Genomic DNA, 56943 nt, shown 5'->3' with positions numbered 1-56943 from the left:
TAGAGTTAGATTTTGTTCGAGAAGATCTCAAGAAAACAATTCAATCTACGAAAACAGGGACAGAACGAATTCGAGAGATTATTTTATCTCTACGTAATTTCTCGCGGACAGATGAAGCCGGACGTAAGACTGTTGATATTCATCAAGGCATAGACAGCACACTGCTAATCTTACAACATCGACTCAAAGCTCAGCCTGACAGACCGGCGATCGCCGTAGTAAGAGACTTTGGTGATCTTCCGCCGATAGCGTGCTTTGCTGGCCAGCTCAATCAAGTCTTTATGAATATTTTGGCAAATGCGATTGATGCGTTAGAGAGCGAACTACAGAAGAACCCAAATGCTAAGAAAACACCCCAAATTACGCTTCGAACAGAATCTTATGATGAGAGGATTATCGTTAGCATCTCTGATAATGGCACAGGTATTCCACCTGCTGTCAGGAACCGAATTTTCGATCCTTTCTTTACCACCAAAGAAGTGGGTAAAGGGACTGGCATGGGCATGGCAATTAGCTACCAAATCGTGGTTGAAAAGCACCATGGCCAAATCGAATGCCTTTCTGAAGAAGGCATCGGGACTAAATTTGTCATTACAGTCCCCATTCGTAATTGCTCCGAACGAACCAGGCCTTAAAGTCACGTTTCCGCAGAGTGGGGCAGTCTAGTTCATTAGATTTGGACTGACTACCAAGCTAAGGGTTTGCCATCACGAAAGAAGCCACCTGTCGGTCCGTCATCTGCTAGCAACGCAGCCCAAACAACGCTAGCAGCGCCCGCTTCTACAGGACGGCCACCAGAGCCACCCATATCAGTTGCGACCCATCCGGGACAAACCGCGTTGACTAAAATGGCATCTTCCTTGAGGTTTTTCGACAGCATAATAGTTAGCGCGTTGAGTGCGGCCTTAGAAACGCTATAAGCTGGCGTTTTCCCACTCATACCACGCAGTGAGCCAGCACCGCTTGAGACATTGACGATACGACCGTGCTCACTGTTTCTAAGCAGTGGCAAGAGTCCTTGCACCATTTGCCAAGGGCCGAGTGTATTGGTTTCAAAGGCAAATCGAACTTCTTCAAGATCCGCACCTGCTGCTGTTTGCCAAGTGTCGTATAAGATTCCAGCGTTGTTAACTAGAATGTCCAATCGGCCATAGTCTCTAGAGAGTTGTGTAGCGATCCGTTCAACGTCAGCTGAGCACGTTACGTCCAGCTGACAAGCTACAATGTTTAGACCTTCTGCCTGCAGTTGTTCGGCAGCAGCTTTTCCCTTCTCCGAGCTACGAGAGCCTAATAGAACTGTCATGCCTTCACGAGACAGTTGACGAACCACTTCAAAGCCGATGCCACGATTAGCACCCGTTACCAATGCGACACGCTGCATCATTCACTTTCTCCTTAATATCGGTCGTTAGAAGTTTAATAAGCTATCCAATATTGAGCCTTGTTCATGCTAAATAGCCCCCTGTCGCATCTAAATCCATGCCAACAATGCAGGTTGCTTCATCCGAGCAGAGAAACAACACACTTCTCGCAATTTCTTCAGGCATGACAATGCGCTTGATTGGGTAGTCTTGTGAGATTGCTTCAGCATTAGTGTTCCACGCTGCGATCGCCCTTCTCAGCATAGGAGTATCCACAGCACCTGGGGCGATCGCATTCACCCTAATGTTCTTGTCCGCGTATTCTAGTGCTGCGACCTTCGTTAGCGAGACGACCGCGTGCTTACTGGCGCTGTAAGGCGCAATCGTTGCAAAGCCCGTGTGCCCAGAAACAGAAGCATTGTTGACGATGATGCCGCTACCTTGATTTAGCATTTGGGGTATCTCATGCTTCATAGACAAGAAAACGCCGGTGGCGTTCGTCGTCATTACGTTCATCCATTCTTCTAGGGGCCGTTCGGCAATTGTGGCGGGCGAACTCTCTACACCCGCATTGTTGAAGGCGATGTCGATTCTGCCGTACTGTGAGACGCAAGTATCAACAAACATTTGAATCTCGGACTCAGAACGAACATCAGCTTTCTGGTAAGTTGCTTTTCCACCCGCCTCTCGAATACTTTGTGCGACTTGCTCTCCAAGTTCTTCTCGACGTCCGCAAAAATGGACAGTGGCACCTTCGGCGGCAAAGGCTCTCGCGGTCGATTCTCCGATACCTGACGTAGCGCCTGTAATCAGCACAATTTTGTCTGTAAATCGGCTGCCGTTCGAGACAACAACTTGAGGCGCTGGTGGGTTTTGCGTGTTTGCGTTTGCACTTTGAGCGCTAACAGCGGCTGTCAGGCCAACCGCTCCAATTGCTCCGGCTGTAACCAGCTTGCGACGGCTCATATCAGACATACGGAAATCTCCTTTTTCTCTTACTTTCTCTGTTCAACCGTCTTCTCGTCTTTTCTTCTAAGGCTCTGCTATGCCGACCAGCGGGCGTTACTGCCTGCGGCAATATCAATAGCGCCGCCCGTTAGATAACGAGCTTCTTCTGAGACAAGAAACACAACCGTATCAGCTACGGCTTTAGGCTCAAGGATGCCAACCGGGAGCGCATGAGCTTGCTGGGCGATCGCTTCTAACTCCTCTACCGTTGGGTTTGGCATTCCAGGTAAAGCGGTGCCTTGGGTCGTCAACACCGTATCTATAAAAGTCGGACAGATAGCGTTTACTCGAATGCCATTTCCTCCAACCTCAAGCGCCGCTGCTTTGACAAGACCGATGATGCCCCACTTTGCCGCACCGTAGTTAGCAACACCTGGGGTACCGATTCGACCGCCAATAGAGGAGTTAGCGACGATGCTACCAGATCCTCTTTCAACCATATGTGGTAAGACCGCTCTAATTGCATTGGCCGTACCAGTCAGATTAACTTCTAATACATCGCGCCACTGAGCATCGGTCATATCAAGCAGCGAAGAGTCCATCGTGGCGATACCAGCATTGGCAAACAAGATATCCACTTTGCCTAGCTCGTTGATTGCCAAAGCGACTGCTTGACGCAGGGGGTCAATCTCCCTGACATCTGCGATTGTAGTCAGACACTGTTGCCCCTCAGCTTCTACTAGCCGCTTTGTCTCTGCTAGATCAGCTTCAGAAGCCATTGGATACGGCGCTGTTGGAATGTTTCGGGCAATGTCTATGGCTAGGATGCTCGCGCCTTCTCTTGCAAACGCAACCGCAGTGGTACGTCCGATGCCCCGACCTGCGCCTGTGATCATGGCGATTTGTCCAGCGAGTCTACCAGAACCTGCCGCTCGAACCTGCGGTGATACTTGTGCTTGCTGAGCAGTTGCACTCTTCGACCCGGCAACGCCCACGGCAGCAGCGCCTGCTGCACTTACGCCCCCTAGTAGGATACGGCGGCGGCTTACGTCTGACATAAGAACAGTTCTCTTTTAGCTCGATACTTACTTGGCCATTAGCGTATCAATCACTCCAAAACAGCTCTAGGACGATATTGCTATCTGGCTGGTGTATTTTGCAGGCGTGGTACCGACGTGCCGCTTGAAGTGCTTACCAAAGTGACTTTGGTCGTAGAAGCCAGTAGCGATCGCAGTCTCTGAAATTAGAGTACCTTGCGCCAGTAACCTTCTAGCTTCCGCCAATCGTAGCTGTGTTTGATAGGTACTTGCCGAAACGCCTATCTCCTTTCGAAACAGGCGACAGAAATGGAAGCGACTAAGACCAGCCACTGCTGCTAGATTGTCTAAGGAAACATCGTCACTGTAATGTGCCCGCAGATAGTCTCTAGCTAGTAAAACCGCTTGACGAGAAGGCTTAGACGAGCTTGTTGTAGGTTTATCAAGCGCGTAGCGGCTAATCAAATAAGAGAGAAAATCCCAGAGTGCAACGTCCTGCTCTAGCTGCGAACTCTTTTGCAGAGTGATCGTAGACAACTCCAAAAAAAGGTGGTTCAACAGCGCATCTGGAGGCAGCACTGCTGAGAAAAAAGGGTCGCTCTTAGGGTTATCTAAAACTTCAGCCGCCACTGAGTTCAGCCATTTCGGATGGATGTGCGCCATAGCAAAATGGGCCGGCTCATCTAAAGCAGGGCGATCGCTAGGTGCATGAACTTCACCTGAGTGAATGATGCTCAACTGACCTACCGGAATCTGATGAACCTCACCCCGATAGGTATACTCGCCGTGGTGATTGAGGCTCAATGCAAACTGATAGTCTTCGTGACTGTGATTAGGAATTGGCTCGACGAGCCCAACAGTGTAAGCATACTGCTCTAAAAGGAGACCGTCAGATTCATAGGCCTGGACGGAGATCTCAGCAGCTGGGGTTCTCATAAAGCAGCAATTCTGTACTAGAGCGTGAAGGCGTTCTTACTTAAAATGTAGCCTTGAATTGAGCTTTGAGAACAGTCAATATGGACTACTACACGCTTGGAAACACCGGACTAAGGGTTAGTCGCCTTGCCTTAGGAACTATGACGTTTGGCGAAGATTGGGGCTGGGGGGCTGGCGAGTCTACTGCTCGCCAAATCTTTGATAAGTATCTAGGAGCAGGCGGCAACTTCATCGACACTGCCGACATGTATACCAACGGTAACAGCGAGAAGATGCTAGGACAGTTTGTCAAAGATAGTAATAGCCGCGATCGCGTTGTTATCTCTACTAAATTCAGCTATAACGCTGAACCTGGCAACCCCAACGCAGGCGGCAACGGACGCAAAAATATCATGCGAGCGGTTGAAGGCTCTTTAGAGCGCTTGGGAACCGACTATATCGACCTCTATATTCTGCACACCTGGGATAGTGTGACGCCTGCTGAGGAGGTGATGCGCACGTTGAACGATCTGGTCAGCTCAGGCAAGGTCCGTCACATTGCCCTTTCTGATACACCTGCTTGGTACGTTGCTCAAGCCCAGACGCTTGCAAAGGAGCGTCATCTAGAGCCTATTAGCACTATTCAGCTTGAGTACTCTCTAGTAGAGCGCAACATCGAGTTTGAGTATGCGCCGCTAGCGAAGGCGCTAGACACTGGCATTATGGTATGGTCGCCGCTAGCTAGCGGATTGCTCTCGGGTAAGTATAAGCCTTCAGAAGCAGGTGCTGAAGGCTCAGGCCGACTGGCTACATTGGCAGGCGGTGATAACCCCGCATTCAACAAATTCACAGAACGAAACTGGAAGATTGTCTCTGAGCTAGAGCAGGTTGCCAAAGCGTTAGATCGCTCTATGGCTCAAGTCGCACTAAACTGGGTAGTCAATCGACCTAGCGTTGCAAGTGTCTTAGTCGGCGCAACGAAGCTACATCAGCTAGAAGATAATCTAGGCGCTTTAGACTTCGAGCTACCAACTGATTTACAGCAGCGGCTAGATGATGTGAGTAAGCCTGAAACGCGCTTCCCCTATACTTTTTTTGAGCCAAGCTTACAGAGTATGGTTCATGGTGGTGCCTCAGTAGGTGATAAACCTATCGGCTATCAGCAACCTGTGCTTATTTCAGGAGAGGGTGCAGGTACGACAGAGAAGAAAGCAGACTAAACAAAAAATCCTAGAAGGCATAGCGAACGGTACAGTACGGCATCTCTCTGCTTAGTAACGCCTCAAACTTTCGCACCAACTGACCTTTGAAGCCACGGCGGTAACGAACGTTCACACCACCAGTTTGAGAACGTTTCTCCTCTTGAAGCTCAGGTCGCCATAGGAATGTTTCTGCTTGTGGATGCCAGCCCATGTTGACGTTGTGTAGCTGATCGTTATGCGTCAAGAAAATGACTTCGCACTTGAGCTGCTGTTTCGCTGCTTTGGATAGTACGTTGTTGAGAGCGCCGAACAGCTCTATATAGTCTTCTATCCACTGTTCATAGAAGATAACTGGAGAGAAGTTCACATGCACTTCGTACCCAGCTTCTACAAAGTCATTAATAGCCGCAATGCGATCGCTAATCGCGGAGGTCCTAACATCTACAACTTTGGCAATGCGCTCAGGCATCAGGCTAAAGCGAATGCGAGTTTTGCCTTGTGGATCGTAGGTGAGCAGATCACGATTCACCCGCTTAGTTGCAAAGGTCGCCTTTGCATTTGGCAAGCTACGAAAGAGTGTCACAATGTCTTTGACATTATCTGAAATGGCAGCATCGACAGAACAGTCGCTGTTCTCACCAATCTCGTATACCCAGTAGTGCGGGTCTACCTGGTCAGCTTGAAGCTTGTTGCCTTGCTTAGCCGAGTGCCGCTTCAGATAGCCTAAAATCCGTTCGATGTTGACAAAAGTCGTAATCGGATTCGCGTAACCTTTACGCCGAGCCACGTAGCAGTAAGCACAGGCCATCGCACATCCGTTTGCATGAGAAGGCGCAACCCAATTCGAGGAGCGAGTATTCTGGCGAGCACTAATAGACTTTTTTGTGCCAAGGACCAGCACAGTCCGCTTGATTCTATTCCAATCTTCTACAGCGCCTTCGTTACCATGCAGTTCAGGAATGTTCCAGTGAGAGGCAACTTCTATTTTCTTAGCATTTGGATAGCGGCCAAGTAGTTCGAGACCACGGTCATAGTTAACGGTATCAGGCTGGTAGTAGATTTCTTGAATGTTGAGTAGGCGCTGTAGTTGATCTTTGGCAAGGAGATTGGCAGTCGTAGCGGTTGACGTGCAAGCTTCCATATGTTGGCCTTTTGCGCTCGTTCTTTGACTCTTACATGATAGAGAGTTTGACAGTCGGTGGGAGGGCGGTAAACCGAGCTGAGTCTAAGTTCAGTCGTTTTTAAGATCTTGAATGCGATCGCTCAGACATGCGAATTATGACATCTGGCGATCGGGGCCCCAAAAAGTTACCTGTCTGATCGACTGGCATAAGGACATTACCGAACATTACTGAAAAAGCGAGCGGCGGTCGTTGCCATAGTCCATAGTCGGTTCATAGTCGGTCCATACTCGGCCTGAGTAACCTAAGGTCAGTACGTTGTGAGATTGTCTCTGTTTACTACAGCACTGTTTACTACAGCACTGAGCTATTGAGCAGACAAAAAAGCTTCGGATGCAGCTTGATCGCAAGTGCCGCCTAAACCATTGACGATAGTGCAGGTATTAGTAATAAGCATTCCCTGATAAGTCGCTGCCGATGTTTCAGAGCTGCCCAATCCATCAGCGTAGATTGGATCTTGTGAGACCGCGATATCAGTTTCTCTGGAGACGGTTTCAATCAGGCCCGGATTGCTGGTAGATTCTACAAAAATGCTAGGTACGCTCTTTGATTCGACAACTTCTGTTAGTTCCTTGACGTCTGCGGCTGAGGGCTCCCCCTCTGTACTAAACCCGTCAAGAGCAGGCTCAAGTTCAATCCCATAGGCATCGGCATAGTAGCCAAGCGCTTCGTGAGTGCTAATCAGCGTGCGGCTAGAGGCAGGAATGGTATCTATCTGGGCCTGAATCCAAGTATCAAGCTGTTCTATCTGAGCGATCAGGGTTTCAGCGTTAGTCTCATACAGCTCAGCATTCTCTGGAGAGAGTTCGCTAAGCTGAGCTTGAACGACTCTTGCCATCGCTATCCCATTTTTAGCATTGTGCCAAACGTGAGGGTCTGGCACCATTTCACCTTCCGCGTGATGTTCATGCTCGTCCTCGGCATGATGCTCATCTTCTGAGTGTACTTCGCCTTCTGCATGGTGCTCATGCTCGTCCTCATGCTCTCTCTCTGTATGGGCTTCGCCTTCTCCATGGTCATGGTCGTGGTCATGAGGTTCACCCAGTAACGGGTCTGATACGGACACCTCTGACACAGCAACTTTGGGCGCGGGTGTGTCAGTCGCCTCAATCATTTGAATTATTTCAGGCTCAAAGCTATAGCCGCCATATAAAACCAGATCAGCATCCTCAACGGCCCGCCGATCTGCTGGGGTGGCACTGTAGGTATGAGGATCTTGACCTGCGTCAATTAGGCAGCTCAAATCTACGGTATCTTGAGCGATCTGCTCAGTCATGTCACAAAGTACGCTGTGAGAAGCAACCACCTGAGGCCCAGTAACAGATTCTGCATCAGTCTGCGGCTGAGTGCTGTCGGACTGAGTGCAGCCCACTGCGCCTAGTACTAGTGACAAAGCAGACAGTTGCGAAAGCAGGCGTAGTGATTTATGCATGGCGCTATGCTTTGATAACGATTATCATTGTCAAATCATACTATCGCAAGAAGTTTCCTTCGCAACATCCTTTTAGTAGATAGTCGACTATTCTTCAAACTTGGGTCGATTTCTTGGACTCAAGGTCGGTCGGCAAAATCCAAAGGCAGTTGATCGATAGAATGAGTCTGTTTACCCTCATGCACCTAAATTCGTGATTAAAGCTTCTTCAAAAACGCTGCCAAAGGCTTTGCCTAAAGCTCCGTTGTCAAACGCTTCATCGTCTAGTGCCTTATCTAGAAGCAGGGCTAGGGACGTTTGCCAAGTTCAGTGCTTTAATCAGGCGCTGGTAACTCAGGTCAGTGAAGCGATGCCAGAGGAGGAACTGCTAGCTAGTGCTCAAGTCCTGTTTAGTGCGTTAGCAGATAGATCGCGCCTAAAAATTCTTCTTGCCCTAAGCAATGAGCGAGAGCTTTGTGTGTGTGATGTAGCGTCGCTACTCAACGTCAAGATAGCAGCGGCTTCTCACCATCTGCGGAAGTTGCGCGATCTCAAAATATTGAAACACAGAAGTGACGGCAAGCTTGCGTACTACTTTCTAGCAGACGAGCGGATTGTAGATGTTCTGAGTCATGCTTTGCAGCAGCTAAGCGAGTGACGCAGGGCACTTACCGTCTTTTCACTACTTTTCACTAGTAGTCAGCCTGGTCAAACTATGCGATCGCACGTGTAAAAAGACAGAAGAACCGTAGGGCGATCGCCTTTCCAAGAAACAATGGCGGTTACAGCGAGCAGGTACTTTGAACAAACCCTCGTTTACCAGAACAATTCATCTGCTTCCTTTGTACCGTTAATAGTTACAAATAGTGACATCTGTGTACTCAGCAGTACAAGCGGCATTGTCAAGTTGGCTAGATTTGACTGCGAGCTGTTGGATTTGAGAGGGTGGGCGAATGAATAATCCCTACGGTGGCCATCTTTTCCCAGCCGACATCATCAGCTACTGTGTGTGGCTGTACTACACTTTCCCGTTAAGCTTCCGTGACATCGAGAAAATGATGCTCTATCGGGGCATCACAGTGACCTATGAGGCGATCAGGGGATGGTGCCTCAAGTTTGCTCAAGGCTACGCGAATCAAATCCGTAAGCGGCGATCAAAGCCTGGTGACAAGTGGCACTTAGACAAAGTGGTCAGTAAGATTAAGGGCGAGCAGTTCTACTTGTGGCGGGCTGTTGACCAGCATGGTGTAGTGCTCGATATCCTAATGCAGCGCCACCGCAACAAAGCAGCCGCGAAGAAGTTTTTCCGGAAACTGCTCAAGCCAGCAGGCTTTGCCCCCAGAGGCATCGTTACCGATAAGCTGAAAAGCTATGGGGCAGCGAAGAAGGAAATCCTGAAGGGTGTGGAACACAGACAGCACAAAGGCTTGAACAATCGAGCTGAGAACTCACATAGACCGACCCGAATCAGAGAGAGACGAATGGGCCGCTTCAAATCTGTGAGTCAAGCGCAACGCTTTCTGTCGGCCTTCGAACCGATACGCGGTCATTTCCATCCCAATCAGCACAAACAGACGGCTTCAGAATATCGAGCAACGATGCGTCAACGGATCGACAGTTGGAAATCACTTACAGGGGTAAGTGTGATCGCATAGACCATCCGGACAGAATTCTCCTAGTAAAAACGTCTCAGTTTTTTGTAGTCGGCGTTAACTTGACAATCCCAGCTGGCCTTATCGCAAACGGAAGACAGGCGATTTACTTTTCGATGCGGGTCGAACCTGGCATAACCAAATACTGCTGTGGGTTGGAATTGCAGAGAGCGGCGTGGCTACTTTTGTGACTTGGCTATCATTGGAGCGGCTTTTGCAGAGCCCTGAGCCAACAGATAAACTTTTGCAGTTACCTAGAGTCATGTTCTGGTGGACACTTGCTATTTTGCTAATATCCCTTGGATTAAGCAAGCTAGAGCTAAGGGAAAACGGCTTTTGTTTTCTCTATACGTTTATTCCCTGGCGACGGATTAGCGCCTACAGATGGGAGGTTTCACAGCCTGATGTATGGACCATTCAGCTAAAGCGCCGCTTATCTTTGATATCTGAAGTCATCAACATCAAAGTGCCACGGGGGACCCGCGATGAGATTGAGCGAATTGCCAGCACCTATGTCTCTAATCAGTAGAAAGTTATAAACAGTAGAGCTACGAAACATTGACCAGCCACAAGATTTCATCACAGGTTTCTTGTGGTGTTTTTGACTTTGTATATACCGTAAACTTAGCAAGTTCGCTGTTCGAGGGATGTCTTACAAAATACTCATTGGTACTGCGGATGTCTGCTGGTAGATGTCGGTTACGTTCGGCTAGAATATCGATTGATTCCTCTACATCTGGTGATGGTAGCAAAAGAACAACATTAGGATAGCTTGAGAGAGCCTGTTTGACCCTTTGAAACAGCATAGACTGAGTGACCCGCACCGAAATCTATCACACAGTTTGTATGCTCTAAGAGCAGTCGCTCTACAGTATATGCCTCGAAAGGTTTCCAGTATTGAATAAGTCCCCGAGCGCCTTCAGTTTTTTGCTTCTGTTTTGCTAGAGCTTCGTCATAGCCAATCTCTTGGTAATAGCGCCAGCGGTGTTCATCCATTGAGCACTGCGGCAAGTTGAGGCGGTTTGCTAAAAGTGCGCCAACGGTAGACTTTCCAGCTGTCTGAGGGCCAATTAGGATAATATCGGATGGCATGACCTTCTCAACTTTCTTTAATTTGATTTTCTATGGCATTACAGGCTACGTCTACGCCCTTTTCTAAACTTATTATGCGTCCAATTTCTGCTGCTTTGGTTGCGTAGCCAAGAGTATCAAGGAGTGTTCTCAGTTCTTCTGTCAGTTGTGATGCTGAGAAATTCTTGCGAGAGAGCGTGCGAGACGTTCCTAATCGTTGAACCCGCGCCGCATTGTCGGGCTGATCGAGGCTGTACGGCATGATTAGCGTTGGGCGACCAGCTCTCAGAGCCTGCGCTGTGGTGCCGATGCCGCCCTGATGGACCATCGCACAGGCGCGGGGAAAGATTTTTGAGTAGGGGGCATAGTCACAGGCGAAGATGCTAGCCGGTAAGTTTTGGGGTGGTGGATTTTGACCGAGTAGCAGCACCGCACGGCGATTCAAGTTGATAGCGGCCCACGCGCTGGCGGCATAGAAATCACCAGGCGCGTTGACTGCTGCCGAGCCTAGTGTAAAGACGAGAGGTGGCTCAGCAGAGTTCAAGAAGTCTTCTAGTTCTGGACTAATGGGCTGCGCTGAGTTTCCATCGTAGAAGGTGAAGCCAGTGGTTACAACATTCGGTGGCCAGTCGGGTTTTAATGTTCCTAGCAGCGACGAAAATAAAGCTAATACCAAATGAGGAGAGTATTTGTCGTTGCCAACAATTGGGTTTTGGATGGGCTGTAGTCTAAGTTCTTTACAGAGTTGGTAGATAGGATCTCCCCATGGGTGAGTTGTCAGCTTAGCGGAATTTACAGCCAAACGATTAACCTTTGGCCCGAAACGGTGTAGCTTCGATAGAGCGGGATAGCCCGAGATGACAATTGGCTCATAGGCTGAGAAGAATGCAGCTGGCGCTAAGGTGCAGCTAGCCCAAGGTAACTTCAGCACTTCCGCCACTAGAGGCGCAGCGTAGACGATCTCATGAGCAATTAAGAGATCGGCAGCTTGAGCAATCGCCATCAAGTCATCATAGGTATCTCGCACGCTGCCTAAAACAATCTCTTTTAGAACAGCTTCTGATCCTGTTTTGGGATCTATTATCTTACTGATTGTCTGTGGATCTTCGGGTAAATCAGGACGAATTGCGTAAAACTCAAGTTCTAGAGACTCGATTTGGTTTCGATAGCTTTCTGCTGTTGCGAGTATGATGTGGTGACCGCGATCGCGCAACTCCAGACTCAAAGCAAGCATAGGATGCAGATCGCCCAGAGAACCCCACGTAGTCAACACAATTCGGCTCACGATGTCACCTTTGAATTTTTCAACAGTTGCTTATCAAGCTCAAGAACATGCCCTGTGGCCGAGAAAGCCTCATTGCCAGCAAGCTTTCCTGTTTCTGTCTCTACAATCTGAAACCCCTCACTTAAGTAGAGCTGCAAGGCTGCATTGTTATCGCTTAGCACAGAAGTACCCACGGTTTTGCCGCATCGGTTAATGGCGTGCCGTAACAGTAATCTTCCAATTCCCTGGCGGTAATAGTCGGGCGACACATACAGCCAATTCACCTCATTATCAGCAAAGGCAACAAATCCAAGGATGAAATGGTCGTCGCAAGTAACCCAAACTTCTCCTGCAAACAATTCTTCCTCTTCAGCTGTAGCCGCTAATGACAAGAACGCTTCGGTTCCAACTGAAGCATTTAGTTCATCTAATCTGGTACGATCATGGATTTCAGCAATAGCATCCCAATCTTCTGAATCATATCTTCGTAGGCGCGTCATGAATATTCTCCTATCTTACGTGTATATTAATCAGGGATAGTCCCTTCACAGGCTCAATCGTCCGTCTTCAATGTGCAAGATGCGATCAACAATATTGAGAATGCGAGTATTATAAGTAACCAATAGGACAGCGCAGTAGAGAAGCATTTAGCTTTGCAACGCTTTAATTAATGCGTCTCTAGATTGCAATCGATTGAAATACGATAAAATGTTGCTGTGCTTATCGGCAATTAATCCAAGCATGTTAGCTGATAGCAAACTGACCGCTAACATGATGTCTGCGCCAGTAAATTTTTCTCCCACGATATAGGGCTGATTGGCCAGTTCGTCACTGGCGAAGGCAAGCGCAATATCTAGCTCTTCTTTCATCGTGTTCACTACAGTCGGCATTGATTTTGAGAACCTCTGAATAGCGTTGAGATAGGGATTGATTGTTCCTTCTGGAAAATGTGTCCACTGGAGATACTTTGCTCTTAGGGAAGAATTGATCGAGGGGGCAAGATGGCCTTCTCCGTAGCGTTCGATTAGGTATTGAGCGATCACTCCCGACTCGCAAAGTGACGTTTCTTCATCTTCAAGCGTTGGAAATCTTCCGGTTGGTGTCTTTTGAGAAAAGATCTTACCGTCAACGGGTGGAACAAACTCAACTGGGATTAAACGATAATCTAGGCCCAATTCTTCGAGTAGCCAGAGTATTCGAAGAGATCGGGTCATTGGATTGTGGTAAAGCTTTAACATTGTGTGAATTCCTCTTTTTTACTTTCTTTTTGCAAAGTATGCTATACGCTCAATCGTCCGTCTTCAATATGCAAGGTGCGGTCAGCAATATCGAGAATACGGGCATCGTGAGTGACGAGTAGAACGGTGCAGTGCTGATGGTGGGCGAGCTGTTGAATTAAATTTACAACGTCTCGCCCGGAGTGGCTGTCTAGGGAGGCGGTGGGTTCGTCGGCTAGGACGATTTTGGGTTGAGAGACTAGGGCACGCGCGATCGCAACCCGCTGCTTTTGTCCACCGGAAAGCTGGCTCGGATGCTTGTGACTATGCTCTCCTAGTCCTACTGTTTTTAGCATTTCATGAGATTGGTCGCGGCGATCGCGCAATGACCCACCGTGCAGCTTCAAAGCCATTCCCACGTTCTCTGCTGCAGTCAAACAATCAAGCAAATTATGAGACTGAAAGATAAACCCAATCTGGCTGCGTAGCTTGACTAGCTTTCGCTTTCGCGCGCCCTTCAGCTCTTGATCGAGAATCTTTAGGCTGCCTGACTGCACCGACCGCAGAGCACCCATCAAGGTGAGTAATGTGGTTTTTCCGCTGCCGGATGGCCCGGTAAGTAGCACAATCTCTCCTGGACGAAGTTCTAGGCTAATATCTGTCAGCACGGTTCGGCGGAGCTGCCCTTTGCCAAAAGCGTGACTGAGATTGTTGATTGTCACAGTTGGAGGCATAACGCTTTCTCCTGTTTAGGTGCTACTGAAACCATCACTAAAGGTACCCTTAAAAAACGTCGGCAGGATCGGCTGACTGGAGACGTCGCATGGCGATCGCACCCGACAGACTACACATCACCAGCGTCAGCACAAACACCTGAACAGCAACCGCACTCTTCATCACCAGCGGGATCCGAGTCATCACCGTTAGCACCTGATAAAGTCCTAGAGAAGTCACAAACCCAGGAACAAAGCCCAGCACCGCTAACAAAATAGCTTCTAGCAAGACCACCCGTAGCAACGCCGCATCGCTGTAGCCCATTGCCTTGAGCGTGGCATACTCTGGCAAATGATCGCTGATGTCGGTATACAGCACCTGATAAACAATCACAATGCCTACCACAAAGCCCACCATGCTACCAAAGCCGAAGATAATGCCGCCTGGATCTTCATCGGTGAACTTTTTCTCTTTTGCCAGCAGCTCCTCTAGGGTCAAAACATCAACAGTACCTGGTAAATACTGTTGAATCGCTGTCTGCACCGCTGCTATGTCACTGCCTGGCTCTAGCGTCAAAATCCCCAAACTCACCTGCTCTAGCGCCTGCGGCCCGGCCCACTGGGTATAGTTCCAGTCGCTCATCACCACCGTGCCCTTTTCGATTACGGTGCTGCCTAAGCTAAACAGACCGACGACCGTGACTCGGCGACCGCCCATCAAGGTTTGTACATCATCAGAGGTAGATAGCAGGGTAGGAATCTCTCCTAACGAAGGCTGTGAGAGTCGATCGAACAAAACAGCATTGGCACTGCTGAGGCGATCGATCTGCTGCTCTACCTCTGGAATATCCAAAATAGGCTGTTTTGGATTAAAGGCCACTATCCGCACCTGGTTGCCAAAAATATCGCCAGCGGACTCTTCTTCTGGTGACCACTCAGGACGCTCCTCAGCAGCACTATCTTCTAAGAAACGCTCCGAGGGTGATTTGATTTGATCCGGATCTGTCCAGTTTGCGCTGCTGATGTACATCGGCGCGGCCATACTCACGCCGTCTACCGAATCCGCCTGCAGCAAATAGGCACGCGGAATCGGTAGCGGTATCCGCAGCGTAGGACTAAATGAAGACATAAGAAAGAGGTCACCCTTTAAACTTTCGTGCAGAGTAGTAGCGCCATCCGTCAGCAGGGTCTGCAGTCCCATCATGGTAAACATCAGAATGTTGGCAAAGCTCACGCCTGTAATCGCAACCGCTAGCCGAATCTTTTGATGAGAAAGCTGCGCCCAGGCTAGTGGCCTCTCAAAAGGCATCTGTTTGATCAGCATTCGAGGAATCAGAGACTTCCGCATAAAACAAGTCCAGTAATGATTTTGCTGATAGATACTGATTACGCATCGGTGTCAATAGAGACTCTGACCTGCATGCCAGTCAGCGCCGCTACCCGCTCGCTGTCTTCATCATTTAGACGAATTTTTACCGTCACAACGCGCGCATTGACGTCTTGCGTGGGATCAGCATCTTCTCCACCAAAGCTCGCTTTCCCTATTTTCAAGCCAATTTGATCGACTACTCCCGTCAGATCTGTTTCCACCCCACCATATTCGCTAGTGACTTCTACTGGCTGACCTAGGCTCACCTTGCGAATATCCGTTTCGTAGACCTCTGCTATCACCATCATCTGATCGGTTTGGGCCAGTTCCACGATGCCTTGCTGTGTATTCACCTGTTCTCCCACCCGAGTGTTGATCTTGAGAATTTGCCCCGCCACCGGTGCTCGCACTAGCACATCGTCCAAATCAGCCTGACTTTGAGAAACCTGTATTCGAGCTTGTTCTAGCTGGGCATAGGCAATCTCAACCGCTTCGGGTAAGACCTGGCCTAGCTCAGTCAGCCTGGCTTTTTCTTCTGCAATCTGAGCGCTGAGTGTCTTTTCTGTTTCTTCTCTGGCAGATTGTTCTACCGCTAAATTGGCCTGAGCCGTTTCATAATCGCGTAAGGCAACATCGAGTTCTACGCGCTCAAGCGCTCCGGCAGCGGCTAATGCTTGATAGCGTTGGTACTTTGCCTGAGACTCTTGGAGCACAGCCTGAGCCTTAGCGATCGCAGCTTCTCTTTGGCGGCTTTGGGTCGAAAGCTGAGCTTCTAGCCGAGCAATGGTTTCCCGCTGCGCGCTGAGAGAGGCAGGCTTGACGCTGCCATTTTGTTGCTGAGCGAGTTCCGCCTGTCGCTGTCGCACCAGTGCGTAGGCCGAATTCAAATCGGCCTGCCGCCGCTCGGCTCCTTGCAGCACGGCGATCACCTGCTGCGCTTCTACCCAATCTCCTTCACTGACTCGAATCTCATTAACGCGACTATCCGCCGCATTTGACACCGATAGACGAATCACTTCACCCTCTGGCTCAATCCGCCCCAGGGCAACCACCGAGCTAACTTCCACAGTTATTGGTGTAATCTCAGTGCTGCCTGTAGCACTAAACGGTGAGCTGCACCCGACAGAAATTAAAGCAATCAGGGTAAGTGAGGAAGTCCATCGAAGAGGCCATTGCAGAGGCCGCCGAAAATCCCATTGAAGAGTATTCTGTTTCAACATGAACTAGCCAACTTCTGTTCTTATTTCTAGCCCAGATTGTTGGGCGATCGCGATGACATTTGTCATTAGGTTCGGTGACATTTCTCCTCACTTTTGCCTATCACTGAATCGTGTCGATATCTACCGTTAGGCTCTCTAGCTGTGTGGCTAGCTCCGGCGACATTTCTGACTGGTAGCGCCCGCCCAAATGTTCAGCAAAGAAACGCTCTAGAGCAGCCGTCATCGCCAGCGCGTTAATCTCTTTTCTAAAGCCGTGTCCTTCATCTGGCGCGACTAAGTATTCTACCGGTCGGCCTAGATCTCTTAGCGCCTTTACAATCTGGTCGGACTCTTGCTGAAGCACGCGCGGGTCGTTGGCACCTTGTACGACCAACAAAGGCGCCTGAATCTTGTCTGCTGAGAATAGAGGAGACTGTGCGGCTAGGCGATCGCGATCAACCGGATCACTTGGATCACCGACTCGTAAATCCATAGAATCTTGGATCGGCACCCAGTAGGGCGGAATATTCTCCATTAGGGTAATTAGGCTAGAGGGGCCAACGACAGAAGCCCCTGCCGCATACCGTTCTGGTGTGAACGCCAACCCCGCTAACGTGGCATAGCCCCCATAAGAGAATCCCATAATCCCCACCCGCTCAGGATCGGCAATGCCCTCGTCAATTAAATGCAGCATGCCATCGGTAACGTCATGCTGCATAACGCCCGTGCCCCACTGTTGATTACCCGCATTCAAAAAAGCCTTGCCATAGCCCGCCGATCCTCGAAAGTTCGGCTGTAGTACCGCATAGCCGCGATTGGCATAAAACTGAGCCACCGGACTATAGCCCCAGGAATCTCTTCCCCAAGGCCCACCGTGAGGAAAAACAATAACAGGCAAATTTTCTGGCGAGACTCCCTTGGGCAGCGTCAGATAAGCGGGAATCTCTACGCCGTCACGGGCCTCGTAGCGAATCGGCTTGGCCGAGGCTAAGTGTTCGCTTGGCAGCGCTGGCGAGACATCGTAGAGCTTTTCCAGGCTCTGAGCACTACGGTCGAACAAATACATCGCGCCGGGATTCACGTCACTTTGAACGCTCACTAAAGCAAGCTGGTCGTCGGTAGTCACAGAGTCTACCGAAAGCTCAACGTCGGGAAGCTGCTGTTGGAGAAAAGCTAAATCGGCTGACCACTCATCGGACTTGGGATAAATGCGGCGACGATCGCCCACATAATAAGTCGCTACCAGCTCATCGGTTGCGGGTGAAAATAACGCGCCGCCAAAATCTACCTGCTGTTCAGGGTCGGTTTCTACCAGCTCGGTTTCTCCTGTGTCCACATCAAGCAGCTCTAGCTGAGCAAGATCTACGCCTTTGTTCGTTTTTAGATAGATCTGTTGATCATTCGGATGAAACTGAAGTAATCCACAAGCTTCTTCGAGGCTACAGGTGTAGATAGGCGTTAGGTCGCCGTTCTCTTCTACTTTGAGAATCTCCTGACCATTTTCTAAAGACTGACGGTAGGCCAAGCGAATGTCGCCTTTATGGTCGGCAGCCCAGGCAGCAACAGTGCCATCGTTCTGGATGAGTAGCGTGCGATCGCCAGTCGTCAAATCTAGACGGTAAACATCATGCACTCGCGGATCGCGATCGTTGAGCCCAATCACAATTTGATTCGGTGTCTCCTTAGGAATCGCATAGACTGTAGCTGTAACATTTTCTATCGGTGTTAAATCGCGCGCGCCAACACCCGCCTCACCTACCACTTCCGGCTCCACCGCATAGAGTCGAAAATTCTCATTGCCGCCAGTATCTTGTCCATACAGAATATAGCGACCGTCGGCGCTCCAAAAGTAAATCATAATCGGGCTTTCTACATCCGCTGTCACGGGGCGAGCGGCATCCATTGGCTCGTCAATGCCCTTCACCCAGACATTAACAATGCCATCTAGTGGCTTTCGAAAAGCAACAAACTGGCCGTTTGGAGAGAGCCGCGCCCCCGAAATCTCTGGATCAGAAAAGAACAGCTCCCGCTCGATTAGCGGCGGCAGAGTAGATTGATTGGTCAAATCTTCGGCAGTAGCGACTGACATTGGTACAAAAGGTAAAGGATTAAAGATAGGGCCCAAAGTAATCATGCTGGCAGATGCGAGCATCAGTCCCGTTTTTAGATAAAACCGTTTCATATTCACTAATTCGCTTTAAAGGCTGCTTACACTATGAAAGTTAGCGAGTCTAGCAAACGCTTTCCATATCTAAAAGTCATCGTCTCTAATGACCTTTGTCACGACAAAAGTAAGATTACAATGAAGACGTTTGCTGCATATTGCTGACTGCTCTCTCGATTGAAACTAGCGCTCGGTTATAGCCTAGAATCGCCGATATGCTATTGCCTTCGGCCTCTATCAGCTCTCTTTGGGCAGTCAGCACCTCTAGCTGTGTACCAACCCTGATTGGCTGACAAAAGTTTAATCAGGAACAAACTTAACGGTAATCACGCTGAAATCGAGCAAGCGCCCGGACTTCTTGTTGTGTTGTGGCCTAGAAGCCATCGCCGGTTGCGGATCAATGTGAGAGGTAAAACAAGCCTGTTTAATCACCTGCCAACCGTTGAGCAGAGCCGCCTTAGTCCACTCCAATCCGATGCGAAAGTAGCTGTTGCCTCTATCCCAGTGTGTGTCAATCCATCGCCTACGGCCTGATTGCACAACCGCTACGCCTTGAGCCGTGACGTAAAGCGTGGCTACTGCCAGAATAAACCATAAGCGAGAGAGGTCAGTGAGGCCTCGAATCTCAGAGCGTTGTAGATTCCAACCGGCGGACTGGTCGTCTAAAAATCCTTCCTCGATATCGAAGCGCAAGGCATATTCCATAAAGGTTTGCGGGCTAGTGGGCTGGTCGCTGACGACGGCCCAAAGTTCACCATTGATGTTGTTGCGCCCGATGATGACATGCACTGGGCCGTACTGTTCGTGACGATGGAGTCTGATGTGGTGGAAACATAGTGCCCGACCTCGTTCTAGGTGAAACGATTTAGGTTGACACCAGCCGGAACCGGGTCGCCAAATCCAGGTGTCACTTTTGATACGGATGCGGTAGTGCCAGCCGAGTTGTTTTATCAGCGTCATCGCACGGGTATGCACAAAGCCTCGGTCGGCCAACAGAATCATGTTTGCGTTTGAAGGCAAGTATTGCGTAGACTGCCTGAGCAGTTCTTCATAGGCTTCAAACGCAACAGAGGCACTGTTGTGTTCTAGAACTCGCCAAGCCAGAGGAATGGAGCGGCCTCGATACACCACGGCTAGCCGAATTAAGCAGTACTGCTCCCAAAACAGCGAGGTGTCTAAACAAAGATAAAGGCACTCGGCTTCCCAGGTCGCCAAGGCCGCTTGAATCAGCGGTTTGTACAATCGGTGGATGTTGATGCGGCTATTGCCTAACCAGCGACGCACCCGTCTTTGTTTACTCTGGGCGTAGAGACCGCGACAGGGCAAGTAGGTTGTCCACTTTGTCAGGCTGACGCTGCCGGTTTGAATCAGCGCAAACACCATCCAACAGCAGGTCGTTAGATGCGATAGATGTGCCCAGGGGCAATCTTGACCCAGCCAGGCTTTCAAGGCATCGTAGAGGCGGGAGTTTTTTTCACAGCGTTCCTTTGGTTTTGAGTTGCATCTAAATCTTAGAACGCTGGCTCCCCCTCGCAACCTTTGCGGCTCTCAAGTCCCTGTATGACAGCGATTCAACCTGGCTATTGCATCTTTTGTCAGCCAATCAGGTACCAACCCCAGCCTGTAAGCGCAAATTTGCCAAGGCAAGTGCGTCCGCAGCTTGGGTCACAGCTACTTGAGAAGTTTCAATATTTTCCTGATTGGACTGTAGATTGAAATAGGCTTGTTCTACTTCAAATCGGACTTGGTCGAGGGTTTCACTAAACTGTTCTTCCCTAACAGCACCAGCGATTTCTCGCTGTCTGGCACTAGCACGGGTCGCACCTCCATCAAAAAGAGTCATCCCAAACCGGATTCCTATTAGGAAATCATCATTGAAGTCATCTTCTAGGACAGTAGCGCCCTCTAGTACTTCTGAGATCTCGTAGTCGGCAAAAAGACTCACTTGCGGGCGAGTGCCTGCTAAAGCAATTCGGCGCTGCTGTTCAGCAATGTCAACATCAATTAGCTGCTGCGCTAGCTCCGCACGGTTTTGAAAAGCGAGAATGATGCTTTCTTCTAAAGCAAGTGACCAGGTTCCAGCAATGGCGACCGGAGTTGCTGTCAAACCATTCCTAAGGGGTAGATTCAGCAATCGAGCAATATCTCGACGGGCAATGCTTACTTCTGCCTGTGACGAGATCAGTGACTGACGAGCATTAGCAAACTGTACCTCGGCCCTCAGCGTATCGAACCGAGTCCCTACACCGACCTCCTGACGCAGCCGAGAATCGCGTAAATTGCGCTCAGCTTCCGTGAGAAATGATTGATTGATACGGACATTTTCGCCCGCCTCTTGCAGCGCATAGTAGGCGGTAGCTGTGTCGAGGCGAATTTGCTCCTGCTGCGTCTCCACAGCTAGGGCACTTGCCTCGCGCTCTAGTTCAGCCACCCGAATCGAGGCCCGTCGCGAGCCACTCGTTAGAATGTCATATTCAATTTTTACAGTGGCATCTGCCGTGGTTCTAGATCCGCTGTCTTGAATATTGATTAGGTTTGCTTCTGTAGAGACTGTTGGAAATAAAGCAGCTCTCGCTTCTTGTACGGCAGCTTCACTCTGTTCTAGGGTAAGTAAGGCTACCTGCAACGCCTGATTGTTTTGGTAGGCTACCTGCACTGCTTGCTCTAGGGTGATGACTGGATTTTGTTCTAGCTGTACTTCCTCTGGCAGGGTTGGTACGCTGAGCGGATTGGGATTTGAAACGAGATCTTCTTCCGTAGTTTCCTTTGAGATTGAGGTTGCGATCGTAGCTTCTGACAGCCAACTAACTAGCCCACTAATCAAGAGCAGTAATAAAGTAGACTTGAGACGTTTCATGTGTAGATAACTTACTCAAAACAAATTTGTCGGCAGAAACAACCGCACCCATGCCCTAGCAAGATATGCAGTCTTCAGCCTTCTATCTTTTAGGAACGCAGAAATTCTTTTACCTGCTGATTGAAGTCTTTTGCTTCTTCGTAGGCACCATGGCCAAGTCCTTTGTATAAAACAAGCTGACTGTGCTTGATGCTCGCTGCTATTTCTTGTGAGGTGCCTTTGCCTGCTACGCGATCGCAGTCTCCACCAATCACAAGCGTAGGACACTGAATAGTACCTAGCTCTTGATAAGCGTCATGCGTCAGGCAGGCCGATGCCTGAATCAAAAACCGGGTAAAGGATGGAGGCTTTCCAATTCGGCTAATCACCGGATAAAGGGGGCGATAGAGTCTAAGATGCTTATCAGTAAACGTCTTTTCCATCGTGTCAATCACGAGCGATCGATAGTCGCCTGCTTTTGCCAGATTTATCCAACTTTTCACAACGCGCTGAATGATTTCATTTTGTCTGGCGATTGAGACCGCGATTGCCAGTTTCTCAACGCTATGAGGAAAATCAATTGCCAAATGCTGAGCAATCATCCCTCCTTGCGAAACACCCATAACGTAGGCTTTCTCAATCTCTAGCCTTTCCAACGCAGCATTCTGATCTCTGGCCATATCCCGCGTGCTGTAGCTTTCTTCTAATTCATTTTTTCTACTAAAAACGTAAACTCTAAAGTCTTTTGTAAACTGCCTGCAGTAAAAAGCTAGCGCCACGGCCTGCCCCTTAACAGTCTTGAGGCCATCGCTCAGCCCAGGTAAAATCACGAAAGGTTGCTGCCCTCGACCAAATGCAACATAGTCCATATGCGTATTGTCGATACCTACGCTATTTTCTTCAATGTTGAGGGCCATCGGATTGAAAATCATAGGCGCTTGCTATATGTCTCACGGTGACTGAGCGTAGCTGAATCGGGTCTGCGATCGCGATGACAAAAGTCATTCAATTGCGTGACTTCTGAATATGGATAATGACAAAGAATCTCGCTTCTCTAGAGTAAGCCACCTTAAAGGCAAGGAAATTTATATGATTGGTTACATCACGTTAGGCACAAACAATCTAGAAAGAGCAGAAAGATTCTATAACGTTCTGTTGAAGGAATTAGGAGCCACGCAGACGTTTAAAACCGGAAGCTCTGTGTCATGGGGCTTTGGAGAAAAAAGGCCAATGCTGACGATTACTCAGCCCTTCGATAGAAAGCCTGCTAGCGCTGGCAATGGGGTAATGGTGGCCCTGATGGCTAAAAGTCGATACGTTGTAGATAGCTTTCATGCAAAGGCATTAGCGCTGGGTGGTAAGGACGAAGGCGCACCTGACTTTCGAGGCGATGATTTTTATGTAGGTTACTTTAGAGATTTGGATGGCAACAAGTTGAACATTTTCTGTTATCCATGTGCATGAATTAATCGCGGTACACTCCGCTCCATTAGGGAACCAATCGAGTTGATTTTTATATGTCATCACGTCTGGTTACAAGAAGGTATGACAATAGTCATCTGATCGCATGACGCTCCGCTATAGAAAATAACAGTAGCTTTCGCTTCTATTGAACTAGCAGGTGCCTTTATCGATCAAATACTGACAGAGGAACTGCAATTAAGCATAGCTAAAATCAATAAAAAATGATCAACGCAATAGCACATCCCAATATCTCTCTAGTCCAGCAGCTAAACTTTGATAATTTAGCTGCATCTCCTGATCTCTTTAGTGATAAATTCGTCTGGCATTCTTTCAATCCAAAGCTGAGAGATGTTCAAGGCAACTACGTTGGCATAAAGGGTCTGAGAATATTTTTCAGAAGGCTACAGCGATATACTGGTAGTACCTTTCGGATTGAACCCGTCAGTCTCGTACCCATCGGTGATGAATTGGTCATCGCTCACGTTGTAGACCATATGCTGCTGTACGGTGCTCATATAGAACTAGACGCGGTTATTGTTTGGCGGATTGTCAACGGCCTGATTGTAGAAGTGTGGGATATTCCTTCTCTCTATGTAGATCGCACAGAGCCCTTGAAACCGGATTCCCTAGAGCGTGCTTTAGATATGGCTGCTTAATCAAGTATCAGCTCGCCCCATGCGATCAGTCCTGTCTTGTGGTTTTATCAGCGCTGTCCTTTGTCCAGAGTTTCTAAAGACGCTAGAAGCTCTCATGGATGCTTTGCCAAAGATTTAGAACCTTGTTTGCATTATTCTATTTCAGTAGGAGAGTAATTTAGCCGTGAATCGCAGCGTAAAATTGATTCTCGACATCGTTATGGGATCTGTTATTCCCATCTGGATCTTGAATAATCTGAATGAACAACTGGGAACAGTTATCACCTATATTGTCGCTGCTCTAGTTTCTATCTTTTGGGTCTTACTCGATTTATTTTTTATCACCAAACGGTTTAATCTGATTACTAGCTATGTTGGTGCTTTTGCGATCGGGCGGGGCTTGTTAGCATTTTGGTTCGTCGATGGCGTACAGTTTGCCTTCAAAGACAGCGTAGGTACTATCTTTATAGCGCTGGTGTTTGGTGGATCAATTATCGTTCGCAGACCTGTTATGTATTACCTAATTGTGCAAGCCTTTAATCCAAATACACCAAAGCAGGAACAGTCACTTAAGGCATTGCTCAAAGAGTCAAAAGTCTATCGCTCACTGGTCAAAGGCACCAAAACGATGCTGGTGGTTACACTATTAACAGGAATTGTAAACTTCTTTCTGAATCTCCAGATTGTAGAAGCCGATTTTGGTACGGCTAGCTTCAATCAGCAGGTAGCACAGGTCGATGCCATCACTCGAATTGTACTCACAATACCTGAGTTTGTTGTATTTTGGATTGTTATTGTTTCTATTCGTCGGACAATGTTTTACTTTCTACCAAAAGAAGGTATAGATCAAAGTGAAAGTGATCTATGGGATTTGTTAGAGCTGCGCGAAATTCAACGATCAAGATCGCAATCGCAACTAGTCAATCGCAACTAAACGTAGGTTAGGCAGCTGCAGTTGAAAATGGCCGTCACTTCGCAGCGATCGCATCTTAGATATTCAGACGCTTTCTCCTGAACGACTACAGAACAACTCGCTTGTACAACTCTTCTAGAGCTTGTTTCGAAGGTTTCTCAAAAGCCTCGAACATAGCTCAACACTATTCTTTCATTCTCGACTATAGACCGACGATGTGTTTAAAGAACATTTCAAAACGTTTTCGATGGCTATCGAAGGTGATCGCAACCGCTTTTTTCTCTAGCATGGCGGCAGCGCTACCAGCCGTCTCAGCCGAAACAATCTACTTTGACTATGGCTATCTAGGCAGAGCAATTTCTACCGCTTCTCTAGAAGCCTTTGTAGAAGATGGCACCGTCAATGACGAACTAGCTCCGTATATTGGTGGAATGTCGGCCTCAAGTCGTCAAGAATTACAGCAATTTTTAGGTACACCTCTACCGGCTCTAAATACAGGCGCTTTAGGCAGGCTCAGCGATCCTTTCGTGCTCTCTCAGTGGCTACATGCCCCTACGGGGGAGCTGATGCTGACTAGGCTGGGCGCAATGATCCAGACGCAGGGACGTCAAAATGGGCATCAGGCAATTCGAGGTGCGCTAGTTGCAGCCGCTGCCGACCCAGAGGGGCTTTCGGTGATGAACGTTATTCGCTTTTCTCCGACAGAAGCAGTTCGACTGAACTTGCTCAAAATCTTGGCCCTTTCTCGAAGTATTAGCGCCAATGAAAAGGCAACTAAACAGTTGGTGAGTATGGCTATTGAACAATCTGAAGCTGCAGCACTACAAGTATCTTCTATTAATTACAGCGCTTTACCCATACTGTCGGATATAGATCAGTTTGAAGTCACAAAGCAGCCGTTGGTACTAGAAGATCCAAGCCGTGATCGCACCTATGCAGCAGACCTATATCTACCGAGTAGCGTTCATGATTTATCCCCCAATACTCAGATAGAATCGATTCCAGTGATGGTCGTTTCTCACGGGTATGGAGATGATCGACACCTATCCGACATAGTGACTTTGGCTCAAAGCTTGGCAGCTAACGGATTTGCGGTAGCGGTATTAGAGCATATTGGTAGCAACAGAGACTATAGAAGCAACCTATCTCGCGGTCTGACGCAAGAGTCATTCGAGACAATGGCGTTTGTCAATCGCCCGTTAGACATCACATTTCTACTCGATACGCTAGAGCAGAAAAATAGTGCTGAGTTTCAAAGTCGCCTTCAGCTAGATCGCGTTGGCGTGATTGGCCGCTCATTCGGAGGCTATACGGCCTTAGCCGTAGCGGGTGCCACTGTTGATATTGAGCGACTGCAGAACCAGTGCGATCCAGCGGCAGGGTTCACACCTGATACGGTGAATATGGCGCTGCTGATTCAATGCCGAGCATTAGAGCTAGCCGCCTATCCCAAGAGCATTCAACGGCTATCCGATGGCAGCTTGAAAGACAATCGGGTTTCACTAGTGATTGCTTCCGCTCCGCTAACAAGTTTATTTGGGCCTCAAGGGATGGGCTATGTGGATGCACCTGTGGTGATTATGGGAGGTGCTCATGATATGACCTCTCCTATCGTGCCAGAACAAATGCATGCATTTCAGTGGCTGCAAACTAATCAAAAGTATTTCTATCTGGCTGAGAATACAGCGCACACCCCAGAAATGAGCCGATTCATTTTAACGAGGGTTCATCCGCAAAGCGATATTTTAGATAGGTTCGATCAGTCCGAGAGGGCACTTTTTAGCTTGACAATTTCTCTAATGATCGCTCACGGGAAAGTTCACTTACTTGAGGACGAATCGTACCGACCTTACTTAAGTGCCGCATACGTTCAGGCCGTTAGCCCCGAACCTACCCGGCTTCATTTAATAAGGGCGATTCCATAGAAGCACTAGCCAATTACTTTTGTCATGGCGATCGCACTCAGAACTGCCGTACGATTGAAACCGAAGCAGACCTATTGATAGTACGAGTTTAGGCGCATGACTCAGCCAACCGTTAAAACAGCCTGTTCTTCTATCCACAAGATCTTGCGTCACGTAGAATGGGTATTTCTAGGAATTCTTGTACTTAGGGCAACGTTTCCCATTCTCTATAAGCCGCTAGGCTACGAGATCTCTAGCGGCGACTACGTTGTCCTGTGCGTTTTAATTCTATTTTTTATTCTCAGCTTCCAGCTTCCTATAGACCGTCCGCTATGGCAAAAGCGGGCTTATCTATGGATAGAGATTATCGCACTGTTAGCAACGCGCTTGTTTTCTGAGTGGGGCCTAGACATATTTCTATGGTTTGTTCTGGTCAAAAGTTGCTTTCTACTGAGTCGTCGTGAAGTTATTTTTACTGCGATCGCTTCTGGCACTGTTTGGCAAATAGCGCTGGCAAAGTTCGCTTTTACGTATTTAGATAGACCCATTGAGGAAGCGCAAGCAGATGTCACAGCCATGTATGAGATTCCTCAATCCATTCAGGTGTTTGACTATGTGCTCAATAGTACAGCCGCCTTTATTGCTGTCAATTCGTTGATCATATTCCTGTGCCTGACGATCATCTCTGAGCGCAAAAGCCGTCAGAGGGAAGCGGCACTTGCCCAAGAAGTAGAGCTATTAGCCGCAGACTTAGAACGGGCTCGCATTGCTCGCGATATTCACGATTCGCTAGGTCATACGCTGACCTCGCTAGACATTCAGCTAGAGCTAGCGCAGCGCCTCTATGAACGTAATTCTACAGGGGCTAGGCAGGCAATAGATATCTCTAAGCTGCTCTCTGGGCAATCACTGCAAGAGGTGCGACGCGCAGTAACAACGCTTAGAGAGGAGGCTTTCGATCTAAATGCGGCGATCGCTAACTTGGTAGAACCGCTAAAATCTGATTCCAATTTGGTGGTAGAAAACAAGTTAACCCTGCCGAAATTGCCGCTCCAAACCAGTCATCAGCTCTATTGCATTATCAAAGAAGGACTTGAAAACATTCGTCGTCATGCCCAAGCGCGGGTGATCGGATTGTACAGTTGGGCGACGCCTGAAAATATTGTTGTATACATTGAAGATGATGGCGTTGGCTTTGATGTAGGATTGTCTGCTACGGAGTCAGGCTCTAGATTCGGGCTACGAGGTATGCAAGAGCGATCGCAATCCATTGGTGGCTGCATGAAAATCGATAGTGCTTCTAAACAAGGAACGCGCATTCAAATTACGGTGCCCTATGATCAAACTCTTACTCGCTGACGATCAAGCTATCTTTCGCCAAGGACTATCTTCTCTGCTGTCGCTAGAAGAAGATTTGGAAATTGTAGGCGAAGCAAATCACGGTAGGGAAGCCATTACGCTGGCGGCGACCCAACAGCCCGACGTGATTTTGATGGATATACGCATGCCAATTTGCGATGGGGTGTATGCCACCAAGGAAATTCATACTCGCTATCCTTGGATTCGGATTTTGGTATTTACGACTTTCGACGATGATGAATATGTATTTCAATCGCTGCAAGCAGGCGCTTTAGGTTATCTGCTAAAAAGCACGCCATCGCAGGAAGTGGCAGAAGCAATCCGCAATTTGCAAAGAGGCTACTCTCAGCTAGGTCCAACAATTGCGCCAAAGGTATTTTCTCACATCGATACTGATACTGAAGCGCAGAAAACAGACTACCGCAGCCAATTTAGTGAAAGAGAGTTGGATATTCTCAAGCAGTTAGGTCAAGGAAAGCGTAACCGCGAGATTGCCGCAAACCTTAACTTGACGGAAGGCACGATTAAAAATCATCTGACAAATATCTTTTGTCAGCTAGATGTACGCGATCGCACTCAAGCAGCTCTGTGGGCACACCAGCACTTACTGTATTAATTGGTCGTTCCGACAAAACCGCTAAAAGCACAAGTTTCACATAGAGAGGAAGAAGATATGAGTTAGAAAGTAAAGGAGTAGACTGCGTAAGGCCAGGTCACACGACTGGCTATGGCTTACTCGATATCGACATTGATAGTCCTTACCATCCGAGGCAAGACGCGGTGCGATCGCCCGCATAGAAGCCACCTTCGAAACCATTGGCATCACCCGAACACTCCGCATCCGCAGCAGTTGGAGTGAAGGAATACGTCTCTACATTTCTCTACCCGAGTCCGTCAAGACCTTCGATTTTGCAGTTGCAAGAAAGAACTGCCTAGAGCTACTTACTATTGGCAGGTAGCACCGAAACTGTAGAGGCAGTTCGATGTAAAGTGAACTAAAACAGTGCATCAGCGACAGCGCTATGAATTTAAGCATCAAAACTCATATGGCCCCGACGGGGCCTTGCACATAGAAGGACTTGATCAGATTGCTGGTCAGGACGTAACCGTAACAGTGTCTTGGCCGACTACATCTGTTGGCTCCTCAGAATTTGACTTAGAGCAGTATGCCTCACCCACTATAGGGCCAGAGGTTGCCGCTAGCATCATGGCTATCGGCGCCGCTTGCTCTAGTCTGCCTGTTTTGGATGATCGCAGTGCAGATGAAATCTTAGCCGATAATGTCTATCGGCCTACCTGAGTAAGCCAATAGACATTATCGGCAATAGTTGAGATATCTGTAGCAGGGCTTCGAACTCCTCAGCGGTCAAGCCTGTTAAGCTGCGAAGGGTGCGGGGCTTGTTCTTCAGCTCTCCATACTGCATTTTCATGGCCCTACCTCTACCTGCTTCCTCCTGCTGCTTATGCTAACAAATTCCCTAACGTCCGATTAAGTCTGATATTCAAGATAGAGTTCGTAGCCCTTCAGGAAAGATTCTCTATAGATATCTTTTATCACAAAACAATATTCTTTCAGAAAATATTGTTTAACCTCTTTTTACCAAAGAAAGAGTAGCTAGGAATTAACAATATTAGAACAGATAGACGCATAAAATCTGCCGATTCTATGCTTAGTCAATGGATAGATGCCGTCGATCAACAGCTAAATGCAGTTTCACTGATTGCCTGGTGAAAATCTACTGACAAAACGTGGATGTTGCAGTTTTCCTGGAAGCCTATTGATGTGAACTAGCCAAGCGGGCCCTTTCACCATAAAATTAACCTGGAACAAGTTTACAGTTCGTTACGTGAGGAAGGCTACGATGATCAAATTTTCTAGAATCAAGCTATTGGCAATCGCAGGTGCTATTAGTTTTGGAGTGGTCCCAGCGGTAGATGCTCGAGCACAAGTATTAGAGGCCAACCCTACCACGAAACAAACGACCGACGATGTCGTTACCGAAAGTGATATTGCCACTATCGTCAGTGATGTTGAAGGACTAAGCACCCTGGAGGCAGCGCTAGAGGCAGCAGATCTAACTGATGCACTTATGGGTGAAGGGCCTTTTACTGTTATTGCTCCAGTTAACGATGCCTTCGCTACTCTTCCAGATGGTGTTTTAGAGTTTCTATTGCTACCTGAAAACAAAGACCTTCTAACTGATATTCTGACCTATCACGTTATTCCTGGGGAGGTGATGTACGCAGACCTCGAACCTGGCACTGTTGAAACCCTCAATGGTGAAGAGCTAACAATTACGGTTGAGGATGATTTAGCATTCGTTGATGGTATTCAGATTGTCGGCTCTGATGTTGCCGCGACCAATGGATTGGTCCATATCGTACAGGACGGTGTACTCGTCCCAGCTGATACCGCTGCAGAGCTTGACTCTCGCTTAGAAGCAGCTATGGATGAGGAAACTATGGATGAGGAAACTACGGTCGAAGAGCCTATCGATGAAGAGCCCACAATCGAGGAGCCCACGGTCGAAGAGCCCATGGTCGAAGAAACTGCTCCTGCAGAACCCGTACGCGGACTCTGGTAGGTTAGATCCAGCTAGTCATCTGTAGTTTTGTTTGGGTCCTTTTAAGCTCTACAGACGGATGGTAAGACGTTTTCTCTTTAGTACTCTCTGACCTTCGATCCGTTGACACATTGTTGCTTAGTACTTTGAAGCAGCCTGTTTGTACGGATAGGGATAGATATGGACCCGTATAGGTTCAAAAGCTGAAAGAAAGCGCCGTGCCTGACCCCTGACTTGAATCGGCCAATTCGTCATTCTCCTACTCGAGTTGGCCGATATGAGTTCTCAGTTTGATGATTCAAATCTGTACAATGTGCTGTGTCAACGTTCCATCTATGTGTTGAAACGCTCGATTACCCACCGGACGGTAACCGGAATAAACCCTGTTTGGTAGTCCTTTTATTCGTGTTGTCTTTTATAGTCTTGGAAAAAGTAACACGAATAGTTCTTTACAACTATCTGCTGAAAGTCTACTGAAGAAAAGCAACTTAATACGATAGCTGCAAGAGCGTAGTAAAGGTATAGTTATACAATTGTATAATATCAGTGCGGCAAGATAGCTACTAGGCACGGCAGAGACTATGAAGCTATGGCCTGCTAATTCACAGACCGTTATTCTCCTTTGGCTCTCGACATCGGACTAGAAGCCCCTTCGCTGTTTACGACCTCTTAGTGCTACTGCACGACTAACAACGGGCGATCGCGCAGAGCTAGCAGAACGGCGGGCGATCCTCCGGAAATGAAGCAGAGAGACGGGTGATTGCTCTCTAGTGAATAACAGGCAATGAGGGTGATCGTGCTGAAACACGATAGGAACAGTCGAACTACCTTGCTGTTCTTCAAGAACTAAACGAAGAAATCTGCAGTAATCTCAGAGCGTTACTACGTTTAGCGGGTTGTGGTACGACACGATTGCTGCCCTATCCTGGCGGCTTCTAGCACCCTAGCAAGCTATCAATTCCGTTTAGGCATCGAATCACCTAATATATCCATATATACTTGTTTCTATATCTGATAGCTTGCGTATACTAGAGTAACGTATGTAATTAGCTTCGCGGTCGAGGACTTAACGTAGCATCTTTCTAGCTCATGCCTATCGCCACTACGGCAATGATGACAACACTCAAACACAACTGGGAGGAGGCGATCGCGCAATGCTCTACTGAGTGGCTAAAGTCGCTACTGAGAGAGCTATTACCTCAAGTTGTCGATGTCGCTGATACGGCTGATGGACACCACCAGGCTCAGCAGTGGGATGTCTTAGTTAAAGAACGAATGGCACAGCGAGGGTTGAGCACACCTAGCCAGCAGAAGAACCCCATCACCGATGTTAGACGGGTGCTTAAAGCGATTGATCAGAATCATCCGGCGCTAGCCGATGTGGGCTTTAACCCAGAAGAATGGACAATGATCAATATGCCTTCTGAACAGGCGGTATCGCAGCGCTCGGCTAAACCGCTTAATGACCCCGATGAGATTGCCCGGCGAGCGGCGGTACTCTTGCAGTCTGAGTCCTGGAGTGAACTAGCAGCAGGCTTAGCAGTAGCCACCGGACGACGCGCTGCTGAGGTGATTCAAACCGCTCAGTTTAAGCAAGCTTCTCAGTGGTCTGTCTGGTTCACTGGCGCGGTCAAACGTCGCGGTGAAGCTGTTGCTTTAGAGTTCGAGCTACCAACGCTGGTTGAGGCGGCTAGCGTTGTCTCTGCTACTAGACGATTGCGATCGCTCCTTGATACCGAGGGTATGAGTAACCGCGAGATTAACCGCGCCTATAGTCATGCAATCGCTCAGGCTTGTGATCGCTCCTTCAAAGACTTAGTCCCCGCTAGAGACGGCAAAGATAATCTCTATACTCATCTATTTAGGTCTGTGTACAGCACAATTGCGACTTTCTGGTTCTGTCCAGTAGATGTGCCTGAATTGGAGTTTAGAGCAGCGATTCAGGGCCATTACAAAGTACTGGAGGAAGGCAGGACTGAGCTGAGGCGATCGCTTGCTGCTAGTCGTCACTACTTCGACTATGAAATCAGTGACCAGGTGATTGCTACACACAGAGGACAGAGGAAGGGAGTGCGCCTGAATGAACCAGGAGTCCAGATAATTACAGCTTTTAGAACAACAGAGGTAATTGAAAAGGAGAAAGTCGTGATGAGTCGGATTGGTATTTCTGAGAGCGATAAGCAGCGGGTGTTGGCAATTCAAGGTGAGCTAGGTTTAGGGACTCAGCACGATACGATGCAGCTGATCCTAGATGCAGCAGATACGGCAATTTCTTTAGCCGATGCGCTAGGGTGCCAGCCGATTGAACTAGGTGAGAAGATCGAGATGATCAACCAGCGGTTAGAGGAAGAGCAACGACGGAACGGTCAACTACGGGCTAAGCTCGCTGAGGCAGAGAAGATGGTAGGTGGAGTAGGGACTAGTCAGATAATTGAACAGTCTCTAGCCATGGCGCATGAATTTAATGGGCATCTCAAACAAGAAAATCAACGCCTTAGAAAACAGTTGGCGCAGGCGCATGATGATAGGGAGAGCCTCAAAGCTCAGTTGGTTCGCTTTGAGGCCGCTCAACATCAACTGCAACAATTGCAACAACTTCTTGGTGGCACACTGAATGATCAAGCGAATTCTCAGACTACGGTAGCTCAGATTGGGACAGACCAGCAGACTAAGGAAGTTCAGACACAATCAACTACCCAACAGAATCGGACGGTAGCTGCCAAGAAACCCGCTAAAGAGCAGAATTACTCCGATCAGGTCGAACGTGAAGTCGCCAATCTTATTCGCGAGATTATGCAATATAACGACCAGCAGGCTACCGATGACAGCGAAAGGTGGTTGATCAACCAATCTACCCTTAAGCAGTTAACGACTCGTAATCAGGCCATCATTAAAAGAGTACTCGAGGGGGAGATGGCAGATGAATTGAAGGAACATCACGATAACTACGGTCTCTATGGACGCATGGCGAACCGTGGCAAAGATATTGAACAGCTTAAGGCTGCGCTCGGTATTAGGAAGTAGATAAGGGGATGAGAGCAATCTTGCTTCATAGATGAACATAGTCATTGATGAATATAAAGGAACAGTGAGAATGAATATAGAGGAACAGTAAGGCAATTCCTCTGACAAAGAAAACTAGACAGGTAGGTTTAATGGATATTTTTGATCGAGCCGAGCGCCTGATGACCATGAATGACCAAACCTGGCAAAGGCATGCCAGCCCTTGGAGCGTTTGGACTCGGATCTTTACGGTTGTACCACTGATTAGTCTGGCAATATGGAGTCGAGTTTGGCTAGGCTGGTATGCGCTAGTGCCTATCGGCCTAGTCCTTTTTTGGATCTGGTATAACCCACGGGCATTCCCAGCACCAACCTCTACCAATAATTGGGGAGCAAAGGCAACTTTTGGCGAACGTATTTTTCTTGATAGACAGAAAGTTAATATTCCACAGCACCATCTACGAGCGGCAAATGTTTTGACACTGATGTCATTGATTGGTTTGTTAATTTGGAGCTATGGACTGTTTAGTCTGAACTTCTGGGCAACTATCGCAGGTATCATAGGAGTCGTTCTGCCCAAAACGTGGTTTTGCGATCGCATGGTCTGGATATACGAAGACATGAAGCACACCAATCCGGTTTACGAGTCTTGGTTGAAGGAATAAGGGGACTCCAGCTAATAAGCAGGCATTCTTTGCTGTTTCTGTTGTAACCAGCAAGCTTTCATTGTTCCCCTCGTTACAATAAATAACTTAGACCAATTGGTCAATATTTATTTCATAATAGCCCAGTTAGATAACGACTGGGCCCACTCAGTGCTCGAGGCAGCGCTCAAAGCAGTCCTAGCTTCTTCTTGAGTTGATAGAGCTCATGTTCTACTTCTAAAGCTAGAAACAAAGCTTCTTGCTGCGCTAGAGAGGACGGCTCCCTTGTGACAGTCACTCGGTGGTCAGGATCTACATCGACTTCCTTTTTGAGTTCTTCCATCTCGCATTGAGCTTCGTATTTCTTCCAAGCTTCCTCGTACCAATCGATAAGCGGAGAGCCGTGGTCCGATCCACAGAGACTATCTAGAATCAGGAGGCCACCAATGATGGGAAAAGCGTTCATCACAAACAGTCCCACCTTCATACTGCCAAATCCTACCCATGCTGCAGTGGCACTGGTCTGAGCAGCACCATGTAGGGTGCCAATAGCGGTGCCTGTCTTGGCAACGCCAGCAGCAATAGCGGCAGCGTGAAAGATAGGATTACTAGCTGCAAGCCCTATTCCAACGGTTGTTTTAGCATCCATATTGAATAAGATCGATGTGAATGGGTATGTTTATGATCAGCATTCCCTAGAAAGGCTCTATTACTTCTTTTCCTTTTGAGCCAAACAGACGAACTATGTGCTTTATTTCGTTAGCATGAGCGAATGCCTTTGCTAACTCTCCTTCCCATACTCAACTCATCTACAAACGATAATTACGCTTGGATAATACAGACACCTCAAACGATTGAAGGCTATCGGATAGATCAATGATCTTATCCGTCTCGTAATCTGTAGAAATTAAGACTGTCCAGCCAGTGCAATCAATCTCTACATCTGTTGCAAATGGCTGCTCATAGCTAAAATTAATCGCAACTAGTACAGTCTCATCTTTATACTCTCTTAGATATGCTAAGTGTTCGTGGGGATAATGAATCAGAAATCTACAGTTTCCTCGCCTTAGCGCAGCACTTTGCTTTCGTACTCGAATTAACTGTCGATAAAAATTCAAGATTGAATCTGGATCTTTTAGCTCAGAGGCGACATTACACTCAGTGTAGTTTTTGTGTACGGGCAGCCAAGGTTCAACATCCTTACCAAAACTAAACCCCGCGTGGATGGAGTTATCCCACTGCATGGGTGTCCGTGCACCATCACGAGGTGGGGGAGTTTCTCCAGTGCTACTCTTTCTAATCGCGTCATCTTGTTGCTTTTCCGTAGGGATGTCTGTGTTATCCTCCATGCCTAATTCTTGCCCATAATAAAGGATGGGTGTGCCGCGTACTGTCATTAGCAAAGTGGCTGCTGCTTTGGCGATCGCGGTCGAATCTACGCACAAACTACACTGAATCCACCGTGACAAATGGCGAGGAATGTCGTGATTGTCTAAAAAGTAGGTAGGCCAAGCACCTGATGGTGTAAGTCTCTCGACTTTATCAACTTTTCGCTGCAAATATCCGGGATACCAAGGACTAAACGGAAATTCGAATGTGATAGGTAGATGGAGTTCGTCGTTATCTTTGCCGTAAAAGATAATTGATTCGAGTAGTGAGCTATCAATAAATGTTTCGCCGATGAGAACGCGATCGCCATACTCATCTAAAACCTTTCGAATCTCTTGAATGATGACGTGGTTTTCGGGTAGGTTCTTATCGTATAAGTGATGATAGTTATTGTAATCGTTCTTGTCAGAAGCACCGTATTTCAGTGGATTATTACGAAAATACGGGTCTTTTACGTAGGCACTAGACGCATCTAAGCGAAAGCCATCCACGCCTCGGTCTAACCAAAATCGAACAATGTCGTGGATGGCTGCTCGCACTTCAGAATTATGCCAATTGATATCGGGTTGATTTTTGTTGAATGTGTGAAAGTAAAACTGATCTCGCTCGGAAGAGTATGTCCAGCCAGGTCCACCAAAGTATGATTGCCAGTCGTTAGGAAATTTTTGGCTACCTTCTGCCGATTGCCACAAATACCAATCTGCCTTCGGATTGTCTCTACTAGAACTAGATTCAACAAACCAAGGATGCTGATCAGACGTGTGGTTTACGACCAAGTCCATAATGATCTTGACTTTGCGCCGATGCGCTTCTTCTACTAGCGTGTCAAAGTCATCCAGATCTCCAAAAGTGCTGCAAATACTCTTGTAATCAGCAATGTCATAGCCGTTATCCACCATTGGAGACTTATTTACTGGTGAGAGCCAAATTGCATCTATCCCCAGGCAAGTATTGCTATCTTCATTGCCATCATTCAAGTAATCTAGTCGCTCGATCAGTCCTTTTAGATCCCCTATTCCATCCCCATCAGCGTCTGAAAAAGTCAGCGCGTACACCTGATAGATAACGCCCTCTTCCCACCAGCGGTAATCTCTATCGGTTTTTACATCTGCCGTTATGGTGGATGCCATAGGCTATTCTATCCCTTGCACAATGCCGCTTTCAAGCGGAGTTTACCTTTGCAAAGTATCACTTAGAGTGAACCTGACACCTTAAATCTTGATGACGCGAGCATGAGGATTTGATGATAGGTTTGCTCTCATTCAACACGATCCCATAGTTTGCGAAACCACAAAACCACGCTAAGCAGCAAATAAACTACCATCGCTTACTCCATCAGGAACCTCATAGTGACGCCCCAGAATTATGTTGACGCTAGGTTACCTATGAATGGCTGCTCAATCCTTCTACGATCCAGAACTTGAGCAGCTAGCACCCTGATTTACCTGTAACAGAAGCCCTTCAACTATAACTAATTCTCTAGTTCATCAGGTGTAACCGGTATAGTTGGGGGGCGATCGCAGCACTTTGGCTTTCACGAATGCGACTGTTTGCTGATTCATGGCAGCATGGCGGGATATGCCGATGAGCTAACGCCAGAAACCCCTGCGACTGAACTGTGCGATCGCCTTATTCGCGCAGATGCCAACCATCTCTTCTGCGGACGCTCAGTCCGCACCTTTGAGTGCTGGGTCACTCTCACCCAACTGCACTCGACCGTCACCACCCTTGACGGCCCTCAACCTACCCAAGACCAAAGCAAAACGCCCCGGCGCATCGTCGGTGTCGGCTCAGTCGGGCGCAGCCTAGGACAGGCCACCTACACCTTGTACAGTCCAGGCAGTAACCAGCTTTCGTTTAGGACTGTAAACTACGAGCGAACCAAACACAGGAAAGTAAAGAGAGAGAAAGCAAAAGGATTTGGCTCTCACTAAGGTTTTGGCTTAATGCCAAACGTTATAGCCTGACTTCTTTTCTTATCGCGTTTTGGGTCGCTGTACCAGTTGAATCTGCTGAGATGAGGAGAGGATAGATCACAAAATTTAAGGCCGAGGGATGACTCTGTAACTCATCGGCTTCTTCATGGCGTAACGATAAATCGACCCAGTTATTTGGATGCAGCTGTGCTTTGGTTGGATTCAAGCAACTCAGCTTCGTCTCCGGTAGAAGTTTAACAAAAGTAAGAAAGTTCAGAACATCATCCAAAAAGTGAGGTAGTCTAGCTGCAGTCTCTCAATTTATAACTGTAAGCCTCGGTGTTGCCACCCTGCTGGTTTAACCCATTGCCGAAAGCTGCGACTATCCCTTGAGTTTCGTCTGATCGACTATGAGCAATACTATTCTTCTTACCCTGGTAACCGGATCTTTTCTCCTAGCGTTCATCCTAGCTAGCTTGGCTGAATATTGGGCACATCGCCTGATGCATACGATGCCTCACCTATGTCCCTCTCATATTGAGCATCATCAGCTGAACACAGGACAGGGCGTATTGGGTGAATTCCGAGACTATGTTCTGCCAGGACTACCTTTTGTAGGACTTATTTGCCTGCTGTTGTGGAAGATTGGATTAGGTATGGTTGGTCTGAGTCATGCACTTGGTGCGCTCTTCTACGCTGCCTTTGCTGCCTATTCCCATCAGCTACAGCACGACAACCCTGCAAAGTGCGCTTGGATGATAATGCCTGTTCACTATGTGCATCATCAGTACGATCAGTGGCATCACAACTTTGGCATAGCCGTTGACTGGTGGGATCGCATCTTCGCTACTTATAAACCAGTGGAATGGTCATCTACTATAGGTAAAGACAAATCTAATAAAGGGTTCTTGCAAGTTCGCTGGTGGTAGATTTACCGTAACAACAACTCAACGGTGATTTGAAAGCTTCACAAACAAGCGATAAATTTAGGCTCCTTTAAGGTTTCACTGGCCGCGTTTTTCTATCATGGCTTTCTATCAAGAAGAGATCCATCATGAACCATCCAGTGAATCTTACTAAACAAAATATCGCTATCCAGGGCTATGATCCCGTCTCTTACTTTTTAGGTAATCCTACAGCTGGAGAGTCAAGTAGGAGCGTAACTCACAAGGGCGCGATCTATCATTTTTCAAGCGATGATAACAAGGCTATGTTTGTGCAAGATCCTGAACGCTATAGTCCTCAATATGGTGGCTTCTGTGCGAAGGCGATCGCTGAAGGTAAGCTTGTCCCTATTAACCCAGAGACTTACACAATAACCAATAATAAACTGTATCTCTTCTACAACAACAATGGGACTAACGCCAAGCTAGCATGGGACGCAGACGAAACCGCCTTCATAGAGAAAGCTGAACAGCAGTGGGCGAACGGAGAGCTAAGAGAAATTTAAAAACACCGTAGCAGTGCCTTTCTAGATTGACTGTGGTAGGGCAACACTGTTAACTTAACAAGATTCTACCGCACGCGATGATGTAAGAAACCGAGTTCACTTCGAATGTAAATTACGCACCTTTGCTCCTGCCCTTGGCCTAGTTTTATGAGACCTCATTTCTCTATTTTAGCAACGACTTTAGCCTTTCTGTCTGCTATATCTCTACCAACTATCTGGGTTCATCCCTCAAAAGCAGAAACCACTGATAACCTAATGATTAGTCCAATCGCGACAGAGCATCTAGCGGGAGAACTAGAGACGGTAGCGACTTTTAGTGGTCCTATGCCTGCTGGCGTGACGGTTTCAGATAACGGACGAATTTTCGTTACCTTTCCACGATGGGGTGATGAGGTCCCCTTTACTGTGGGTGAGGTTGTTGACGGTGAAGCGATCGCATATCCGAGTAGTGAGATCAATGAACCAGAGGGCGCTGCTGCTGAAAGCCTGGTATCAGTACAGAGTGTCGTAGTAGCACCTAATAACTGGCTATGGGCGTTGGACGCTGCGCGAATAGAGTTTGGAGAGCCGCCGGAGAACGGCCCTAAGTTAGTGGCGATTGACCTAGCCACCAATGAAGTCGTCAAAACGATTCTGCTGCCAACGGATGTAGCGATGCCGACTAGCTACTTAAACGACGTGCGATTTGACTTACAGCGAGGTGAGTCAGGCATTGCGTATATTACTGATTCCTCTACTGTCGGGGATAATGGCCTAATTGTTGTAGATTTAGCTTCTGGGAACAGCTGGCGGCGGCTTCATCAGCACAGCTCTACGCTACCAGAGCCAAATTTTACGCCTATTGTGGAGAGTGAGGCTCTCTTGAATAGGTCAGCTGCTGGTGAAACTAGCCATATGACAATTGGTGCAGATGGAATAGCGATTAGCGCTGACGGCAGTCGGCTCTTCTATCGAGTGCTCTCAGGACGGCATTTATATAGCATTGACGCAAATTTGCTATCCGACCCAGCAGCAACCGATGAGGACATCATTGCAACTATAGAAGACCACGGAGACTTAGGGTTTGCCTCTGACGGCTTAGAGGCTAATACAGCAGATCAGCTCTATCTGACTAACTATGAAGACAACAGCATTATGCTCCGGCAACCTGATGGATCTTTAGAGACTCTGGTACACAACCCATCTGCACTCTGGCCAGATACATTGTCACTTGCCAGCAATGGCTACCTTTACTTCATTTCAAACCAACTTCATCGTCAGCCAGGGTTTAACTACGGAGAAGATATGAGGCAGAAGCCCTATGCTTTGTATCGAGTAAGAACGGACGCCGAACCTGTGAGATTGAGATAAAAAAAGCTTTCAATAGCCTTGGATTGAACAGGAACAACTTTAACTAGGAGTCCCATATTGACTTCTTCTCACGCACTTACCCAAGGAGGTATCCCCGTAAGGATGTTGATGCTGGGAAATGGTATGGAAAGGCACTTAGCTACGAGCGTATGATTAGTCTTATGACCGCTGAGTACAGTAACTCACATATTGGAGAAGTCTATAAAGATATCTTCGGAAGCAATTTGAAGAGCTATAGAATTCGCCATATTCAGACTGATATGATGCTATGAGCGCCTTTTTAGAATGTCTTTGATCAACGGGAGGGCCGCTTCGATATCTTCCGGTTGTGCTTCTGTTTGCTGCCAGCTTTCTCTATCGGCCAGTCGTGTTGCCCATTCCTTTAACCTGGGATGCCCCTCTAATGGAAGAGAGGACACCATCGTTCCGGTAACGACTTCAGCCCGTGTAAACTCACTGCCAGCAAAGTAGGGTTTGTTGCCGAGAAGCGTTTCAAAAAAATCTAGAATCGTTGTTACTCTTTGCTGCGCGGCTTCTAGCTTGTGAGCTTCAACCTCTAGTCCAACAGCAGGACGTGTTAGCGGAAACATAGCAGACTGAAGCTCACCTACTGTAATCATCTCAACCATGCGGACGATGACGATCGCCTCTGGTTCCGTAGGCATCAAAGCTGGTGTTGGATGCTTCGCTTCTAAGTAGTCAAGAATAGCTAACGATTCGATAACTCTAAAGCCCTCATCGTCTATGACCGGTACACGCTGGAGGGGGTTGATAGCCGAGAACTCCTCGCTAAACTGCTCTCCACTGAGATCTATCAGAATAGGTTCAAAGGCAATCTGCTTTTCAAGGAGTGCTACCCAAACACGTCTAGCGTTGATAGAGATAGGGTGATAGTAAAACTTCAGCATAGGTCCGCCAGAGAGTTGTCACTGAATAGACACATCATTATCAGTATAGGATCAGGTGCTCTATAGAATACGTAGACTCTCAAGCTGAGGGTTAGAAACTGTTAGCGAACTGTTTGGTACGTTTGTGTCTTGGCGAATCTCAGGAGATAGGCTAGCGGCGATAGAAAGGGTTGAGACTCATGAGGCGGCCATCACAATAGACAGTGGGCGACAAGTTTCAGCCTATGCGATCGCCTTCACTTGCTAAGGGGTGAGCTTGAACTTTATCCGATAATGAGTTCCCTGAGCGCCTCATTGGATTGTCACCTCAATCTCAGGATATTCTCATCGTGTATTCAAGTACTCTCATTCTTCGTATTCCGTAAGGTCGCATCATATGGCTCAGTTAAGTATGGAGAAAATAGAAACTGACAAAGGGAACTTTTACATGTGTTCTCCGAGAGTCTTGTTCACTTCATTTTCTTTAGGGATAAAGCTCTGTTCAAAAAATTTGGAGAAAAGAATGCATCTTCTGAATATCTATTGAAACCATCTCCAGAGAACTACTCATAAGCTTTCTGAGATTGTGCATGGTTGAATATTCAGAAGTTGTTCATTTGCGCTATTCTTGGCATTTGCCCAGAGACGCAATGAAGCTAGTTCTTTGCTACGGGCGTTTGCTAAGCAATGGTCAACCACATCGAAGTTGCCTATCAAACACCGTCTTTATCTCTCTTAGTTTTATTTTGAAGAGACTTTTTATCTCTCTAACTACGCACTTAGCTACAGCAATCTAGTTGCGAATTGCAAACAAGATTGGGATCGGATGCATCTGATTAACTTCAAGTATTTCTGCATAAAAAACATAGGAATAGATTTATGTCTGTTGTAAATCCTTTTGCTCAATCAGCATCGGTTCTAGATGGTGCGCAAGAAGTCGCTGCCGGCGATTCTAACGCAGCGGGCGTTGATACCCTTATTCTAGGTAGTAATGGTGAAAGTTTGAGCTATGAACTTACTGTTTCTGGCTTGGATTTCGGTGCTTTCTTCAGTGACGGAAAGCCGCAAACTGAAGATACCGGTGACGACGTTATTGGACTTCACATCCATAGCGGAAGCCGTGGTGAGAATGGGCCGATTGCCTTCGGCTTGATTGATATCGGACTAGTAGATCGGCAGTTTGATGGTCAGGATGTAGACGACATCACTTTCTCCCTCAATTCTGATGGCTCTACGACTATTCGAGGTGTTTGGGATGAAACAGATCCAGCTAGCATCGCGCTAAGTCAGTTTGTCGATGACATTCAAAATGCTGCGCCCGGTGAAGATATTCCTCTCTATTGGAACGTTCATACGAACGACTTTAGAGGAGGGGCTATTCGAGGCCAGTTTTTAGGAGAGAATGCACCTATTGTTGGAACCGCAGCGGCAGAAGAACTGCAGGGCACCGAAGGCAACGATATTCTCGATGGCCTAGGCGGTGGGGATACGTTAGTGGGACTCGGCGGCAACGACGTATTGCTCGGCGGTGGCGGCGCTGACATCAACGACGGCGGAGAGGGTATTGACACCGCTAACTTCAGCGACATTGGCGCACCAGTGACCGCGCTGCTAGGACAAGGTCTCGCAAGCTATGTTCCTGCATCTGGTGTTACTGTCATCGACACACTGATTAGCATCGAAAATCTCAGCGGTACTGAAAACGATGACCAGCTATTTGGCGATCGCGGCACTAATGTTATCGATGGTGGCGGTGGTAATGACCTAGTTGCAGGTGGCGGCGGCGATGATGTCCTGCAAGGCAACGAAGGTGATGATGTGCTGCGTGGTGGCGGTGGCAACGATACGCTCAACGGTGGGAACGGCAATGACACGGCTGACTTCTCAGATATTGGTTTTGAAGTGACCGCTAACTTGGCCCAGTCAAGCGCAAACTATGTTGTTGCCAGTGGTGCAAACGTAGTCGATAGCTTAAGCAATATTGAGAATCTCTCTGGTTCTAGCAACGACGACCACCTAACCGGCGACGATGCCAGCAACCTAATTGCGGGTGCGGCTGGTGACGATACGCTCTTAGGTGGCGACGGTGATGATGTGCTGCGCGGAGACGAGATTGGCGATGGGACAGCGCTTGTCTTTACTGTCGAAAACTTGCAAACCAATGGCGGCACATTCTATACGCCGCTTTGGTTGGGTGTACACGATGGAACTTTTGACCTATACGACCGTGGGGGCCCAGCTAGACAGGGATTAGAGCGTTTGGCGGAAGATGGCACTATTGCGCCTATCTCTGCTGAGTTTGTTGCTGAGCAGCTTGCTGTGGGCGGTGTCGACGGCACTATCTTCGGTGGACAAGGCGTCCCTGGACCGATTGATCCAGGTGAAACAGCCCAGATTGTTCTAGATGTAGATGATCCTTCTGTTGCTCGATTCTTTACTTGGGGAACGATGGTCATTCCGTCTAATGATGCCTTCTTAGCAACGACTGGCAACCCGCTGGGGGAGCCTATCTTTGATGCTGACGGTAACTTCCTAGGGCCAATTACAATCGAGCGCACCGGAAACGATGTTCTCGATGCGGGTACGGAAGTAAATACGGAAGAAGGTGCAGCTTTCCTTAATCAAACAGCACCCGATGAAGGCACACCTGAAAACGGTGTTGTTATAGCGCATCCTGGCTTCAACGGTTCTGAGCGAAATCCTGACGGTACGCCTGTGAACATTCTAGGAGGGTTAACTGCGCCGGGGGCAATGATCGATCCGGTTGTTGGGGACTTTACTCAAAATGGTGGTGAGGACCTGCTGCTAAGAATTACGATTGACGAGCTTGCCGCTCAAGGTGGCAACGATGTCATTGACGGCGGTTTGGGTGATGACCTCATCGAAGGCGGTGCGGGAAGCGACCTGCTAGCTGGCGGACTTGGCGACGATGTACTCTTCGGGGGTAAAGGCGACGATACGCTAAGAGGGGATCTCAACAACAGAAATCCGCAGGTTGGCGTTGGCGGTAACGATGTATTGCGCGGCGGTGCGGGTAACGATGCCATCGGCGGTAAAGGTGGTAACGACCAGCTCTTCGGTGATGATGGCGACGATCTGCTCTTCGGTGACGACGGTGATGATATCCTGACGGGCGGTGCTGGGAACGATCGACTACAGGGGGATGATTTCTCTGGTGGTTCGGGCGCTGATACCTTTGTGATTGAAGCAGGTGCGGGTACAGATACGATTGTTGACTTTCAGCTAGGCACTGACTTGATTGGTCTGGGTGCAGGTTTGAGCTTTGCTCAGCTAAGTCTCCGAGGAAATTCAATTCTGTTTGGAGATGAGACGCTCGCTACGCTTTCGGGCATTCAAACAGCTAGTTTGGCTGAGAGTAGCTTTATTACAATTTAGTCGGTAGCTATAGCTTTGGTCACTTAGCTTACGGCATAGTCATTAGCTATAACCCTTGTGTTTCAACAGGCTAAGTATAGCAAGGCACGAATGCATCCGCACCTTGCTATACTTAGCCCGGTTCGGCCTACTCCTCTGTTGTAATTTTAAAGGGGTGGGCCGAACTGTAGACTACAACGGTTCTCAGATAGGTAAGTTGCAGTGGTAACGATAAGGGAACAAATACCGAATATCTTGGACAAAGACGGTTTCAAAAGCCTCGGTAATCGCTTGTTCAAGCGTCTCGACTGTCCTCATAGTTGAGCGGCTGACACGAACGTCCAGCTGATCTTCTATCCCTTTCTACCCTATCTAGCTACCTAAATCTAACGAATTTAAAAGTGCGACACAGCCTACTTTTGATAGGGTAATTGATTCGAGATTATCTCCTAATGTTGTAGGTGTTGCTATCTTCCTTTAATCCAAAATTCACGTAACTAAACCTGTAATAGAAAATTAAATACCAGGAATTTCAGAAAGCTCACCTTGTAGCTCTTCTACTGAAAATCCTGTCGCCTCTCTCCATTCTTCTACCGTGAACTCATATCCCAGAGCCCGGCGCTTTGAGAGCATTGAGTAGCCTACAGACGAGGAAAATGAACCAAAAGAGTAGGACGAATGCTCCGCTAAACTGCAAACTGCCAGACAATCGGTTCCCAACCATAGGCATCGCCTTGAGTTCTCACATGACCTAGCCCTGGGAAAGGCATATGGGGCACCAACAACAGACGGCGCTCGGCTGTAACTGTTTCAAGCAAATCGCGACGAGCGATTACACCCTGCTCGGGGTCGCCATCGAACGCAACTTCCCAGTCTGGATTCTCTAAGTTGAGCGGATCGCTAAAGAAAACGTCTCCTGTGGAAAGCAAGCTGTCTTCACCAGAGGTGATTAAGAATGAAGCCTGCCCTGGCGTATGCCCAGCAGAATTAACAGCCTGGATATGAGGAATGACTTCATCGCCCATAGCAAACAAGGTAGTGCGATCGCCGATCACGCTCAAATTTTCCTTTGCCGCCGCAATCAGCCCTGCTTTTGTTTCTTCGTCCAGCAGGGATTTGGGTAGCTCTACAGAATCTGCCGTCCAGAAGTCAGATTCTGCCTGGGAGAGGTAAAACTGAGCATTCGGGAAACGCAGCTGCCCCTCGGCGTCTAAAATGCCGCCAATATGGTCTGGGTGGGCGTGGGTCAAAATGACGGTATCAATATCCGCGGCGGCAACGCCTGCGGCATCTAAATTTTCTAGCAGGTGACCAGCGGTGGGACCGAAGCTATTGCCCGCGCCAGTGTCAATCAGTACGGTATGTTCGTCAGTTTCAACATAGAGTGCGTTGACATGGGCAAAAATGTCTTCTGTAGAGAGGAAATGCTCTGTGAGAACCGCTGTCACGGCATTGGGGTCAGCATTCGGAACAAAGAAACCGGCAGGAAAAGAGAGGGTGCCGTCACTCACTACCATGGCGTTAAAGTCGCCTACTTTGAAGTGATAAACCCCTGCATTGGTCGGACTCATCTCAGGGGTTGTCTCGGCTGAATCCGCTGGAGGTGTTTGTGCAATCGCAAAATCACTCCCCCGCAACGGCGCACCATTGCCCAACAGCACCAAGCCAAGGGTCAACCCTGCTACTATCACTAGCAACTGCCAACGCCGACACCTTCGAGAAATATAGCTTGTGAGTCCTGCGACTAAAGCATTCAGCCGGCGCTGTTCTCTCATCTTTCACTCCCAATTTAAGCCCCTTAAGAATATCGCGCTTTGAGAAAATTCAAGAAGAAACAAGGGACGCTTCGTAATTTTTCGTGGTGAGACGGATGTATAATTGTAGTCTAATAACGATAATCATTATCATATTTTGAAGTTCGTTGCCTGTCTGCTCACTCAATCTAACCAGTCATCTGCTGACGAAGAAGTGTGGCTCAGTCTCAAACCGATATTGCTGTCATTGGCGGGGGACCGCAGGCGCTGATGCTTATTACTCATCTGCTGCAAAAGAATAAGCGAATGCGGGAGCGTCTAAACGCGGGTTTCTCGCCTGGGTTTCAAGTTTTTGACCCCAGTGGCACTTGGCTCACCCAATGGCACAGACAATTTGCAGATCAAGAAATTCGTCATCTGCGATCGCCTGCTGTGCATCACCCTGACTGTGATTCTCACAACTTACGCACCTTCGCCAGCGGACGAGAAGGGGTTTCAGCTAACTTTAGCAGATGGGAAAACCGTGGGCGCACGTAGAGTTGTCGTCGAGACGGTGCTGCTCAGGCGAAAGTGCTGGACTGGACAAAGCAAGTAAACAGCTATCCGCCAGAGCGACTCTGCCATGCGCAGGCGGTGTCTTTACCAGCATTACCATCGCTGGTAGTTGCCTGTGCTAGATCAGCATTTGCGCTGGCCAGGTTGCGAATTGTTTTTGATGGGGCCTTGGTCAGCATTGCAGGTAGGCCCTGTCGCGAGAAATTTGTTTGGTGCGAAGCTAGCATGCGATCGCATTGTTCCAGCACTGACGAAATCTAGCCTGTCTTTGGTTCGCACGAGTCATGGGTAAGGAGCAGCGAATGCTCTAATAGGTGATTGTCTAGGAACTGCTGAAAATATCTGAGGGTGAACGGATGATCGCACTCAAAAGAAGCAGAATGCTATTGAGGAAGGTTATGAACAGGTAGACTTGGATGGATGGTAGCTATTTGCTGGATTTGATCGAGTCGATCTATGCGTCGAATGAACACTTTGACTGCCTGAAAAGTGGGCGTTGCCTCAAATGCAACTAAGCTCGGGCGTTAAAGTCTCCTAATCAAGCTTTGGACTGCCCTCTACTACGGGTCAAAATCCCCTGACTAGGACTAAACAGCAACGCTGACAGAAAGCAGACAAATAGCGTCAACGCGATCGCCGGTCCAGAAGGCGTGTTGAGATAGTAGCTGATGTACATTCCCGTCAAACAAGAAAACACACCCAGCCCTGCGCCGACCGCCATCATCCAGTGCAGCTCCTTGGTTAGCAAATAGGCTGTCGCTGCTGGATTCACCATCAGCGCCACCACCAAAATCACGCCTACCGCCTTGATGCTGGCCACAATCGTCAGCGTAATTGCAGCCATCAACCCAGCGTTGATCGCTGCTACCGGCAGGCCAATTGCCTCTGCACCTAACTGATCGAAGGTAAAAAACAACAGCTCCTTATAGAACACTTTCACGCCGACTAATACAGCAAGTGTCACAAAACTGATCTCCCACACATCTGCTGGCGCAATGCTAAGAATATCGCCAAAAAGAAGTTCTTCTAGATCTAATCGGCTGCGTAAGCTAGTGAGTAAGGCAATGCCCAGCGAGAAAAAGCTAGAGAAGGTGATAGCCATGGCGGCATCGACCTTGACTTTGGACTGGGCGCGAATCCAACTGGTGACAAAGGTGCCGAACATACCGGAAATAAAAGCGCCGATGAGCAAAGGAAAATTCAGAAAGTTGGCGATCGCCAAACCCGGCAACACCGCATGTGCTACCACATCACCCAACAATGCCATACGCTGCACAATCAGATAAGTACCAATAATTGGACACAAAATGCCCATCAGTACACCCGCCGTCAGCGCCTGCCGCATAAACTCGTAATTCAAAGGATCTAGCAGCCAATCCATAGTGTCGTGAAAGGGATGATAATCGCTCACGTAATCATCTCATTTCTTGCCACGATTGTGCGAGCACTTTACCCAGTGAACCTACCAAAAACAAGGGTTAACATAGAGCCCGCTGCCGAACCCGGCAGTCCAAAACTTCGCTCAAGGTGCGCTGCTCGTTGTTGTCTTCAGTGTTAGAAGTGCCTTTTTCCGATATAGTCGAACGACTATCCTGCTTGCAGAAGCTACATAGGCCACTCCTACAATGATATAAAGTGGATTAAATAAAAGTACCTCATTGCGGACGTTTGGCCAGCACTCAGCGACAAGAGCCATAGCCAATAAACATAGAGAACTGGAAATGAAAGCCTCGTCGTATATGGGTAGGAGCCGTCGAATGTGCTTTCCAATTACAATAGCGGCATCAACTGGTAGCGCTAGCAGGTACAGCGCATCCTGATTGTGCTGTTTTAGCCCTTCTATGCCCAGGAGACTTCTTCCGAGCAGCGATCGCTTTAGCACCTTGCGCCGAGCTAATTTCTCATAATACGGAAGAAGGTTATTGTTCATTTTCTAGCATCTGAATATCAAACTCACCTATGCTCGCGCCTGCCTTTCAACAAGCTGCCAACGCTTCTACCTAAGCAGCCGACCTGATCGTTTGATTGCCTGCCCGGTAACCCGCACCTACATTATAAGGCAGGTGTTTATACACAGCATTTCCAGCCGGGAATTTAATCGAGGTGTCAGCAAAGCCAAACGAATTGCGGAGCACAGGCTACATTCATAACGGATCGTGGTACTCCTGCTCATGTAAGTTAACGTTAGAGGATTACCATAATCTATCTAGATGAAATAATAGCGTAGCGGCTTTGTTAGCTATGCCGGAGAGTGCTGAGATTGAATTTGCACCTACTTGGCTAACTAAGATTGCTATGCGAGCGGTAGATTTTTCATAGTGTTTTATTAGATACCAGCGTTAGTCTCAGCTTCGAAAAGTGGGTTCTAATAAAGTTGACAGCCAAGTAGAACAATGGGCAATATCTACGCCTAGCACTCGAACTTTCATCTCTACTATTACCAGCTTTAAGATTGAGCCAGGTGTTTTGCTAATGGAGCGACGATCTGTAGCTCTGGCAATATCTTCTAACGGCATTTTCTTTAGCAGCAGCAGATTATTCAGCTCAAGCCGTCCGTATCTTTCGACTTCCACTGGGAAGCTTCCACAAATTCGTTATGAAATCTCTTACTTGCTCGCTGTTATTGTGAGCAGGCCTCAATAAAAAAGTTCACTGCTGATAACAACAGTGAACAGTGTGTCTCGAGAGGATATATGATTACGTTCTAAGCTAAGAAGATAGAACGAGATGACAATGTACTACGAAGCAGCCGCTTTCGCTTCTGTTGTTTGCTGTGCGGCAGCGGCTGTTTTAGAGCCAGCAACTGCTGTTGACGTAACAGGAGGTTCGTAAGTTGCATCGAGGGCATTCGCGACTCTTGTAAAGTCGAAGCCCATTGCCCGAAGAGCATGCCATAGGTGCCCTTGCAGCATGAAGAAGGCTAGGAAGAAGTGGGCATTAGCCAGCCAACAGCGAGCCGTATGAGCGCCGGCTGGTAAACTCACCGTATCTGCGAAGTAAGGCGTAACACCGAGTTTGATCGTCAAAGGTGCGCCGTAAAACTCGGGTGGGTACGCAAGTGTGTTGACTGCACAGAAGTATGCAGCAACAAAGCCAGCTAGAGCAATGCCACCTAAAGAATAGGAGAGAATGGCCTCGCCGGAGAAGATCAATACGTTCTTAGCCCACTTCAGCGGAGGAACGAGAATATGCCAGACGCCTCCTGCAATCAACAAAACACCCACAAAGACATGTCCACCAACGAGGTCTTCAAGGCTGGTAATATTAGCGAAGTTAAACTGGTAGCTAAAGATAATCGCAGGATTTAGAGTAACATCAGTGATTGTTCTTACTTCTCCGATCGTGGAATCATACAAGCCGCCCCACCGAGTAGCTTTAGCTACCAGCAACAACGCGCCTGCTCCTAGAAACAACAAATGGTGGCCTAAGATAAGCCCTACTTTAGCCGGATTATTCCAATCAAAGGCGAAGTTCTGTGCAGGGCCGTCGGCATCTTTCAAATTACCGTCCATATTGCCGCGAACGGTGTGGAAGAGTGCGCCTGCTCCTAGCACCGCGGAAGAGATTAGATGTATAGAGCCAATCACAAAGTAAGGATACGAGTTGACGACTTCACCACCGTTACCAATGCCGATGCCCAGTGTCGCTAGGTGAGGAATAAGAATTAGACCCTGCTCGCCCATTGGCAAACTAGGATCGTACTGAGAAAGTTCAAACAACGTGAAAGCACCTGCCCAAAAGACAATCAGAGCAGCCTGTGCGACATGAGCCGCGATAAAAAGCTGTGAGTCGTTAGCGAAACGGGCATTACCTGCCCACCAATCGTACTTCACAGTTGGTTTTCCATACGCTTGCATAGTTGCAAAGCCTCATATGTTTTACAAACAGAAACTGTCAGGCGACGCGCAACCTCTCTACCATTTTCATCAACCTACTATTGCCATTAACGAAGACAATAGGTAATAGGTAATGAACTGTTAGATAGTTGATTTAACAAGCGGTCTTACGTGGAGTTTATTTTGATGAAATAGCTACATGAGCTGTTTCTATGAAGACCCTTTACTTTGACACACAGCCGCTGTTAACTGCGATCGCTCCTACACAACGCAAATTGCCTGTGCTTGATCCAACAATATTCTACTTCTTGATTAATGACAATAGGTCTTGATAGTGATGTCTCTTCGTGATGCAATACAAAGAGAAAAATTAAGGCCAAGAACCTTGTGTAAAGGGGCTATCAAATGATTTATTAAGTTTTATGTCGCGTGATAGGTACTGTTTAACTCAAGAAACTTTGTCAACAGTAAGTAGGATTTGTCGCTAAAAATAATTAAAAATATTAGCTCCTAGCCTAACTGAAAGAATCAATCTCAGAGACACTAGGTACTTTGGAGGCTTTACACGTTCAGAATACAGGCGTAGCAGATTGATGGCCTCATCAACCACTGATACTGCTTCTTGATTGAGAAGTGAAGGATGCACTCAAAACATTTGCATGAATGTTCTTGACACTAATTATCAACTAAAGCTATAAGTATCTTGATGAGACTGGTTCCCATGAATGAGCTACCTGAGTTTGGAGTACTGAAGCGCCTTATGCTGGCAAAGCTTATGTCGACAGAGTAGATCAGGCGAGGTGGATTAGCGGGAGTAATGAAGAGGTTAGTATGGTGGTATCCGCTGTGACTATTGCTTGTGAAGATCGTTGGCAGGTATATCACCGGCTTCAGGAACTAGATATTGACTGTGAATGTAGCGGCTTTCAACCGCTGAAGGTCAATCTTCAAACACCGACTGAAGCACTGCAGCTATGGAGCGTTGTCAGGCGCACTTCAGATTCGAGGCAGTCTCTTATTTCAGCGCTTTATCGAAGCTGGAAAGCACCAGATGCAAACGGCCCTGAATGCACCATATGAATCTTATTGCAGCTCTCTTGGCTGAGTTGCAAAAGGTCAGATTTGATTGAAAGTGACGCCATTTGAAGGGCTTTAAGGCCAACATAGAGCTAAAAGATGCGATTACAGCACCGCGCCTAGTATTTGCAATGTCGTCAGCGTTGCGGGTGTTAGCCCAGTAGCACCTCGCAAGTTCATACCTCTCTCCATAAAGGCGTTTGGCAACTAGCACTCCTAGGTAGTCTCCGGTACGAGCACTCCAAATTCTTATCGTCTGGTCTTGAGAACCACTGGCGATTGCCTCCCCGCCTGCGCTAAACGCCAAAGAAGAAACCAAATGCTGATGCCCTTCACACACATGTAGGCACTCTCCTATTGTGGCATTCCACACCCTAATCACATGGTTATGGGCGACGCTAGGGGGTGAGTACCATCCGGGCGAAAGGCCTCGAAAAATCCAGTTAGTATGGCCTTTTAAGGCCTGAGCACACTTTCCCGCGTCCCATATTCGCAGTGTACGATCGGTAAAGACCTGCACTAACGCCGCCTTTCTAAATTTGGATGGGGTGCGATCCGAGCCGCTCAGTTGGATAATGGGCTTATGCAGCATTTAGAGCTTCCATCTAAGCTAGCTATCAGTAGATCTAATCAAACAGCGCAGCAAGAGAAGACATTCAAAGGAGAACTTGACGTACAGCTGTCACCAACGGAGTTAGACATATAGCGCCAAGTCTGCTGAAATCGAAAACTGGCAAATTCCATTCTGACAGAGGTGAAAGCAAGCGGTTAGTTCAAAGGAGGAGACGCAAAAGTATGACCGGGAACTATCAACCATGGTGAATAGCAGTCTTCTACACAAACACTGTCCTACCCGACCAACTCATCAAACAAGTCACCGAGACTGAAATGAAATTTGAGACGTTTCCTTCGAGGAAATACTGCTTGATAGAACGCTTGGCGATCACATCCAAGAACCTGATCGATCGCCAACTTTCAATTCGCAGGCTCCTCATCTCTCGATGTTCTAAAGCTATCCCGTTCTATTCGTGCTAGTTCTTAAAAAACCGAAAAGTAACACGAATGCTCTATTGATGATGACACTGCCTTTAGAAGCTGCTCTACGCCAAAGTTTTGCTGGATGAAGAAAAAATGAACATTGTTCTATTATACCTGGTTTATATATTTGTCTTATTAGCAATACTCAACGTACTAATCTTAATCGACTACTTTTCAAATCGGAGAAAATAACCAAACGATGAACCACTAGGGATAACCCAAGCTCAAAGCGAATTCCCAGTTGATAATTCGTCTTAACGTTGCTAATCCAGATAAAAGATGAGCAATATTATCTTTGGCGAGCTGTCGGTCAACATGACATAGTGCTGAATGTCTCGATGCAGCGCTGCCGATAGAGTCATCGTCACTAATCAGCTCAATAAGGGAACGGCAGATAGGTCGACTCCGGTCAGTGGGCCGAGCACAGCGCTTTCTTTCAGCCTTAACCGATACGTAGTCACCTCCATTACCACCAGCAAAAGCACACCGCTCCTGACTATAGAGAAAAGATGCGACAGAGAATGGACAGCTGGCGATTCTTTGCTGGAGAGAGGATACTGTCAGCCCTGAGTAGCCAAAATAAAGGATTCGGCCAGCTGATAGGCTAGGTGCGATCAGCTCTACCTCTACCTCATGGATTGTCCGCATTGCCACTCGCCTCATATCTCGCAGCTCCAGCGCAAAACCCATCTAGGCTATACCATGTTTCGCTGCAAACGCTGTCGCCGGACGTTCAATCAGCGCACAGATACGCCATTTAATTTTGTGGAAGTCCCAACAGACATTATCTTCCAGGTGTTGCTCTGCCGCGTCCGCTATAAGCTCAGCTATCGGGATGTGGCTGAGTTCTTTTTGCTTAGAGGCTTTCAGTTTACCCACGAAACTGCAAGGGATTGGGAGGAACGTTTCCTACCTCATTTTACAGAGCAGATTAGAACAAAGCGAAAGGGCAAAGTCGGCAAATTATGGATGATTGACGAGACTTACGTGAAAGTCTGTGGGCAGTGGTGCTACCTCTACCGAGGCATTGATGAAGATGGCAATCTGGTAGACGTTCGCCTTAGCAAAACTCGCGACATGGCTGGCACCAAAGCCTTCTTTGCTCAAGCCATCGATCTGCACGAGGACGCTCCTGACAAGGTCGCGACCGATGGCTTAGCATCTTACCCACGGGCGATTGAAGAAGACTTAGGTGAGAAAGTTCAGCATGAAGTCCGCCCCTGCACAGCCAATCCAGTTGAACAAAGTCATCGGCGCATCAAACGCCGCTATTATCCAACCCTGGGGTTCGGTGAGTTTGAGGCTGCGCAGAGATTTTGCAGAGCAGTCGATGAAGTTGGCAACTTCCTGAGGCCTCGTAGCCGAATGGCAGAATTCGTGTGCCTTGGCGATCGCAGAGCGCAGTTACTGAAGGGAGTTGAAGAATTGGAAGATCTGTTCCAAGCTTCCTAAACAGAAATAGGGGTAGGTGCGATCACACTACTGATGAGCAGGTGAATTGTGGCTACTCAGTCCTGACAAATTCAGAAGCGCTTGTTTCTCTTGATACCGCCTTAGAAATTGATTCCAATAATATTATGGCCTGGAATAACAGAGGCCACCTACTAATCGTACTAGGACGATATAAAGAGGCGCTCGACAATCTGAACAAAGCCCTAGAAATAGACCCTGGCTATTCTTCCGCCTGGCATAACCAAGGTGAAAATGTCAGAACTGGGTAGCCAAATATAGTCAAATTGGCATTGCTGCGATCGCCTACAGCGGGCTGCGCCATCGCCCCCTCTTCAATCTGGCCTAAGCAGCCTTGAATAACGCTTCTAATTCCTCGATCCCTTTGACGAATCTTTGCCTACGCTCACTGAGACATACGAACTCTGTCATGCGCGATTGCGGCCTCAAAAAGTTTCCCACTTCATCTACCGCTCGGCAGAACCGCTGGGCCGCATCGAACTCGCCGAAGCCCAGGGTTGGGTAATAACGGTGCTTGATTCGCCGATGGCTCTGCTCTACAGGATTGGCGGTGCAGAGTCGAACCTCGTGCTCAGTGCCCTTGCCCAATTCTTCTTTGATTGCCCGAGGATAGGATGCCCAACCATCGGTGGCTACCTTCTCGGGTGAGTCCTCGTGAAGGCCGATGGCCTGGGCAAAAAAGGCTTTGGTTCCAGCCATATCACGAGTTTTGCTGAGACGGACGTCTACCAGGTTGCCATCCTCATCAATGCCCCTGTAGAGATAGCACCACGCTCTTTTTACTCGAACATAGGTCTCGTCAATCAACCAGATCTTACCGACTTTACCCTTTCGCTTTGTCCGTATTTGGTCGGTAAAATAAGGCAAAAACCGTTCCTCCCAAAACCGCACTGTTTCATGGGTGAATTGGAAGCCTCTCAGCAGAAAGAACTCGGCTACATCCCGATAGCTGAGCTTATAGCGGACGCGGCAGAGCAACACCTGAAAGATAATATCGGTGGGAACTTCGATAAAATTGAAGGGGCTATCCGTGCGCTCATTGAAAGTCCGGCGACACTGCTTGCACCGAAACATGGTATAGCCTAGATGGGTTTTCCGCTGGAGTGGTGAGACACGAGTCGATGGGCAGTGTGGGCAATCCATGAGCGATTGGTAAGGATGAGCTGATCGCCCCCAGCCTAGCAGTCAGCTGGCCGATGCTATATTTTGGCTACTCAGGGCTGACAGTTAATCCGAGACGCTGAGAGTGCTATTCCAGGTGCGCGGTTAATTGGCGCAGGGCCAAATCTAGTCGGTATTTCTGATATTGCGGCAATCCTCGAATGCTCTCGGTAAAACATCAGACAACATCTGTTAGATGCTAGCGCCCCCGTTCCTACTTACCAAGGCAAGCGAGACATATGGCACTTTGGAGAGGTGCTGATCTGGTTGCGAGACGCTAAGGGGGTGCAAATCGCGCCAGAGCTGATAGAGGTTGCAGCCTACGCTATGCGGTTCAATGCTGCCCAGGAAACAGAAAAGGCTGAGAAAGTCGCAACGCTGGTTTAGGCCGCACATCCACACAGATACACACTGCCCTCGCAACGTCTCGACCAATCAACGAACCGCTGCTCGCTCTGTCCACGGCTACCCTCACTTTCGCACCAGTTGCTAACGCGGCTGAAAGTATTCCTGCCTCGCTTCAACAACGTCGTATAGAGCAGCTCGATACCCAGACTAAGGCAGTCGATAACATTCAGGATGCTCGTCTTGAGTTCCTCAACAACCAAACCAAAGCCGTTGAGAACGTTCAGACTACACGGCTCGAGTTCCTCGATAGCCAGACTAAGGCAGTTGATGACGTTTGAGGCCACCCATATCATTGGCAAAAAGAATACGCGGCGGCTAGAGTGAACGAGGGAAACAATGTACTGGCTGGAGGAAGCGTTGGTCTCATTTGACAGTGGGGTAACAGTCTTTCTGCTCGGTTAGACTAGAGCTTGCCTTTGATCGATTTTGATAGCACTAACGATAGCCTGCGAGATAGTAGCATCTACTTCTTACTTCAGTATGACCTGTTCTAGATAATCTGTTCTAGTGGTGTCTTTTCTTCTATTTTCAGTATCGTTTGGGCTCAGGCTAAAGGGGTAGCTGAATTGTAAATTCGGTTCCCTTACCAAGCTCAGACTGCACAGACAAGTTGCCGCCGTGGGCTTCGGTAACGATTTGTCGAGCGATAGAAAGACCAAGACCTGTTCCCTTCCCAACTGCTTTGGTCGTAAACAAGTGGTCAAATATTTTTTCTTTGACCGCTTCCGACATCCCTTTACCATTGTCGCCGATGCAAATCTCTACTGCATTCCTCTCAGCGCGTAACGCTGTTTTTATCGTAATCGTCTGCGATCGCTCTTTCAGCGCTTCGAAGGATAGTTGTTGAGCAGCCTCGTCAAAGATATCAATCGCGTTCGCTAAAAGATTCATAAACACCTGATTAAGCTGACCTAAAAAACAGTCAACAAGAGGTAAGTCGCCATAGTCTTTGACAACTTCAATCGCAGGGCGCTGCTCATTCGCCTTAAGGCGATACTTCAAGATAAGTAGCGTACTATCGAGTCCTTCATGCAAATCTGCACTGACTTTATCTTTAGTATCTGCCCGAGAAAAGCTTCGTAAGCTCTTGCTGATAGCGATAATTCGATCCATCGCATCTTCCATCGAACCCAATAACTTCGGAAAGTCCGTATAGATATAGTCCAAGTCAATCTCTTCAGCATGGTCTTGTACCTTCTCAGTCGGCTGAGAGTATTCTGTCTGATAGACCTCTATATGCTCTTTTAGATC

The 56943-nt window shown here is 48.0% G+C and carries 58 protein-coding genes (2 of these 58 running past the window's edge); 26 read left to right on the top strand and 32 right to left on the bottom strand.

Annotated elements, in window-relative coordinates:
• On the top strand, window positions 1-635 hold the end of the coding sequence (locus S7335_RS26350) for an ATP-binding protein (protein ID WP_006457982.1). 1861 nt of this gene lie to the left of the window's left edge; the window shows 635 of its 2496 coding nt (coding positions 1862-2496); its start codon lies beyond the left edge, outside the window; its stop codon occupies window positions 633-635.
• A gap of 50 nt (window positions 636-685) precedes the next feature.
• On the opposite strand, the gene S7335_RS21205 is transcribed toward S7335_RS26350, so the two are convergent.
• The 4 genes from S7335_RS21205 to S7335_RS26345 form a co-directional block, all read right to left on the bottom strand.
• Window positions 686-1381, bottom strand: a complete 696-nt coding sequence (locus tag S7335_RS21205) for an SDR family oxidoreductase (protein WP_227500087.1) — start codon at window positions 1379-1381, stop codon at window positions 686-688.
• A 64-nt stretch (window positions 1382-1445) separates the two neighbouring features.
• Window positions 1446-2336 (bottom strand): glucose 1-dehydrogenase, encoded by an 891-nt coding sequence (locus S7335_RS21200; RefSeq protein WP_006458398.1) that lies wholly within the window; start codon window positions 2334-2336, stop codon window positions 1446-1448.
• A gap of 68 nt (window positions 2337-2404) precedes the next feature.
• Window positions 2405-3367 carry a mycofactocin-coupled SDR family oxidoreductase gene (locus S7335_RS21195; protein ID WP_006457932.1) on the bottom strand — a complete coding sequence of 321 codons (963 nt, stop codon included), beginning with the start codon at window positions 3365-3367 and terminating at the stop codon, window positions 2405-2407.
• Between the two features lie 66 nt (window positions 3368-3433).
• Window positions 3434-4282 (bottom strand): AraC family transcriptional regulator, encoded by an 849-nt coding sequence (locus tag S7335_RS26345; RefSeq protein ID WP_006458125.1) that lies wholly within the window; start codon window positions 4280-4282, stop codon window positions 3434-3436.
• An 80-nt stretch (window positions 4283-4362) separates the two neighbouring features.
• On the opposite strand from S7335_RS26345, the gene S7335_RS21185 reads away from it, so the two are divergent.
• Entirely contained in the window at window positions 4363-5481 is a 1119-nt protein-coding gene (locus S7335_RS21185; RefSeq protein WP_006458371.1) for an aldo/keto reductase, read from the top strand.
• Between the two features lie 10 nt (window positions 5482-5491).
• On the opposite strand, the gene S7335_RS21180 is transcribed toward S7335_RS21185, so the two are convergent.
• Window positions 5492-6604, bottom strand: coding sequence for a spore photoproduct lyase family protein (locus S7335_RS21180; protein ID WP_006458037.1), 1113 nt, complete (start codon window positions 6602-6604; stop codon window positions 5492-5494).
• A gap of 347 nt (window positions 6605-6951) precedes the next feature.
• Window positions 6952-8076, bottom strand: coding sequence for a metal ABC transporter solute-binding protein, Zn/Mn family (locus tag S7335_RS21175; RefSeq protein ID WP_038019370.1), 1125 nt, complete (start codon window positions 8074-8076; stop codon window positions 6952-6954).
• 193 nt (window positions 8077-8269) lie between these two features.
• On the opposite strand from S7335_RS21175, the gene S7335_RS28995 reads away from it, so the two are divergent.
• The 3 genes from S7335_RS28995 (at window position 8270) to S7335_RS21160 (ending at window position 10236) form a co-directional block, all read left to right on the top strand.
• A complete protein-coding gene (locus tag S7335_RS28995) occupies window positions 8270-8713 on the top strand; it encodes a helix-turn-helix transcriptional regulator (RefSeq protein WP_006458146.1) in 444 nt (147 codons plus the stop codon).
• 295 nt (window positions 8714-9008) lie between these two features.
• The gene (locus S7335_RS21165) at window positions 9009-9710 is read left to right on the top strand and encodes an IS6 family transposase (protein ID WP_006458393.1); all 702 of its coding nucleotides are present in this window, start codon (window positions 9009-9011) and stop codon (window positions 9708-9710) included.
• 172 nt (window positions 9711-9882) lie between these two features.
• Window positions 9883-10236 (top strand): DUF5673 domain-containing protein, encoded by a 354-nt coding sequence (locus tag S7335_RS21160; protein WP_006457894.1) that lies wholly within the window; start codon window positions 9883-9885, stop codon window positions 10234-10236.
• Window positions 10237-10469: 233 nt separating this feature from the next.
• Here the strand turns inward: S7335_RS21160 and S7335_RS28555 are convergent, their stop codons facing one another.
• The 11 genes from S7335_RS28555 to S7335_RS21105 form a co-directional block, all read right to left on the bottom strand.
• A complete protein-coding gene (locus S7335_RS28555; protein WP_006458036.1) occupies window positions 10470-10799 on the bottom strand; it encodes a hypothetical protein in 330 nt (109 codons plus the stop codon).
• A 7-nt stretch (window positions 10800-10806) separates the two neighbouring features.
• The gene (locus tag S7335_RS21150; RefSeq protein WP_006457736.1) at window positions 10807-12063 is read right to left on the bottom strand and encodes a glycosyltransferase; all 1257 of its coding nucleotides are present in this window, start codon (window positions 12061-12063) and stop codon (window positions 10807-10809) included.
• Complete coding sequence (locus S7335_RS21145) at window positions 12060-12542, bottom strand: GNAT family N-acetyltransferase (protein ID WP_006457963.1); 483 nt, start codon at window positions 12540-12542, stop codon at window positions 12060-12062. Before S7335_RS21145 ends, S7335_RS21150 begins: the two co-directional genes overlap by 4 nt.
• Before the next feature lie 147 nt (window positions 12543-12689).
• Complete coding sequence (locus S7335_RS21140; protein WP_006458456.1) at window positions 12690-13280, bottom strand: glutathione S-transferase family protein; 591 nt, start codon at window positions 13278-13280, stop codon at window positions 12690-12692.
• 41 nt (window positions 13281-13321) lie between these two features.
• Window positions 13322-13993, bottom strand: coding sequence for an ATP-binding cassette domain-containing protein (locus tag S7335_RS21135; RefSeq protein WP_006457820.1), 672 nt, complete (start codon window positions 13991-13993; stop codon window positions 13322-13324).
• A gap of 49 nt (window positions 13994-14042) precedes the next feature.
• Window positions 14043-15320: an FtsX-like permease family protein gene (locus S7335_RS21130; protein WP_157620609.1), complete on the bottom strand. Its 1278-nt coding sequence runs from the start codon at window positions 15318-15320 to the stop codon at window positions 14043-14045.
• A 38-nt stretch (window positions 15321-15358) separates the two neighbouring features.
• On the bottom strand, window positions 15359-16561 hold the full coding sequence (locus S7335_RS21125) for an HlyD family efflux transporter periplasmic adaptor subunit (RefSeq protein WP_071777038.1): 1203 nt from the start codon (window positions 16559-16561) through the stop codon (window positions 15359-15361).
• Window positions 16562-16661: 100 nt separating this feature from the next.
• Window positions 16662-18722 carry a S9 family peptidase gene (locus S7335_RS21120; protein WP_006458477.1) on the bottom strand — a complete coding sequence of 687 codons (2061 nt, stop codon included), beginning with the start codon at window positions 18720-18722 and terminating at the stop codon, window positions 16662-16664.
• A gap of 282 nt (window positions 18723-19004) precedes the next feature.
• On the bottom strand, window positions 19005-20087 hold the full coding sequence (locus S7335_RS21115; RefSeq protein ID WP_038019365.1) for a transposase: 1083 nt from the start codon (window positions 20085-20087) through the stop codon (window positions 19005-19007).
• Window positions 20088-20307: 220 nt separating this feature from the next.
• Entirely contained in the window at window positions 20308-21561 is a 1254-nt protein-coding gene (locus S7335_RS21110; protein ID WP_006458397.1) for a TolC family protein, read from the bottom strand.
• A gap of 89 nt (window positions 21562-21650) precedes the next feature.
• On the bottom strand, window positions 21651-22472 hold the full coding sequence (locus tag S7335_RS21105; RefSeq protein ID WP_006458073.1) for an alpha/beta fold hydrolase: 822 nt from the start codon (window positions 22470-22472) through the stop codon (window positions 21651-21653).
• 157 nt (window positions 22473-22629) lie between these two features.
• On the opposite strand from S7335_RS21105, the gene S7335_RS21100 reads away from it, so the two are divergent.
• The 6 genes from S7335_RS21100 to S7335_RS21075 all read left to right on the top strand — a co-directional run bounded on the left by S7335_RS21100 (window position 22630) and on the right by S7335_RS21075 (window position 28431).
• Complete coding sequence (locus tag S7335_RS21100) at window positions 22630-23004, top strand: VOC family protein (protein ID WP_006458315.1); 375 nt, start codon at window positions 22630-22632, stop codon at window positions 23002-23004.
• Between the two features lie 221 nt (window positions 23005-23225).
• A complete protein-coding gene (locus S7335_RS21095; protein WP_006457810.1) occupies window positions 23226-23660 on the top strand; it encodes a nuclear transport factor 2 family protein in 435 nt (144 codons plus the stop codon).
• Window positions 23661-23823: 163 nt separating this feature from the next.
• Complete coding sequence (locus tag S7335_RS21090) at window positions 23824-24573, top strand: VC0807 family protein (RefSeq protein WP_006458025.1); 750 nt, start codon at window positions 23824-23826, stop codon at window positions 24571-24573.
• A 194-nt stretch (window positions 24574-24767) separates the two neighbouring features.
• Window positions 24768-26477, top strand: coding sequence for an alpha/beta hydrolase (locus S7335_RS21085; RefSeq protein WP_006457762.1), 1710 nt, complete (start codon window positions 24768-24770; stop codon window positions 26475-26477).
• Window positions 26478-26573: 96 nt separating this feature from the next.
• Window positions 26574-27815, top strand: coding sequence for a sensor histidine kinase (locus S7335_RS21080; RefSeq protein ID WP_006457744.1), 1242 nt, complete (start codon window positions 26574-26576; stop codon window positions 27813-27815).
• Window positions 27793-28431, top strand: a complete 639-nt coding sequence (locus tag S7335_RS21075; RefSeq protein WP_006458043.1) for a response regulator transcription factor — start codon at window positions 27793-27795, stop codon at window positions 28429-28431. Before S7335_RS21080 ends, S7335_RS21075 begins: the two co-directional genes overlap by 23 nt.
• Window positions 28432-28467: 36 nt before the next feature.
• Here S7335_RS21075 and S7335_RS28065 read toward each other — a convergent pair whose 3' ends face one another.
• Window positions 28468-28656: a hypothetical protein gene (locus S7335_RS28065; RefSeq protein ID WP_157620607.1), complete on the bottom strand. Its 189-nt coding sequence runs from the start codon at window positions 28654-28656 to the stop codon at window positions 28468-28470.
• 162 nt (window positions 28657-28818) lie between these two features.
• Between S7335_RS28065 and S7335_RS21070 the strand changes: the two genes are divergently transcribed.
• The 4 genes from S7335_RS21070 to S7335_RS21055 all read left to right on the top strand — a co-directional run bounded on the left by S7335_RS21070 (window position 28819) and on the right by S7335_RS21055 (window position 34047).
• Window positions 28819-29115 carry a hypothetical protein gene (locus tag S7335_RS21070; protein WP_038019362.1) on the top strand — a complete coding sequence of 99 codons (297 nt, stop codon included), beginning with the start codon at window positions 28819-28821 and terminating at the stop codon, window positions 29113-29115.
• 562 nt (window positions 29116-29677) lie between these two features.
• Window positions 29678-30400, top strand: coding sequence for a fasciclin domain-containing protein (locus tag S7335_RS21065; RefSeq protein ID WP_006458089.1), 723 nt, complete (start codon window positions 29678-29680; stop codon window positions 30398-30400).
• 1068 nt (window positions 30401-31468) lie between these two features.
• Complete coding sequence (locus tag S7335_RS21060; RefSeq protein WP_006457995.1) at window positions 31469-33403, top strand: protelomerase family protein; 1935 nt, start codon at window positions 31469-31471, stop codon at window positions 33401-33403.
• Window positions 33404-33534: 131 nt separating this feature from the next.
• The gene (locus S7335_RS21055) at window positions 33535-34047 is read left to right on the top strand and encodes a DUF6653 family protein (protein WP_006458082.1); all 513 of its coding nucleotides are present in this window, start codon (window positions 33535-33537) and stop codon (window positions 34045-34047) included.
• A gap of 166 nt (window positions 34048-34213) precedes the next feature.
• Here S7335_RS21055 and S7335_RS21050 read toward each other — a convergent pair whose 3' ends face one another.
• Both S7335_RS21050 and S7335_RS21045 read right to left on the bottom strand, forming a co-directional pair.
• On the bottom strand, window positions 34214-34675 hold the full coding sequence (locus S7335_RS21050) for a hypothetical protein (RefSeq protein ID WP_006457944.1): 462 nt from the start codon (window positions 34673-34675) through the stop codon (window positions 34214-34216).
• 160 nt (window positions 34676-34835) lie between these two features.
• Complete coding sequence (locus S7335_RS21045; RefSeq protein WP_006457985.1) at window positions 34836-36545, bottom strand: alpha-glucosidase; 1710 nt, start codon at window positions 36543-36545, stop codon at window positions 34836-34838.
• A gap of 438 nt (window positions 36546-36983) precedes the next feature.
• On the opposite strand from S7335_RS21045, the gene S7335_RS21040 reads away from it, so the two are divergent.
• The 4 genes from S7335_RS21040 to S7335_RS21020 all read left to right on the top strand — a co-directional run bounded on the left by S7335_RS21040 (window position 36984) and on the right by S7335_RS21020 (window position 40131).
• Entirely contained in the window at window positions 36984-37349 is a 366-nt protein-coding gene (locus S7335_RS21040) for a phosphoesterase-related protein (RefSeq protein WP_227500085.1), read from the top strand.
• Window positions 37350-37741: 392 nt separating this feature from the next.
• Window positions 37742-38260 (top strand): sterol desaturase family protein, encoded by a 519-nt coding sequence (locus S7335_RS21030; protein ID WP_006458238.1) that lies wholly within the window; start codon window positions 37742-37744, stop codon window positions 38258-38260.
• Between the two features lie 125 nt (window positions 38261-38385).
• Window positions 38386-38781, top strand: coding sequence for a YHS domain-containing (seleno)protein (locus tag S7335_RS21025; protein WP_006458255.1), 396 nt, complete (start codon window positions 38386-38388; stop codon window positions 38779-38781).
• Window positions 38782-39036: 255 nt separating this feature from the next.
• Entirely contained in the window at window positions 39037-40131 is a 1095-nt protein-coding gene (locus S7335_RS21020) for an L-dopachrome tautomerase-related protein (RefSeq protein WP_038019699.1), read from the top strand.
• A 266-nt stretch (window positions 40132-40397) separates the two neighbouring features.
• Here the strand turns inward: S7335_RS21020 and S7335_RS21015 are convergent, their stop codons facing one another.
• A complete protein-coding gene (locus S7335_RS21015; RefSeq protein ID WP_006458403.1) occupies window positions 40398-41039 on the bottom strand; it encodes a glutathione S-transferase family protein in 642 nt (213 codons plus the stop codon).
• 124 nt (window positions 41040-41163) lie between these two features.
• Here S7335_RS21015 and S7335_RS29280 point away from each other — a divergent pair, with 124 nt between their 5' ends.
• Together S7335_RS29280 and S7335_RS26340 are read left to right on the top strand one after the other, a co-directional pair.
• Entirely contained in the window at window positions 41164-41286 is a 123-nt protein-coding gene (locus tag S7335_RS29280) for a hypothetical protein (RefSeq protein WP_006458370.1), read from the top strand.
• Between the two features lie 611 nt (window positions 41287-41897).
• Window positions 41898-44414: a spondin domain-containing protein gene (locus S7335_RS26340; RefSeq protein ID WP_006457951.1), complete on the top strand. Its 2517-nt coding sequence runs from the start codon at window positions 41898-41900 to the stop codon at window positions 44412-44414.
• 665 nt (window positions 44415-45079) lie between these two features.
• On the opposite strand, the gene S7335_RS21005 is transcribed toward S7335_RS26340, so the two are convergent.
• On the bottom strand, window positions 45080-46168 hold the full coding sequence (locus S7335_RS21005; RefSeq protein ID WP_006458156.1) for an MBL fold metallo-hydrolase: 1089 nt from the start codon (window positions 46166-46168) through the stop codon (window positions 45080-45082).
• A 195-nt stretch (window positions 46169-46363) separates the two neighbouring features.
• Between S7335_RS21005 and S7335_RS28055 the strand changes: the two genes are divergently transcribed.
• Window positions 46364-46684 carry an FAD/NAD(P)-binding protein gene (locus S7335_RS28055; protein WP_006458391.1) on the top strand — a complete coding sequence of 107 codons (321 nt, stop codon included), beginning with the start codon at window positions 46364-46366 and terminating at the stop codon, window positions 46682-46684.
• 62 nt (window positions 46685-46746) lie between these two features.
• Here S7335_RS28055 and S7335_RS29275 read toward each other — a convergent pair whose 3' ends face one another.
• The 5 genes from S7335_RS29275 to S7335_RS20975 form a co-directional block, all read right to left on the bottom strand.
• Window positions 46747-46881: a hypothetical protein gene (locus S7335_RS29275; RefSeq protein ID WP_255346490.1), complete on the bottom strand. Its 135-nt coding sequence runs from the start codon at window positions 46879-46881 to the stop codon at window positions 46747-46749.
• A gap of 359 nt (window positions 46882-47240) precedes the next feature.
• Complete coding sequence (locus S7335_RS20990) at window positions 47241-48083, bottom strand: metal ABC transporter permease (protein WP_038019354.1); 843 nt, start codon at window positions 48081-48083, stop codon at window positions 47241-47243.
• Between the two features lie 141 nt (window positions 48084-48224).
• Window positions 48225-48632 carry a hypothetical protein gene (locus S7335_RS20985; protein ID WP_038019351.1) on the bottom strand — a complete coding sequence of 136 codons (408 nt, stop codon included), beginning with the start codon at window positions 48630-48632 and terminating at the stop codon, window positions 48225-48227.
• Window positions 48633-49047: 415 nt separating this feature from the next.
• Window positions 49048-49275 (bottom strand): hypothetical protein, encoded by a 228-nt coding sequence (locus tag S7335_RS20980; protein WP_006458202.1) that lies wholly within the window; start codon window positions 49273-49275, stop codon window positions 49048-49050.
• Window positions 49276-49440: 165 nt separating this feature from the next.
• Entirely contained in the window at window positions 49441-50559 is a 1119-nt protein-coding gene (locus S7335_RS20975) for a chlorophyll a/b binding light-harvesting protein (protein WP_006458083.1), read from the bottom strand.
• Window positions 50560-51369: 810 nt separating this feature from the next.
• Between S7335_RS20975 and S7335_RS29570 the strand changes: the two genes are divergently transcribed.
• The gene (locus S7335_RS29570) at window positions 51370-51618 is read left to right on the top strand and encodes an Asr1405/Asl0597 family protein (protein WP_071777035.1); all 249 of its coding nucleotides are present in this window, start codon (window positions 51370-51372) and stop codon (window positions 51616-51618) included.
• Here S7335_RS29570 and S7335_RS20970 read toward each other — a convergent pair.
• Both S7335_RS20970 and S7335_RS28050 read right to left on the bottom strand, forming a co-directional pair.
• Complete coding sequence (locus tag S7335_RS20970) at window positions 51554-52207, bottom strand: WD40 repeat domain-containing protein (RefSeq protein ID WP_038019350.1); 654 nt, start codon at window positions 52205-52207, stop codon at window positions 51554-51556. The genes S7335_RS29570 and S7335_RS20970 overlap by 65 nt on opposite strands.
• Before the next feature lie 653 nt (window positions 52208-52860).
• Window positions 52861-53343, bottom strand: a complete 483-nt coding sequence (locus tag S7335_RS28050; protein WP_198011488.1) for a hypothetical protein — start codon at window positions 53341-53343, stop codon at window positions 52861-52863.
• A gap of 12 nt (window positions 53344-53355) precedes the next feature.
• Here S7335_RS28050 and S7335_RS20965 point away from each other — a divergent pair, with 12 nt between their 5' ends.
• The gene (locus S7335_RS20965; RefSeq protein ID WP_006457764.1) at window positions 53356-54105 is read left to right on the top strand and encodes an IS6 family transposase; all 750 of its coding nucleotides are present in this window, start codon (window positions 53356-53358) and stop codon (window positions 54103-54105) included.
• Between the two features lie 41 nt (window positions 54106-54146).
• The gene (locus tag S7335_RS29565) at window positions 54147-54374 is read left to right on the top strand and encodes a tetratricopeptide repeat protein (protein ID WP_006458232.1); all 228 of its coding nucleotides are present in this window, start codon (window positions 54147-54149) and stop codon (window positions 54372-54374) included.
• Between the two features lie 73 nt (window positions 54375-54447).
• Here the strand turns inward: S7335_RS29565 and S7335_RS20955 are convergent, their stop codons facing one another.
• The gene (locus S7335_RS20955; protein ID WP_227500079.1) at window positions 54448-55197 is read right to left on the bottom strand and encodes an IS6 family transposase; all 750 of its coding nucleotides are present in this window, start codon (window positions 55195-55197) and stop codon (window positions 54448-54450) included.
• A gap of 342 nt (window positions 55198-55539) precedes the next feature.
• On the opposite strand from S7335_RS20955, the gene S7335_RS29270 reads away from it, so the two are divergent.
• Window positions 55540-55671 (top strand): hypothetical protein, encoded by a 132-nt coding sequence (locus tag S7335_RS29270; protein ID WP_255346489.1) that lies wholly within the window; start codon window positions 55540-55542, stop codon window positions 55669-55671.
• Here the strand turns inward: S7335_RS29270 and S7335_RS20945 are convergent.
• Together S7335_RS20945 and S7335_RS20940 are read right to left on the bottom strand one after the other, a co-directional pair.
• Window positions 55668-55985 carry a hypothetical protein gene (locus S7335_RS20945; protein WP_038019348.1) on the bottom strand — a complete coding sequence of 106 codons (318 nt, stop codon included), beginning with the start codon at window positions 55983-55985 and terminating at the stop codon, window positions 55668-55670. The two genes, S7335_RS29270 and S7335_RS20945, sit on opposite strands and share 4 nt — an antisense overlap.
• Window positions 55986-56241: 256 nt before the next feature.
• Window positions 56242-56943, bottom strand: partial view of a CHASE2 domain-containing protein gene (locus S7335_RS20940; RefSeq protein ID WP_006458438.1) — the end only. Its footprint extends 1425 nt past the window's final position; the window shows 702 of its 2127 coding nt (coding positions 1426-2127); its start codon lies beyond the right edge, outside the window — the gene reads right to left on this strand; the stop codon is at window positions 56242-56244.

The sequence above is a fragment of the Synechococcus sp. PCC 7335 genome, from assembly GCF_000155595.1.
Lineage (GTDB): Bacteria > Cyanobacteriota > Cyanobacteriia > Phormidesmidales > Phormidesmidaceae > Phormidesmis.
The sequence above is the reverse complement of the archived record's forward strand: the minus strand, read 5'-3'. Positions and strand labels throughout refer to the sequence as shown.

What these genes read in the sequence shown, in the direction of transcription:
- S7335_RS29570 (WP_071777035.1), top strand. Translation starts at nt 51,370, where the DNA reads ATGGTGGTATCCGCTGTGACTATTGCTTGTGAAGATCGTTGGCAGGTA.
- S7335_RS21075 (WP_006458043.1), top strand. Translation starts at nt 27,793, where the DNA reads ATGATCAAACTCTTACTCGCTGACGATCAAGCTATCTTTCGCCAAGGA.
- S7335_RS21100 (WP_006458315.1), top strand. Translation starts at nt 22,630, where the DNA reads ATGATTGGTTACATCACGTTAGGCACAAACAATCTAGAAAGAGCAGAA.
- S7335_RS21120 (WP_006458477.1), bottom strand. Translation starts at nt 18,722, where the DNA reads ATGAAACGGTTTTATCTAAAAACGGGACTGATGCTCGCATCTGCCAGC.
- S7335_RS29275 (WP_255346490.1), bottom strand. Translation starts at nt 46,881, where the DNA reads ATGCTGACCAAGGCCCCATCAAAAACAATTCGCAACCTGGCCAGCGCA.
- S7335_RS21045 (WP_006457985.1), bottom strand. Translation starts at nt 36,545, where the DNA reads ATGGCATCCACCATAACGGCAGATGTAAAAACCGATAGAGATTACCGC.
- S7335_RS21080 (WP_006457744.1), top strand. Translation starts at nt 26,574, where the DNA reads ATGACTCAGCCAACCGTTAAAACAGCCTGTTCTTCTATCCACAAGATC.
- S7335_RS20965 (WP_006457764.1), top strand. Translation starts at nt 53,356, where the DNA reads ATGTTTCGCTGCAAACGCTGTCGCCGGACGTTCAATCAGCGCACAGAT.
- S7335_RS21135 (WP_006457820.1), bottom strand. Translation starts at nt 13,993, where the DNA reads ATGCCTCCAACTGTGACAATCAACAATCTCAGTCACGCTTTTGGCAAA.
- S7335_RS21060 (WP_006457995.1), top strand. Translation starts at nt 31,469, where the DNA reads ATGCCTATCGCCACTACGGCAATGATGACAACACTCAAACACAACTGG.
- S7335_RS21115 (WP_038019365.1), bottom strand. Translation starts at nt 20,087, where the DNA reads ATGGTGTTTGCGCTGATTCAAACCGGCAGCGTCAGCCTGACAAAGTGG.
- S7335_RS21175 (WP_038019370.1), bottom strand. Translation starts at nt 8,076, where the DNA reads ATGCATAAATCACTACGCCTGCTTTCGCAACTGTCTGCTTTGTCACTA.
- S7335_RS21015 (WP_006458403.1), bottom strand. Translation starts at nt 41,039, where the DNA reads ATGCTGAAGTTTTACTATCACCCTATCTCTATCAACGCTAGACGTGTT.
- S7335_RS21025 (WP_006458255.1), top strand. Translation starts at nt 38,386, where the DNA reads ATGAACCATCCAGTGAATCTTACTAAACAAAATATCGCTATCCAGGGC.
- S7335_RS21145 (WP_006457963.1), bottom strand. Translation starts at nt 12,542, where the DNA reads ATGACGCGCCTACGAAGATATGATTCAGAAGATTGGGATGCTATTGCT.
- S7335_RS21065 (WP_006458089.1), top strand. Translation starts at nt 29,678, where the DNA reads ATGATCAAATTTTCTAGAATCAAGCTATTGGCAATCGCAGGTGCTATT.
- S7335_RS20985 (WP_038019351.1), bottom strand. Translation starts at nt 48,632, where the DNA reads ATGAACAATAACCTTCTTCCGTATTATGAGAAATTAGCTCGGCGCAAG.
- S7335_RS20945 (WP_038019348.1), bottom strand. Translation starts at nt 55,985, where the DNA reads ATGATATGGGTGGCCTCAAACGTCATCAACTGCCTTAGTCTGGCTATC.
- S7335_RS21205 (WP_227500087.1), bottom strand. Translation starts at nt 1,381, where the DNA reads ATGCAGCGTGTCGCATTGGTAACGGGTGCTAATCGTGGCATCGGCTTT.
- S7335_RS21030 (WP_006458238.1), top strand. Translation starts at nt 37,742, where the DNA reads ATGAGCAATACTATTCTTCTTACCCTGGTAACCGGATCTTTTCTCCTA.
- S7335_RS21125 (WP_071777038.1), bottom strand. Translation starts at nt 16,561, where the DNA reads ATGTTGAAACAGAATACTCTTCAATGGGATTTTCGGCGGCCTCTGCAA.
- S7335_RS21020 (WP_038019699.1), top strand. Translation starts at nt 39,037, where the DNA reads ATGATTAGTCCAATCGCGACAGAGCATCTAGCGGGAGAACTAGAGACG.
- S7335_RS28050 (WP_198011488.1), bottom strand. Translation starts at nt 53,343, where the DNA reads ATGGGTTTTGCGCTGGAGCTGCGAGATATGAGGCGAGTGGCAATGCGG.
- S7335_RS26345 (WP_006458125.1), bottom strand. Translation starts at nt 4,282, where the DNA reads ATGAGAACCCCAGCTGCTGAGATCTCCGTCCAGGCCTATGAATCTGAC.
- S7335_RS21110 (WP_006458397.1), bottom strand. Translation starts at nt 21,561, where the DNA reads ATGAAACGTCTCAAGTCTACTTTATTACTGCTCTTGATTAGTGGGCTA.
- S7335_RS21195 (WP_006457932.1), bottom strand. Translation starts at nt 3,367, where the DNA reads ATGTCAGACGTAAGCCGCCGCCGTATCCTACTAGGGGGCGTAAGTGCA.
- S7335_RS21185 (WP_006458371.1), top strand. Translation starts at nt 4,363, where the DNA reads ATGGACTACTACACGCTTGGAAACACCGGACTAAGGGTTAGTCGCCTT.
- S7335_RS20955 (WP_227500079.1), bottom strand. Translation starts at nt 55,197, where the DNA reads ATGTTTCGGTGCAAGCAGTGTCGCCGGACTTTCAATGAGCGCACGGAT.
- S7335_RS28065 (WP_157620607.1), bottom strand. Translation starts at nt 28,656, where the DNA reads ATGCGGAGTGTTCGGGTGATGCCAATGGTTTCGAAGGTGGCTTCTATG.
- S7335_RS20970 (WP_038019350.1), bottom strand. Translation starts at nt 52,207, where the DNA reads ATGCTGCATAAGCCCATTATCCAACTGAGCGGCTCGGATCGCACCCCA.
- S7335_RS21180 (WP_006458037.1), bottom strand. Translation starts at nt 6,604, where the DNA reads ATGGAAGCTTGCACGTCAACCGCTACGACTGCCAATCTCCTTGCCAAA.
- S7335_RS21050 (WP_006457944.1), bottom strand. Translation starts at nt 34,675, where the DNA reads ATGGATGCTAAAACAACCGTTGGAATAGGGCTTGCAGCTAGTAATCCT.
- S7335_RS21130 (WP_157620609.1), bottom strand. Translation starts at nt 15,320, where the DNA reads ATGCGGAAGTCTCTGATTCCTCGAATGCTGATCAAACAGATGCCTTTT.
- S7335_RS21005 (WP_006458156.1), bottom strand. Translation starts at nt 46,168, where the DNA reads ATGAGAGAACAGCGCCGGCTGAATGCTTTAGTCGCAGGACTCACAAGC.
- S7335_RS21165 (WP_006458393.1), top strand. Translation starts at nt 9,009, where the DNA reads ATGAATAATCCCTACGGTGGCCATCTTTTCCCAGCCGACATCATCAGC.
- S7335_RS21140 (WP_006458456.1), bottom strand. Translation starts at nt 13,280, where the DNA reads ATGTTAAAGCTTTACCACAATCCAATGACCCGATCTCTTCGAATACTC.
- S7335_RS21105 (WP_006458073.1), bottom strand. Translation starts at nt 22,472, where the DNA reads ATGATTTTCAATCCGATGGCCCTCAACATTGAAGAAAATAGCGTAGGT.
- S7335_RS21055 (WP_006458082.1), top strand. Translation starts at nt 33,535, where the DNA reads ATGGATATTTTTGATCGAGCCGAGCGCCTGATGACCATGAATGACCAA.
- S7335_RS26340 (WP_006457951.1), top strand. Translation starts at nt 41,898, where the DNA reads ATGTCTGTTGTAAATCCTTTTGCTCAATCAGCATCGGTTCTAGATGGT.
- S7335_RS28555 (WP_006458036.1), bottom strand. Translation starts at nt 10,799, where the DNA reads ATGCCATCCGATATTATCCTAATTGGCCCTCAGACAGCTGGAAAGTCT.
- S7335_RS20975 (WP_006458083.1), bottom strand. Translation starts at nt 50,559, where the DNA reads ATGCAAGCGTATGGAAAACCAACTGTGAAGTACGATTGGTGGGCAGGT.
- S7335_RS21095 (WP_006457810.1), top strand. Translation starts at nt 23,226, where the DNA reads ATGATCAACGCAATAGCACATCCCAATATCTCTCTAGTCCAGCAGCTA.
- S7335_RS21085 (WP_006457762.1), top strand. Translation starts at nt 24,768, where the DNA reads ATGTGTTTAAAGAACATTTCAAAACGTTTTCGATGGCTATCGAAGGTG.
- S7335_RS21200 (WP_006458398.1), bottom strand. Translation starts at nt 2,336, where the DNA reads ATGTCTGATATGAGCCGTCGCAAGCTGGTTACAGCCGGAGCAATTGGA.
- S7335_RS20990 (WP_038019354.1), bottom strand. Translation starts at nt 48,083, where the DNA reads ATGGATTGGCTGCTAGATCCTTTGAATTACGAGTTTATGCGGCAGGCG.
- S7335_RS21040 (WP_227500085.1), top strand. Translation starts at nt 36,984, where the DNA reads ATGGCGGGATATGCCGATGAGCTAACGCCAGAAACCCCTGCGACTGAA.